Below are 57,671 nucleotides of genomic sequence, written 5' to 3'. Positions count from 1 at the left end.
GTTCGCGCACCAGGACGTGCCGTTCGAGTGGCTGGTGGAGGCGCTCAACCCCGAGCGCTCGGCGTCCCGGCACCCGCTCTTCCAGACGCTGCTGGTGATGCAGAACAACCGGCGGACTTCGCTCGCTCTGGAGGGGTTGGAGGTCGAGGAGTACCCGGTCGATTTCCGGGTGGCCAAGTTCGACCTCTCGCTGAACGTGTACGAGGAGTTCGGGGAGGACGGCGGCCGGGCCGGCCTGGGCGGACACCTGGAGTTCGCCGAGGACCTGTTCGACCGTTCGACCGCCGAGCGGATCGTGCGCTGGTATACGGCGGTGCTGGCGGAGATGGCCCGCGACGCCTCGGTCCGGGTCGGCCGGGTCGAACTGCTGTCGGCCGAGGAGCGCCGTCAGCTGCTGCACACGTGGGGCCGGGGCGCACCGCACGCCGACGGGCAGAGCGTCACGGAGATCCTGCCCGAGCTGTTCGAGGGGCAGGTTGCCCGGACCCCCGAGGCGCCCGCGGTCGTCACCGACGAGGGGGTGACCACCTACGCCCAGCTCAACGCCCGGGTGAACCGGTTGGCCCGTGAACTCCTCGCGAGGGGGGTGGGACCGGAAACGCGGGTCGCCATCGCCCTGCCGCGATCCGTCGAGATGTTCACCGCCGCGCTCGCCGTGCTCAAGGCGGGCGGCGCCTACGTCCCCGTCGACACCGACTACCCCCGTGAGCGCGTCGCGTTCATGCTCGCCGACGCGGCCCCCGCACTGGTGCTCACCACGGTCGCGGCCGACCCCGCGTCTCCCGCCGCGCCTTCCCTGTGCCTGGACGATCCGCGGACCGCCGAGGCCGTGCGGGGCCGTGCGGAGCGGGACATCGCCCAGGACGAGCGCCCGGCCCCGCTCCGGCCCGAACACGCCGCCTACGTCATCTACACGTCCGGGTCCACCGGAACCCCGAAGGGCGCGGTCAACCACCACGCCGGTGTGGCCAACATGGCCCGCGCCACCATCCGTGCCCTGGAACTGGGCCCCGGCGACGTCGTCGCGCAGGTGGCCTCGTTCAGCTTCGACGCCGCCTCCGCCGAATGGTGCCACGCCCTGTTGAGCGGCGCCGCGCTCGCGGTGGCCGCAGCCGACACCGTTCTGGCGGGCCAGGACCTGGTCGACTTCCTCGACGGTCACCGGGCCACCCACGCCCTCATCACCCCCGCGGTCCTGGGTTCCCTGCCCGAGACCGCGCCCGCCGTGCTCACCGGGCTCCGCTCGCTGGCCTCGGGCGGGGAGGCGTGCTCGACCGAGCTGGTGGCGCGCTGGGCCGAGGGCCGGCGCATGGTCAACGCCTACGGTCCGACCGAGGCCGCGGTCTGCTCCACCTTGAGCGACCCGCTCAAGGGAAGCCCCGGCCGCGTGCCCATCGGACGGCCCCTGTCCGGCACGCGGGTGTACGTGCTGGACGAGGCGTTGGCGCCCGTGCCGGTGGGTGTCCCGGGCGAGTTGTACATCGCGGGCGCGGGTGTGGCGCGCGGGTACCACGAGCGCCCCGGCCTGACGGCGGAGAGGTTCGTCGCCGATCCGTTCGGTGATCCCGGGGCGCGGATGTACCGCACCGGTGACGTGGTCCGGTGGAACTCCGAGGGCGCGCTGGAGTACGTGGGGCGCTCGGACTTCCAGGTGAAGATCCGCGGCTTCCGGGTCGAGCTGGGCGAGATCGAGGCGGCTCTGCACCGTTGTCCGGGTGTGGAGCAGGCCGTCGTCGTCGTACGTGAGGACGCGGGCGGTGGGAGCCGCCTGGTCGGGTACGCCGTCCCGCCGGCGGGACACGGCTTGGACACGGACGGTGTCCGGAGCCGACTGGCCGGGGAACTGCCCGCCTACATGGTTCCGTCGGCGTTCGTGGCCCTGGAGGCGTTCCCGCTGACGCCGAACGGCAAGGTGGACCGGGCGGCGCTGCCGGTCCCCGAAACCGTGGCGGTGGCAGGGCGGGCCCCGCGCACGGCGCGGGAGGAGATCCTGTGCGGGTTGTTCGCCGAGGTGCTGGACCGTCCCGACGTCGGGGTCGACGACGGGTTCTTCGACCTGGGCGGACATTCGCTGCTGGCGACCCGGCTGATCGGCCGGGTGCGGTCGGTGCTCGGCGGCGAGGTGGGGGTGCGGGAGTTCTTCGACCGGCCGACGGTGGCCGGGGTCGCCCGCCTGCTGGAACGCGAGGGTGGTCGTGCGCGTGCGGCGCTGGTGGCGGGTGAGCGCCCGGAGCGGGTGCCGTTGTCGTTCGCCCAGCGCCGGCTGTGGTTCCTGAACCAGATGGAGGAGCCGGGGACCTACAACGTCCCGGTGGCGCTGCGGCTGCGGGGCGCGGTGGACGCGGAGGCCCTGCGAGCTGCTCTGGGCGACGTGGTCGGCCGTCACGAGAGTCTGCGGACGGTGTTCGTGCAGGATCAGGACCAGGTCCGGCAGCACGTGCTCCCGGCAGAGCGGACCCCGGCGCCGCTGGAGATCGTCGACCGTGAGTCGGGGGAGGACGTCGCCGGACTGACCGAGTTCGTCGCGCGCGGTTTCGACCTGTCGGTGGAACCTCCCGTGCGTGCCCGGCTGTACCGGGTCTCGGACGAGGAGAGCGTGCTCTGTGTGGTGGTGCACCACATCGCGTGCGACGGGTGGTCGCTGGCGCCGCTGTTGGACGACCTGAGCCGGGCCTATCGGTCTCGCGCACGCGGCCGGGCTCCCGACTGGGCTCCGCTGCCGGTGCAGTACGCGGACTTCAGCCTGTGGCAGCGTCGTGAGCTGGGTGAGGAGTCCGACCCCGGCAGCGTCATGCACGCCCAGTCGGAGTACTGGCGCCGCGCCCTGGAGGGGGCACCGCAGGAGTTGGCCCTGCCCACGGACCGGCCCCGGCCGACCGTGGCGTCCTGGCGCGGCGGCGCCGTCGATCTGACCCTTCCGGCGGAGGTGCACGAGGGGTTGGCCAGCCTGGCCCGGGAGTGTGGCGGGACGCTGTTCATGGTGCTCCAGGCGGGGTGGGCCGCGCTGCTCAGCCGGTTGGGCGCGGGCCCCGACATCCCGGTCGGGACCGTGGTGGCGGGGCGCTCGGACGAGGCGTTGGAGGACCTGGTCGGGTTCTTCGTCAACACCCTGGTGCTGCGGACCGACGTCTCGGGCGACCCCACGCTGCGGGAACTCGTCACGCGTGTCCGTGAAGGGGGTCTGGACGCGTTCGCGCACCAGGACGTGCCGTTCGAGTGGCTGGTGGAGGTCCTCAACCCGGAGCGTTCGGCGTCCCGGCACCCGCTCTTCCAGACGCTGCTGGTGATGCAGAACAACCGGCGGACTTCGCTCGCTCTGGAGGGGTTGGAGGTCGAGGAGTACCCGGTCGATTTCCGGGTGGCCAAGTTCGACCTCTCCCTGAGCGCACGGGAGGAGTTCGACGAGCAGGGTGCGAGGGCGGGCCTGGTCGGCCAGCTGGAGTTCGCCGAGGACCTGTTCGACCGTTCGACCGCCGAGCGGATCGTGCGCTGGTATACGGCTGTGCTGGCGGAGATGGCCCGCGACGCCTCGGTCCGGGTCGGCCGGGTCGAACTGCTGTCGGCCGAGGAGCGCCGTCGGCTGCTGCACACGTGGGGCCGGGGCGCACCGCACGCCGACGGACGGACCTGCGCGGAGAGCCTGGCCGAGCTGTTCGAGGCGCAGGTGGCCCGGACCCCCGAGGCTCCCGCGATCGTCACCGACGAGGGGGTGACCACGTACGGCGGGCTCAACGCGCGGGTGAACCGGCTGGCCCGTGAACTCCTCGCGAGGGGGGTGGGGGGTGAGGACCGCGTGGCGGTCCTGTTGCCGCGCGGTGTGGAGATGGTGGTGTGCGCGTTGGCGGTGCTCAAGGCCGGTGCGGCGTATGTGCCGGTGGATCCGGAGTTCCCGGCCGAGCGCGTCCGGTACATCCTGGAGGACGCCCGTCCCCGCGTGGTCCTGGACGAGGACCTCGTGGGCCGGATGGACCTGTCCGGGCGGTCCGAGGAGAACCCGCCTGCCGCCGGGTGTCCGGGGGCGGGTGCGGTGCAGGTGCTCTACACCTCCGGCTCGACGGGGCGGCCCAAGGGCGTGACAGTCACCGGCGGAGCACTCGTGAACCTGCTGATGTCGGTGAAGCGGAACCTGCCCTTCACCGCGCAGGACCGCTTCCTGGCCAGCACCACGTTCGGTTTCGACATCGCCTCCGTCGAGATCTACCTGCCGCTGGTGTGCGGCGGCGCGGCGGTCCTGGTGTCCCGCGAGGACCTGTTGGACCCCCGGCGGCTCGCGCACATGATCGACCGGCACGGCGTCACCCACATGCAGGCCACCCCCAGCCTCTGGAGGACCCTGCTGGAGACCGGCATCGACCTGTCCGGTGTGCATGTGGTGACGGCGGGGGAGCCCGTCACCCGGGAACTGGCCGACGCGCTCACCTCCGCCGCCCGAAGCGTGACCAACGGGTACGGGCCCACCGAGACCACGGTCTACTCGACCACCTGCCGCCTGCACGCCGACGCTCCCGTGACCATCGGCGCCCCGATCGACGACACCCGCGCCTACGTCCTGGACGGCCGCCTGAACCCCACCGCCCCCGGAGTGCCCGGCGAGCTCTATCTCGCGGGCGCGGGTGTGGCGCGCGGGTACCACGAGCGCCCCGGCCTGACCGCAGGGCGGTTCGTCGCCGACCCCTATGGTGAGCCGGGTTCACGGATGTACCGCACCGGTGATCTGGTCCGGTGGAACGCCGAGGGCGCCCTGGAGTACGTGGGGCGCTCCGACTTCCAGGTGAAGATCCGCGGCTTCCGGGTCGAACCGGGGGAGGTCGAGACGGTCCTGGCGGCGCATCCCGATGTCGCTCGGGCGGTGGTGGTGCTGCGCGAGGACGTCCCCGGGGAGAAGCGCCTGGTGGCCTACCACGTTCCCGTCGAGGGCGCGGAGGCCCCGGAGAGCGGGGAGCTGCGCCGTCTGGCGGCCCGGGACCTGCCCGCCTACATGGTTCCGTCGGCGTTCGTGGCCCTGGAGGCGTTCCCGCTGACGCCGAACGGCAAGGTGGACCGGGCCGCACTGCCGGTCCCCGAAGCCGAGGTCTCGGTCGGGCGGGCCCCGCGTACGGCGCGGGAGGAGATCCTGTGCGGGCTGTTCGCCGAGGTGCTGGACCGTCCCGACGTCGGGGTCGACGACGGGTTCTTCGACCTTGGCGGACACTCCCTCTTGGCGACCCGGCTGATCAGCCGGGTGCGGACGGTGCTCGGCGCGACCGTCGACCTGCCCGCGTTCTTCCGCTCCCCGACCGTCGCGGGCATCTCCGCCGCCCTCGCCGAGGAGGGCGGACGGCTCCGGCCGCACCGTCCCGGCTCCCCGGCGCCCCTGCTGGCCCTGCGCGGCGGCGGGGCCCTGCCCCCTCTGTACTGCGTGCACCCGGTGACCGGCCTGAGCTGGTGCTACGCCGCTCTCGCCGAAGGCCTGGGCGACCGTCCCGTGTACGGGATCCAGGCCAGGGGAACCGACGACGCGGGCGGCGCCCCGCAGACGGCCGCCGACCTGGTCACCGACTACCTGGCCCAGATCCGCTCGGTCCAGCCGCACGGCCCCTACCACCTGCTCGGCTGGTCCCTGGGCGGGAACATCGCCCACGCCCTGGCCTGCGCCCTCCAGGAACAGGGGGAACGGGTCGCGGTCCTGGCGCTGCTGGACTCCTACCCGCACGAGGCCGAGGGCGTCGGCTGGCAGGACGGGATCGGACCCGAGGAGGTGGCCCGCCTCATGGGCGCGACGGAGGCCGCACCGGTGCTCGGCGGGGCGGACCTCGACGCCCTGGCCCGCACCGCCAACCGGCTCCTGCGGATCGTGGCCGAGCGGCCCACCGCCCGCTTCGAGGGCGACATGCTGTTCTTCGCGGCGACCCGGGGGCGCGGCGAGGGGGCCCCGTCGCCGCGGGCGTGGGACCCGCACGTCAGCGGTCGTGTGGAGCGGCACGACATCGACGCCGAGCACGCCCGCATGACCGACCGCGAACCCCTCGGCGCCGTCAGGAAGATCCTGGACGGCGTGCTCGCGGACCCGTGAGCCGCCCCGCGCGGGACGACCACCCGCACACGACCACACCCGTGGAGGAGAACGCGATGACCAACCCGTTCGACGCCGAGGACGGTACCTTCCTCGTGCTCAGGAACGCCGAGGAGCAGTACTCGCTGTGGCCCGGTCACCTCGCGGTGCCCGCCGGCTGGGAGAGCGTGTTCGGTCCGGCCGGCCGGGGGGAGTGCACCCGGCACATCGACAGCGAGTGGACCGACATGCGGCCCGCGAGCCTGGTCCGGCAGGCGGAAGCCGGCGCCTGAGCGCCCGCCGCGCCGCCCCGGCCCCGTACCGAGAACAGGAGCACGGGATGCCCATCGTTTCCACGCCGCACGAACTGCTGGAGTCCGACGTCTACGTCGACCTCACGTCCGTGACCGGCCGCGAGATCTACCTGAAGTGCGAGGGCTTCAACTTCGGAGGCTCCGTCAAGCTCCGCACGGCCGCGGCCATGGTGGCGGCCGCCGAGAAGGACGGCCTCCTGCGCCCGGACACGGTCCTGGTGGAGTCCTCCTCCGGCAACCTCGGCGTGGCTCTCAGCGTGGTCGCCGCCAGCAAGGGCCTGGTGTTCACGTGTGTGACCGACCGGCGCTGCAACCCCCACACGCTGCGGCTGATGAGGGCCCTGGGGGCCGACGTCGTGGTGGTCGACGTCCCCGACCCCGTCGGCGGCCTCCTGGGCGCCAGGAAGGAGAGGGTCCGGCAGATGTGCCGCGGCGACGACCGGTACCTGTGGCTCAACCAGTACGAGAACCCGGCGAACTGGACGGCGCACTACGAGACGACCGCCGTCGAGATCGCCGGGCGCTTCCCCGACCTGGACGTCCTCTTCGTCGGCGCCGGGACCGGGGGCACCCTCGTGGGCTGCGCGCGGTACTTCCGCGAGCACGCGCCCCGTGTGCGGGTGGTGGCCGTCGACGCCCAGGGGTCGGCGAACTTCGGCGGCGAGCCCGGGCCGCGCCTCATCCCCGGACTCGGGTCGAGCACCCCGGCGCCGGCCCTGGAGCTGGCCTCCGTCGACGACGTGGTCCACGTGCCCGAACGGGAGGCCATCAGAACCTGCCGGGCCCTGTCCGCGCGCGGGTTCCTGTTCGGCGGGTCCACGGGAACGGTGGTGGGCGGGGCCCTGGACTGGCTCGACCGCCACGACCCGGAGCACCGCCTCAGGTCGGTGGCCGTGGCCCCCGACCTGGGGGACAGGTACCTCGAGACCGTCTACAGCGACCAGTGGGTCGACAAGAACTTCGGAGACGGGACCCTCCGGCCCTCCGCCGGGGGTTCCACGACGCCGCACGGCAAGGAGGGGCAGTGAACACACAGGGCCCGGACGTGTACGCCGTCCCTCTCACGTCCAGACTCGGTACGCCCGTCCACGTACGCGACCTGGACGACCCCAGGGTCCGCGAGAACCTCGGCGCGCTGGAGGAGCAGGGCATCCGGGAGGTGCGCGTGTCCTCGGACTCCACCCTGGAGATGGCGGTCGCGGTCACCCCGGGAGCCCCGGGGACCGAGCATCCGGACGTGTCCTACGAGGCGGTGGTGGTCTGCAACGACACAGACGAGGGGACGACCCCCAGCGAGTGGGCCCAGGAGTTCCGCGCCGCGGCGAAGCTGCCCTCGACCCCGGTCCTCGTCGTCAGCGGCGACGCCTGCTCGAACTTCTCCTCGGGGACCGACGTGGCCAGGGGCCTGATCGCGTCGGGGCAGGCCGTGTCGGTCCTGCTGGTGACGGTCGACCGGATCGTCTCGGGAACCCGGCACCCTCCGATCAGCATGACGGTCTTCAGCGACGGGGCCGCCTCCTGTCTCATCACGCGCGAACCCGGTCCGGAGGCGTCCTTCCAGCTCCTGGGGTCGGCGACCGAGCGCTGGCTGCCCCGGGAGAAGGAGTGGTCGGGCCTGGCCGACGCGAGGGTGACCCTGACGGCCATGCGCACCGCCACGCGTCGGGTGGCGGGGCACGCCGAGGAGGGCTTCCGCTACCTGGTGACCCCGAACTTCGGCAGCGCTACCCGCACCATGCTGTCGATGGCCGCCGCGATGCCGCACACGGAGCCCTATCCCGGGCTCGTCTCGACGGTGGGGCACTGCTTCTCGTCCGACGTGCCGCTCAACCTGGCCGACCTGGCGGAGTCCGGCCGGATCGACGACGGTGACGCGGTCCTGGCCTGCGCTTCGAGCAGGGGCTCCCTGGCGGCCATGGCCCTGCGCTTCCGCGGGCCCTCCGGCCGCTGACCCGTCCCCCGGCCCCGCCGCGCGCGGGACCGGGACGGGTCAGCGTTTCGTGCAGAGGTAGATGCGGGAGCGGCGGGGCCCGTGGCGCAGGTCGGCGGTCTCCACCTCCCGCGAGAGCCGGTGCAGCAGCTCCTCGAAGGGGCCCGGGTCGTAGCGGTTCAGCCAGATGTAGCCCTCGTCGGTCTCGCGCCGCAGCAGCGCCTCGGGCGCCCTGGGGACCTGGAAGAAGCCGATGACGACGTGGGTGCGGGCCACCCGGAACATCTCCCGGACCGCCGTCTCGTAGTAGGGCAGGCACTCCAGCAGGTGGCGGGAGTTCACGACGTCGAAGGTCCCCTCGCCGAAGGCGAGGTCGGTGACGCTCATCTCCAGCCACCGCGCGCCCGGGTGCTCGGCCCGGCACGCGTCGAGGACCCGGGGGGAGACGTCGATGCCGGTGTAGTCCACGGGCAGGCCCGCGTCCCGCAGACCGGCGTAGGTCACGCCGGACATCACACCGCAGTCCAGCAGCGAGCAGGAGGCGCCGGGGTAGAGCGCGCCGATGCGCTCGGAGGTCCAGGCGTGGCCGGGGTCCTCGTCCCGCCCGTCCCTGCGCATGTGGTCGACGTCGGTGGTCCGGAGCCACAGGGGGGAGGGGACGTCACCCACGGCTCTCCTCCTCCTCGCGCAGGGCGTAGCTCCTGGCCAGGGCGGCCAGGTCGCCCACGGTCTGCGCCTGGAGGACGTCGACGATGTCGATGGAGGTGCCCAGCCTGTCCTCGATCGCGGCGATGATGCGCAGCAGCAGGACCGAGTTCACCTGGAGGTCGGCGAACGCGTCCCCGGGGGCGACCGACGGGGTCCCGAGTGCGTCGGCGACGATACCGCCGACGAGGGCCTGGTAGTTCGTGTCGTCTGCGGACATGCTCCTCTTTCCGTGGTGGTGGGGGCCGGTGCGGTCCCGGGCCGTGTCGGGTCAGAAGCCGTCGCCGGACAGTGCCCAGCCGATGCTGCGCAGCATCCGTTCGCGTTCCTGGAGCAGGAACAGGTGGCCGCCGGGGAACATCTCCACCCGGGCCGGTCCGTCGGTCAGCGCGGCCCAGCCGTGGAGGTGCTCCTCGGCCACCCGCGGGTCCCGCGTGCCGCCGAACACCGAGACGGGACAGCTCAGTGGCGGGCCGGGCCGGTAGCGGTATCCGGCGAAGAGGGACAGGTCGGCGCGGAAGGTGGGCAGCAGGAACGCGGTGAACTCGGGGTTGCGCAGCAGCTCCTCGGGGGTGGCGCCGAGTACGCGCAGCTCCTCGATCAGGCCCTCGTCCGACAGGTCGGCCTCCGCCGGGGTGCGCGACCGGTGCATGTGCAGGGCGCGGCAGCCCGACACGAACACGCGGACCGGTTCGAGGCCGTGCGCCAGCCGCAGCCTGCGGCACAGCTCCCAGCAGACGATGGCGCCCATGCTGTGGCCGAAGAACGCGAAGGGCCTGTCGAGCAGCGGCAGCAGCCCGGGGGTGAGGGCGTCCAGCAGGTCGTCGAGCCCGGGGACGGGCCGTTCGTGGAAGCGGTCCTCGCGTCCGGGCAGCTGGACGGCGAAGCCCTCGGTGCCCTCGGGAAGGCCGGCCCCCCAGTTCCGGTAGGCGGAGGCGCCCGCCCCCGCGTAGGGGAAGAAGAAGAGGCGCAATCCGCCGGGGGCGGTCGCCCCGGTCAGGGGGCGAACCCATTCCTGCGCGGTCCGGTGGGGAGTGGAGTGCATGGAGGGGCGGGGGTCCGTTCTGTGGGCGGTGCGGTCCGGAGCGGCCGGCCCGGTCTGCGGGCGTCCTCGGATCACCGCGGCGGACCGGTGCTTCGAATGCGTGCTTCCGGGTGCGTTCCCGGCGTCGGAAACAATGGCGGCGACCCCTGCTCCTCGGGCCGGTATTCGCACCGCGGGCTGTCGCATCATAGTAGGCGTCTGCCGTTCACGCCAGGGGCCGGAGCGGGATTTCCTCCGGTGCCGCGGAGGGGGGTGGTTTCCTTTCCGGGGTGGGCCGCGTGGAAACGGAACCGGGGTGCGCAGCCCTCGGATCACCCTGGTCCAGGAAAGCATCGAAAGCCGCGAATCCGGATCATTCGGTTAGGGGGAGGGGTGCGGAGGACGCGTAGGAGGAGATCGGCGGAGTGGAACCGGGAACCGTATTCGCCGGGGCGTCCGAAACCGGAAAGAGGTCGGCCGCGTGCGCGCGTTCCACACGAACGGAGTACGAGCGCGAACCGGGTTCGGGGGCCGAAAGGCATCCGCGCCCCGGCAAACGGATTCGCTATTCCCCTACCGTTCGTCCCGTCCTATACTCATGCCGTTCGACGAAGGGCCCGCACGCCAGGGGCCCGGCGGAGGAGTGTCCGGAAAAAGAGGGGGAGGTGCCCGATGACGGCGAAGCGTCGCGGAGTCTGCTCCGGCTTCTGACCCCCCTGTCTCCCGGCAGCCGGCCCCGCCGACCGGGAGGAAGCGCTCACGCGGACGGCGCGGGCGGCCGCGCAGGCGCCCCCGGAGCGTGAACCGGCCCGCCCCGCCCGCACCCCCGGGTGCGGGGCGGACAACGCCGAGCCCACACAAGGAGAACGGTGATCGTACTCGGCCTCAGCGGCCTCCCCCACTCCCAGCCGCACCACCTCCGGAGCAGGCCGGGGATCGCGGAGGTCGACAGCAGGATCTGCCAGGGCATGGACAGCGCCGCCTGCCTCGTGGTCGACGGGAACATCGTCGCCGCGGCCGCCGAGGAGCGCTTCACCGGGGACAAGGCGACCGGGGCCTTCCCCGAGAAGGCCATCGCCTACTGCCTCGACCACGCCGGGATCACCTGCGACGACGTCGACCTCATCGCCCACGGTTTCAACTACGACCGGTTCCGCCGCTTCTTCCACCGGACCCCCGAGTACTTCGACGAGGTGCTCAGCGGCCGGACCGTGGTCGAGGAGCTCGCGCGCACGGGGTGGCGCGACCCGGGCGACCGGTTCCGCCCGGTGGACCACCACGTCGCCCACGCCGCCTCCGCCTACCACCTGAGCGGTTACGAGGACGCCCTGTCCGTGGTCTCCGACGGCATGGGCGAGACCGTCGCCCTCACCGTGCACCGGTTCACCCGGGGCCGCATGGAGGAGCTGTACAGCCAGGGAATCGACTCCTCCCTGGGCATCCTCTACTCGATCCTGACCCGCTACCTCGGGTACACCTTCAACTCCGACGAGTACAAGGTCATGGGCCTGTCCGCGTACGGCGACCCCCGCCGCTACGCCGACTTCTTCGCCCGCTTCATGGGCGCCGACGAGGGCAGGGCCGCCATCGGCTGGCCCCAGGGCGCGCTCGGGCGCGCGGGGGAGGGCTACCCGGACGCCCTGGCCTTCCTGGCGGAGTCGCTGGGCGTCGCGCCGCGCGAGCCCGGCGCCGAGGTCCCCGACGAGTACGCCGACATCGCCGCCGCCTTCCAGGCGCGCTTCTCCGAGGTCCTGACGGACCTGGTCCGCCACTGGCTGCGGCACACGGGCCAGGACTCGCTGTGCCTCTCGGGCGGGACCTTCCTGAACTGCCTGGCCAACCAGTCCATCTCGGAGCTGCCCGAGGTGTCGCGCATGTTCGTCCCGCCGGCCGCGGGCGACGACGGTACCGCGATGGGGGCCGCACTGCACGTGGCCGGGGGCTTCTCCGGCACCTTCAGCGCCTACACCGGTCCCGGCTACGGCGCCGACGACGTGCGCTCGGCGCTGAAGGCGTTCGAGCGGCCCGGAGGCGGATCCCCGGTCTGGGAGTACCACGGGTTCACCGACGAGTACATGGACCTGGCCGCCCGCGACCTCGCCGAGGACAGGATCGTCGCCTGGTTCGCCGGACGCATGGAGTTCGGCCCACGGGCCCTGGGGAACAGGTCCATCCTGGCGCTCCCGAACGGGGAGGACATCAAGGGGCGGCTCAACGCCATCGTCAAGATGCGGGAGGGGTTCCGGCCCTTCGCCCCGGCGATCCTCGACTCCGACTACGAAGAGGTCTTCGAGGGCCGGGCCCTGTCGCCGAGCAGGTACATGCTCAGCACCGCCCGCACCCGGCCCGAACGGATCCCGAGCATCCGGGGCGCCGTGCACGTGGACGGCACCGCCCGGGTCCAGATCGTCACCAAGGAGGACAACGAGGTCTTCTGGCGGCTCCTGCACAAGGTCAAGGAGCACACCGGCCTGGGCTGCGTGATCAACACGTCCTTCAACGTCAAGAACCAGCCGATCATCGCCTCGCCGGACCTGGCCCTGGAGGCGCTGGAGAGGATGTCGCTGGGCCGCCTCTACATCGAGGGGTTCCGCGTGGGCCCGGGCGGCTGAACGGCCGGGGCCGCCTCGTCGTCCCGGGGCCGAGGGAGGGCTGCCCCCGCCCCGACCGCCGGGACCGCCGCGCGGTCGGCGGCCGTCGGCGTTGTCGTGGCCGCCTGGCACCCTGGGCGCCATGAGCGAGACGACCGGACCTGAGGAGAAGGCGGCTGCCGCCGCTCCGACCACGCCGGCGGAGTGGCGGGGCTACCTGGAGCGGTACGGCGATGCGTACCTGAGGAACGAGGCCGACGACGAAGAGCTGGTCGATCTGCTGGACGAGGATCAGCTGGAGGTCCTGGACGGCGGGGGGCGCGTCGACCTGTGGCTGGGTGAGGCACCGGCCGGGGAAGAGGCCCTGGTGGAGGCCGAGGAGCGGCTCGGGGTGCGGTTCCCACCGAGCCTCAGGGGGTTCTACCTGGCCAGTGACGGGTGGACGAGGGTCGGGGGCGCCTGGGTGGGAGAAGGCGTCCATCCGTGCGGCCGCGTCTCGTGGATGCGGGACGGCGATGCCGGCAGACGTGTGACCGCGATCTACGACTCGATACCCGGCAACGAGGACCTCGTGCAGCTGTTCGGCCGGTCCCTCGAGGTCGCCCGGGGGGAAGACTTCTGGCTGCTCGATCCGACCGACGTCGGGCCGGACGGCGAGTGGGCCGCCTACGAGTTCGCGCCGAAGTACGGCGACCCGACGAAGTACCCCGGCTTCTCCGCGCTGTTCGACTCCGGGTACACGGGCATGGGCGGATAGGAGGACACGGCCCCGGGGCGGCCGTCCGGCCGCTCCCGCCCCCGCGACGCGGGCGGCGGCGACCGGACGGGTCCCCGCCCCGCATCCGACGGTCCGCGGCGACGTCTCCCGGCACCGTGTTCCACCAGCGGTGACCGTGGGAGGTCACGGCCTAGTCCCCGTGCCAGGACCTCCACAGGTTCGCGTACGTCCCTCCCCGGGCGAGGAGCTCGCCGTGGCTGCCGAGCTCGATGATCCGGCCCTCGTCCATCACGGCGATGCGCTCCGCGTCGTGCGCGGTCTGCAGCCGGTGGGCGATCGCGATGACCGAGCGCCCCTCCAGGACCGCCGCGAGCGCCCGTTCGGTGTTGCGCGCCGTGGCGGGGTCCAGCAGGGCGGTGGCCTCGTCCAGGATCAGGGTGTGGGGGTCGGCCAGAACCACCCGGGCGAGGGACAGCTGCTGCGCCTGGCCCCCGTTGAGCTTGTGCGTGTCGGGGCCGAGCACGGTGTCCAGCCCCTCGGGCAGCTCCCGGGCCCAGTCGGCCGAGACCGTGTCCAGGGCGGCGCGCAGCTCCGCGTCGGTCGCCCCGGCCCTGGCCAGGAGAAGGTTGTGCCGCAGCGTGTCCCGGAAGACGTGGTGGTCCTGGGTCAGCAGCACCACCTGGCGGCGCAGCAGCTCCGGCGCCAGGTCCGCCACGGGGACGCCGCTCACGGTGACCTCCCCCGTCCGCGGCCGGTCCAGCCCCGCCAGGAGCCTGCCCAGCGTGGACTTCCCCGCGCCCGAGGGGCCGACCACGGCGAGCCGTTCCCCCGGCTGCACCGTCAGGTCCAGCCCGTGCAGCACGTCCCCGCGGTGGTCGTAGGCGTAGCGGACGTCCCTGACCCGGATCCGGTCGTCGGACGGTTCGGCGGAGGTGGGCCGCTCGGCCGCGGGCGCCGCGGCCAGCCCCTCCACGCGGGCGAAGGAGGCGCCGCTCGCCTGCAGCTCCTCGACCCACAGCAGGATCGTGTCCAGCGGGACGGAGAGCTGGCGCAGGTACAGGGCCGCCGTCACGACCGTCCCCAGGGAGACCGACCCGTTCTGGTAGAACACCCCGCCGATCAGCAGCACGCCCACCAGCGGCAGGACGGCGGAGACGTCCACGGACGGGAAGAGGACGGTGCGCAGCCACAGGGTGCGCAGCCGCGCCCCGCGGGCCGTCTCGATCGCGGTCTCCGCCGCGGCGATCCGGCGTTCCTGCAGGCGCAGGGCCTCCACGGTCCTGGCGCCGCCCGCGGTGCTGGTGAGGACCTCGGCGAGGTCCGAACCGGAGGCGCCCTCGGCGAGGTAGGCCGTCCGCGCCCGGCGCAGGTACCAGCGCAGGGCGACCACGATGGTGACCAGCGTGGCCAGCCCGCAGGCCCCCAGCACCGGGTCGATGAACAGCACCGCGCCGATGAGGAACAGCCCCTGCGTCAGGGCGACGAACACCTCCGGGATCGCGTTGCGCAGGGCCGACGCGACCCTGGTGACGTCCGAGGTGCCGCGCGCGGCCAGGTCGCCGGTGGCCGTGTGCTCGACCGTGGCGGCGGGCAGGGCCAGCGTGCGCTCCAGGAACCGCTCGCGGATGCGGGCGGCGGCGCCCTCGCCGAACCTGTAGCCGACGTAGAGGGAGTAGCGCGCCAGCAGGATGTGCACGACCGTCACGACGACGATCGCCAGCGCCGTGCGGTCCACGGAGGCCACCGCGGCCGGGCCGGGGGACCGCTGGACGGTGTCCACGATCAGCCCCACGAGCCAGGGGGCGACGAGCGCGGCGAGGGCGGCCAGCACGTTGAGCGCCAGCATCAGGGCGAACGTCCACCGGTCGGCGCGGATCTCCCGTACGGCGGCGCGGCGCACGTGCGCTCGGTCCGCGACGGGCAGCACTGCGGTCATCGGAGCGGCTCCCACTCTGCGTCGCGCGACACCAGGGCCCGGTATCCGGGTTCGGTGCGCAGTAGTCCGTGGTGTGTGCCCGTGGCCGCCGCCCGCCCGTCGACGAGGTAGACCACCGCGTCCGCCTGGTCCAGGACGAGCGGCGAGGTGGTGGAGACGACCGTGGTCGTGCCCGCGCGGGCCTGTCGCAGGCGCGCCGCCATCGCGGCCTCGGTGAGGGAGTCCACGGCCGAGGTGGGCTCGACCGCGAGCAGGACCTCGGGCTCGGTGTACAGCGCCCGGGCCAGCCGCAGGCGCTGGAGCTGGCCCCCCGAGAGGTTGTGGCCCCGCGCGTTCACCACCGAGTCGAGGCCGTCGGCCATGGCGTCGACGATGTCGGTGGCCACGGCCGTGTGCAGCACCGCGCGGACGGCCTCGTCGTCGGGCTCACCGGCCCCGGCGACGACGTCGCGGATGCTCCCGGAGAAGAAGTCGGCGTCGTTGTCCGCCAGGAGGATGCGCTCGCGCACCGCGTCCAGGGGCGCCTCGCGCAACGGGACCCCGCCCCATTCGGCGTCGGAGGCGGTGAACCGGCCGAGGCGGTCCATGATCTCCTCGGCGTCCGCCGGCCGGGCTCCGGCCAGCGCGGTCAGGACCCCCGGGCCGACGCGCACGCCCGACGCGGGGTCGTACAGCTCCGCTCCCGGCGCCGGCGGCCGCCCTGTGGCGCCGTCGTCCGCGTGCTCCGGTTCGAGGTTGAGGAACCGGATCACCCTGCGCGCGCAGACCAGGGCCCGTGTGATGTCCGTGCCGCCCTCGATGAAGAACGCGACGGGGACCACCAGGACGGCGACGTACCCGTACACGGCGACGAGGTCGCCGATGCTGATGGCGCCGCTCGCCGCCATCCTGGCCGCGAGCCAGGTGACGACGGCCAGGAACAGGGCGGGCAGGCCCACGCCCAGGGCGCCCACCCAGCTGGTGACGCCGCCGATCCGGTACCCCTTGTCCCGCAGCTCCCGGGACTCGCGGTGGAAGTGGCGCGCGAACGCGTCCTTGCCGCCGAGCCCGTTGAGGACGCGCAGTCCGGTCACCACGTCCACCAGGCGCGCGGTGAGGGCGCCCTGCATCTCCCGGTAGGCGGAGCCGATCCCCAGGAGCCGGTGGAGCAGGGGGCCGACCGTGATCGCGAGCATCGGCACGCCGGCGAGGACGACGACGGCGAGCAGCGGGGAGATCGACAGCAGGAGCGCGGCGATGACGACGTAGGCCACCACGGCGCCGAACCCGGGGCCGGTCACGGTCAGGGACTGGGCGATGACCTGGACGTCGGCGATCCCGATTGAGGCGACCTCGCCGCTGGAGACCCGGCGCGGCAGCGTCGCGCCCAGGCGGGTGGAGTGGCGGACCGTGGCGCGAACGGTCCGGAACGAGGCGTCCATGCGGATCTTGGTCATCGTCCGGTGCCGCGCGATCCCCAGCGCGGCGTTGAGCACGCCGACGCCGAACAGGACGGCCACCCAGAGCGACAGGGCCCCCGTGTCGCCCGCGCCCAGCCCGTCGTCGATCGCCCGGGAGAGCACGTAGGGGGGCAGGGTCAGGCCCAGCATCCACAGGCTTCCGAGGGTGGCACCCGCGGCGATCCGGGATTTCTGGCTGAGGACCAGCCACAGCAGATACCGGACAGGGGTGGCTGTGTTCCCGGGGGAGGGAGGGCTAAATGTGTCGACCACCGGGCCACCTTACTGCGTCTTCCCCGGCAGGGATAGTTTCCCGCCTGGTATTGACGCGCATTTATGCGTATGGTAAAAGCGTTTGCCGTAATGGTGTCCGGAGGGGTGGTCGGTATCCGCCGCACTCCGGTACCGGGTGCCACAATGGCCCGTTCCGCCGCCGTTCACCGGGTGCCCGGCCTGGATTTCCGCCGACGGAGTCACCGGGAACAGGCAGTCCGATTTGTGCAAAGGGAAAACCCCCGCAGGAAGGGCGCCCACGGTACACTCCGCCCTTGGTAAGCACTTTCTTCCCTTCAGACCACAAGGGTTTCGAAGTCCGCAGCGGTGACCCGGGCCGAGCACGGCGCGACCCCGGAACCGCCGCGGAGGAACTCCGTTTCCCCTCGCGTCGTACAAGCGGACAGGTACCGGGAGCAGCCATGGGCACACAGTCGATTCCACCGTTCACCGTCGTATCGGGGGCCACCGTCCACGAGGTCCTCACGGGACGGCAACAGGAGCTGACCGACCTCGTGGAGCAGGCCTATCTGCTGCACGGCTCAGGCGAGACCACGAACCCGCCCTCGTACTTCCTGCGGTTCCCGGACAAGCCGTCCTCGCGGATCATCGCCCTGCCCGCGGCGGTCAGGGGGGACGTGCGCGTCGACGGCATCAAGTGGGTGTCCAGCTACCCGGAGAACATCGGGCACGGCATCCCCCGGGCCTCGGCCGTCCTGCTGCTCAACGACGCCGCGACCGGCTACCCCTACGCCTGCCTCGAAGGCTCGATCATCAGCGCCGTGCGCACCGCCGCCTCCGCGGCGGTCGCGGTGCGCCACCTGGCACGCGGGCGCGCGCCCCTGACCAACGTGGGCTTCTTCGGCGCCGGTCTGATCGCGCGCTACCTCCACGAGTACCTGGCCGCGCTCGGCCCTGCCTTCGACCGGATCGGCGTCCACGACCTCTCCGAGGACTACGCGCGAGGGTTCGCCGACCACGTGGAGCAGACCTCGCCCGGCAGCAGCGTGCGGGTGCACGCCTCGGCCCGGGAGCTGGTCTCCTCCTACGACATGGTCGTGTTCGCCACGACCGCCGCCACTCCGCACGTCACCGACCCCTCGTGGTTCTCCCACAACCCCCTGGTCCTGCACGTCTCCCTGCGCGACCTCTCCCCGGAGCTCGTCCTCGCGAGCACCAACGTCGTGGACGACGTCGAGCACGTGCTCAAGGCGGACACCTCGGTGCACCTGGCCGAGCAGCGCACCGGCCGGCGCGACTTCGTCCACGCGACGCTCCCCGAGGTGATCAGCGGCCGGTTCCGGCCCGAGCCCGGGCGCCCGGTGGTCTTCTCCCCCTTCGGCCTCGGGGTCCTGGACCTGGTGGTCGGCGACTACGTCCACCGGAGGGCCGCCGAGGACGGCGGGGCGACGACGGTCGAGGACTTCTTCTACGACACCGAACGGCACCGGCGCCCGGACCGGGTGCGCGCCGCCCGGAACGGGGGCGCCCTGTGACCGCGTCCCACCGGCTGCCGCACCTGGCCGACCTCCCCTACGCGGGACGGGGGCCGGCGCCCGCGCTCACCCACCCCGTCGACGCCGACACCACCGGCACCGTGCTCGACCGCGTGAACGCGTGGGCGCGCAAGAGCCCCGACCGGCGGGCCGTCGTCGGGGCCGGGACCGAGATCGGCTACGCGGACCTGGTCCGGCGCGTGGAGCGGATGCGCGCCCGCCTGGAGGCGGCGGGGTGCGGGGCGGGGGACGTCGTCGCCTGCCTGGGCCCCCGGTCCGCGCGGACCATCGTGCTGTTCCTGGCCCTGGAGAGCCTGGGCGCGGTCTACCTCCCCGTGGACCCGGGGTGGCCCCGGGCGCGCATCGACGAGGTGCTGCGGCTGAGCTCCAGCGCCCTGGCCGTGGAGTACACGGCCCAGGACGAGCAGCCCCCGGTGGTCGAGAGGACCGCCGGAGGGGGCGGAGGCCCGCTGCAGGCCCCGGAGGGGGAGGAGCCCCGCTACGTCATCTACACCTCGGGGACGACGGGCCGGCCCAAGGGCGCGGTGGTCGCCCAGCCGGGCATGCTCAACCACCTGTGGGCCAAGGTCGCGGACCTGGACATCACCGAGGACAGCCGGGTCGTGTTCACCGCGCCGCTGGTCTTCGACATCTCGATCTGGCAGATGCTGGCCCCGCTCATGGTCGGGGCCGCGGTCGTGGTCGCCTCCGACAACGACGTCCTCTACCCGCCCCGGCTGCACCGGCTGCTCCTGCGGCACGAGGCGACCGTCGTGGAACTGGTGCCCACCGCCATCGGGACCCTGCTCGACGACATCGCGCGCAAGGGGAGCGGCGAGGTGCTCCCCGCCCTGCGCTGGCTCATCTCCACCGGCGAGGAGCTCAAGCCCGGCCTGGCGGAGCGCGCCCTGGCCGCCCTTCCGCACGCCGGGCTGCTCAACGCCTACGGGCCCACCGAGTGCTCGGACGATGTGACCCACCACGTGGTGTCGCCGCAGGACACGGCCGGGGCGCGCCTGCCCGTCGGCCGCCCGATCGGCAACGCGAAGATCTACTGCCTCGTCCACGACGGCGAGGAGGGCACCTGGTCCGCGGCAGGCCCCGGCCAGGCCGGCGAGCTCTTCGTCGGAGGCGTCCCGGTGGGCCTGGGCTACCTCGGCGACCGCGACGCGACCCTCTCCGCGTTCTTCCGCGACGTGTTCGACCCGGACTCCCCGACGGGCCGTCTGTACCGCACCGGCGACCTGGGGAGGATCGACGGCGACGGAGTCCACTACCTGGGCCGCGTCGACCGCCAGGTGAAGGTCGCGGGCGTGCGCATGGAGCTCGACGAGATCGAGGCGGTGCTCAGCAGGCACGGCTCGGTGAAGCTCTGCGCGGTCACGCTGCGGCAGGAGGAGGGGAGGCAGCCGGTCCTCACCGCGCACTACGTGCCCGGCGCCGAGGTCGGGGCCGGTGAGCTGGAGGCGTTCCTGCGCTCGGCCCTGCCCGCGAGCCTGGTCCCGCGGAGCTGGGACCGGCTGGAGGAGATGCCGCTGACCCCCAACGGGAAGGTGGACCACCGGGCGCTCGCGCGCAGGAAGCCCCCGGGCGAGGGCTGATCGGGCCCGGGGCCGGGGAGGGCGCGCGGGACCCGACGCCCGCCCCTCCGCGCGGGGGAGGGACGCCCCGTGCCGGTCCCCGATCACAGGGGCGGGGCCCCGGATATTCGGACCTCGCGGCCCGCGCGGCCGGCAGGGGGCCGCCCCACCACAGGGCGTCCTCCTCGGCGGCCGTCACCACGATCGTCCAGAACGGTCATGGCGGCACCACCTTCCTGGCAGTTCGCCGGCGAGGCGGTGGACGGCCGGATCGGCCCTCGCCGAGGCGAGGCACCTGTTCGCCGCGGACAGACCTGTCGCCTCGGTGCCGGGCGGGGCAGAGGGCGGTCCTCTGTCACGTGCCAGCTTGTGAGCCGTCGGCGAATTCCCAGCCGAAGACTCGTCCCCGTTGACGGTTCCCTCCCGGGCAGAGCGAAGGGCGCCGGTCGAAAAGCCGATATCTGGTTTCCGGCCTGAATGAATGAGCACAAGGCCAGGTCAGAAGCGTCTCGGTCCTGGGGGTCGGCCGGCTCGCCTCAGGTTTCGCCCTGGTCCCCAGGCCATCCCTTCCGGGTTAAAGGACGTGCCGATACCAAGTTAATGCCGTGGCGTGATTCTCGTGCAGAGCTTCGTCTGTCAGGTTCGGCCTCGCCGAGGCTTCTGAGGCGTAAGAGGTAAGCCCGGATTTTCAGCACCAGCTCAGGGCGTCCCTCGTTGACCGGTCGTCACACATGGTGTCGAAATCGACCCTTGGCGTTAGCTGGATCGATGTGGCTGCCGTGAGCCCTGGGTCTCATGTTGATAACAGGGCGTGGAAAGTGGTCGTGAGGCCTTGTGGGTGCATTCTCGCCTTCTGCTACTTTCATCCTTGCTTGGTTATTTTGGAACTGCGTTCCGGATCTGCGGACTTCGGGGGAAGTACGCACGCCTGGTCTTTCGGTCGTGCCCTCCGCGTATGGTTCGCTCTATGTGATCCGGAGGTGACCGGTCGTGCCGACCGGCCAGCAGCCGTCCTTCAACGGTGCTCTCGACGATGTTTCGGAGCAGGGCTCCGGTGGCGTGCGCAACAAGCGCGTCCGCACCACATTGGTGAAGACGACAGCCGTGGGAACAGCCCTGGTGCTGCTCCTCTCGGACTCCATGTCATCCCTCCCGCCCCACCTGACGATGCCCCGCCTCACACCGGTGTCCGCAGCCGACGTGGAAACCCCCTCGCAGGAAGACGGGACTGCGTCAGGGCTACCCCATGACACGGGGAGCGCGCTCGCCGCAGACGTCCCTTCCGGCGAGGGAACGGGCAGCGAAGTGCCCGACGGGGCTCTGCCCTACGAATGGCCGGACCTGCCGGAGGACGCCGATCCCCTGCGTCCCCCCGCCTCTGACGCAGATGACGCGGTCCGGCTCGCGGACGACGAGCCGGAGCCGGAGATCTCCGGGTTCGACCCGGACACCAGCGTGGAACTCGTCGAGGAACGCGAGGAGTACTCGCGCACCTACGAGAACGAGGACGGCACCCTCGCCACCGACTTCTCCCTGGAACCCCTCCACTACGAGGAAGACGGCTCCTGGGAACAGATCGACACCACCCTGGTTCCGGAGAACACCGCCACCTGGACGAACGCGGCCGACTCCCAGGACGTCGCCTTCGCCTCCCACGCTGACGGCGAAGAACTCGCCCGCATGGAGCTGGACGGCCAGTACAGCCTGGCCTTCTCCCTCGAAGGAGCAGCCGGGGCCGAAGGGCAGGTGTCGGAGAGCGACGCCGACACCATCCTCTACGAAGAGGCCCTGCCCAATGTGGACATCGAGCTGAAGTCCCTCGTGGGCGGTGTCGTCAAGGAGACCATCTGGCTCAACGAGCCCCCTGCCGGCGAAGAGGACGCCACGTGGCGCTTCCCCCTCGCACTGGAGGGGCTCGAGCCCGTTCTCCTCGAGGACGGCAGCATCGACCTGGTCGACGGCGACGGGGAGCCCGTGGGCCACATCCCGGCCGGACACATGGAGGACTCGGACATCGACCCCCGCTCGGGGGACGGCGCCTGGTCCGAGGCAGTGCGGTTCGACCTCGTCGAGGAGAACGGGCAGTGGGTCCTGGAGGTGGAGGCCGACTTCGCATGGCTCTCCGACGAGGACCGCGTCTACCCCGTGGGAGTCGACCCCACATCGACGTGGAACTACAACGCCTCCCAGGACACCTATGTCCAAAGCGGTTTCAACACCTCACGCCACACCGAGCAGGAACTCAAGGCGGGAACCTACGACGGCGGCTCCACACGTACGGCGTCCTACCTGAAGTTCAACTCCATGGTCAGCGCCTTGCGGCACCACAAGATCTACGGAGCCGAGCTCTACCTGTTCAACCACTGGTCCTACTCCTGCACGCCCTCCCCGGTCTCGGTGCACGAAGTCACCCAGTCCTGGGACCACAAGTCGATCTCCAACTTCCCCGGGCCCAACTACAACTCGACCGCCCTGGGCACGGAGAGCTTCGCGCGCGGCTGGATGCCCATCGGAGCCTCCAGCAGTTCCTGCCCCGCACGCTACGAGGGCATCAACCTCGGCAACCGCGGCCGCGACCTCATCCAGGCATGGGTGGACGGGGACAAGGCGAACCACGGCCTGACCGTCCGGGCGTCCAACACCAGCAGCTCGGGCTGGAAGAAGTTCGGCAGCCGCGAATCCTGGGGCGCGCCGTACATGACGGTGACCTACAGCCCCTACCGGGCCGACTACGCCTTCGCCCAGTCCCCGCCCGTGTTCGAGCCGGCGCCCCACGCGAACCGCACCACCAACGTCGACGTCAGGGTCACCAACCGGGGCAAGGAGACCTGGACCCCGAGCAACGGGTACAAGCTCAGCTACCAGGTCTTCGACGAGCAGGGCAAGCGGGTCTACCACGTCGCCCCCACCACGGCCATGCCCCGCAACGTGGCCACGGGACAGACCGCGACGGTCAGCGCCAAGGTCGGTCCCCTCCCCCCGGGAACGTGGACGATCAAGTTCGACATGACCCACAAGGCACAGACTTTCGCCGCATGGGGAGTGCCCATGACGGCCCAGGTCGAGCTGGAGATCCCCGACCTGCCACCCCAGCTGCTGGACTACAGCCCACGGGACGGCGCCCGCGTGGCGACCCTGGAACCCGAGTTCACCGCGCTGGGCCGCAACAACGACGCCTGGCCCACCGCGGGCATGGAGTTCTGGTTCAACTTCTGCGACGGGGAATGGCCGGACTGGGAGTGCGTGGACTCCGGCTGGCAGGACGAGACGACCTGGAAACTGCCCGAAGACCGCATGCGGTGGGGCAACCAGTACTGGTGGAACGTCTTCGTCCGCGACGGCAGCCAGATGACCGAGAGCGGCTGGCTGCGCCTGATCGCCGAACCCGACCAGCCCGCCGTGACCTCCAACCTCGCCGGCTCCGGGGGGGCCGACGGCGCCGGAACGGTCGACGCGCTCATCGGTAACTACACCGAGACCGTCACCGACGCCTCCCTGCCCTCCGCCGGCCCGCCCTTGAGCATCACCCGCACCTACAACTCCTCCGACCCGCGCCAGAACGGCATCTTCGGCGCCGGCTGGTCCACCCGGTTCGACATGGGCCTGGTCCCGGACGTCGACGGCACCGGGAACGTCGTGGTCACCTACCCCGACGGACGCCAGCACCGCTTCGCACGCAACGCGGACGCCAGTTTCACCCCGCCCTCCGGCATGCACGCCGTCCTCTCCCGGACGGAGAGCGGCTGGAAGCTGATGGACAAGGCCTCCACCACCTATGCCTTCGACGACGCGGGACGCCTGCTGGAGGTGACCGACCACCGGGGACGCGCCCAGACCATCGACTACGACTCCTCCGGGCTCATCTCGACGGTCACCGCCGAAGGAGGCCGCACCCTGGCCTTCACCTGGGACAACGCCCGCGTCACCTCGGTCACCGCCCAGGGCGGGGACACCGAGGCGCAGTGGTCGTACACCTACGACGGGCAGCGCCTGTCCCAGGCCTGCAACCCCGAGAACGAGTGCACCTCCTACACCTACGCCGACGGCTCGCATTACCAGGCCGCCGCCATGGACGCCAACCCCTACGGGTACTGGCGCTTCGAGGAGACAAGCGGAGAAACGTCCCTCAACGAGGTACCGCAGGCACTCGGCGGGGAACCGGCCGACATCGTCGGATCCCCCCTGGGCGCCCAGGGCGCTCTGGCAGGCGTGCAGACCGGCGCTCTGCAGACCTCCTCGGGCAGCCACGCACAACTCCCGGAGTCGATCCTGCACGAGGTCGGCACCCGCATCACCCTCGAAACCTGGTTCGCCACCACCGAACACGGCACGATCATCGGCGCGCAGAACAAGCCGACCTCGCCCGGCGAGCGCACACCCCTGGTGTACGTGGGGACCGACGGCAAACTACGCGCCCAGTTCTGGACCACCTCCGGTGAGGCGGCCCCCATCACCACCGACGGCACGGTCGATGACGGCCGATGGCACCACGTGGCCCTGACCTCGGACGGCACCTCCCAGACCCTCTACCTGAACGGCGAGCAGGTCGGTACCAAGACCGGGCAGGTCGACCACCGCAGCACCAAGTTCGTCTACGTCGGTACCGGCGTGGCCAGCAGCGCCTGGCCCCAGACCCGCTCCACCACCGGAGAATTCCCCTTCACCGGGAAGATCGACGAAGTCGCCCTCTACCAGCGCCCCCTCGACGCGGACACGATCGCCCTCCACCACACCGCCGGCGTGGACGAAGCCGACCGGCTCCACGAGGCCACCACCCCCGAGGGCAACCGGGCCACCCACCTCACCTTCGACGAGTCCACCTCACGCGCACAGATCCACATCGACCACAACGGCGGCAAATGGGTCTACTCCAACCGCACCTACGACGGTGACGTCCGGGCCGAGGACCCCCAGGTCACAGCCGAGGTGACCATCCAGGACCCCGGAGGCGCAGCCTCCTCCTCACGCTACGACGCCCTGGCCGGCCACCGCCGCTCCGCAGACGTGGACCAACTGGGCTACGAGACCGCCTACACCTACGACGTGGGCGGCTTCCTGGTCGGAACCACACTGCCCAGCGGCGCGCAGAGGCGCTTCTGGAACGACGCGCGGGGCAACCGGCTCGGACAGATGAGCTGCCGGGACGTCGAGGCCACGAACTGCCACTGGGAATGGTTCGCCTACCACCACAACCCCGACGACCCCTTCGACTCGCGCAACGACCAGCTGGTCGCGCACCACGACGCCCGGTCGGAGAACTTCCTCGACCCCGCCTACCGCACCTGGTGGGCCTACAACGCCCACGGGGACCAGATCTCCGAGACGAGCCCGCCGACGGAGGGCTTCCCCGACGGCCGCACGGTCCGCCACTTCTACACCGAGGGCACCGAGGCGGCGACCGGCTCCGGAACCGTCCCGGCCGGACTGTTGGCCGAATCCTGGGACGCCGACGGAGGCAAGACCCGCTACTCCTACAACGAGCACGGAGACATCACCCGAGTAGCGCAACCCTCCGGCCTCGTCACCGAATACACCTATGACGGACTCGGCCGGATGCTGACCACCACCGCCGTCACCGATGCCTTCCCCGACGGGGTCACCACCACTGTCACCTACGACGACGCCGGCCGGGTACTCACCGAGACCGACCCCGAGGTCGCCAACGAGCTCACGGACACCTCCCACCAGTCGCTGACCCGGTACGCCTACGACCGCGACGGCCGCCCCATCCGGAGCACCGTCAGCGACCTGGTCGGCGAAAGCCCCGACCGCGTCACCATGTGGGCGTACAACCACTACGGTCACCTCGTCGCCGAGACCGACCCCGAAGGCCGCACGGAACACTTCGGATACGACTTCACCGGCGCCCGGACCCACCACCGGGACGCGGCCGGAACCATGTTCCGCACCACCTACACCGACCGCGGCCACATCGCCGAGCGCATCATCGACGGATGGACCGGCCATCCGGGCGAGGACAACGAACCCTCCTCGCTGGTGCTGGAGTCCAACGCCTACGACCCCGATGGCAACCTGGCCTCCACCACGGACGCTGTCGGCCGCACCACCGCCTACACCTACTACGCGGACGGCCTGCCGGCACAGACCATCGCCAGCCAGGTGATGCTCAACAACGCCGACGAACCCCAGGACGTGGTCCTGGAGGACAACACCTACGACGCGGCCGGCAACCTCACCAGGTCGGTCACCGGGGACGGTGCCACGCGCGTGGACCGGGAATGGAGCGCCGACTCCCGTCTGACCAGGGAAACCCTCGACCCCGACGGGCTGGCCCGGGTCACCGCCTACACCTACGACGGTCGCGGCAACGTCACCGAAACCGCCCTGAGCGATTCCTCGGAGACGACAGAGCGCACACGCTTCACCTACGACGCAGGCGGCCACCTGATCGAGGAAGCCGTCGTGACCGCGGAAGGCGAGCTGGTCACCAGCTACCAGCTCGACGAACTCGGTCTGACCACAGCCGTCACCGACCCGCGCGGCAACCGGAGCGGCGCCGACGCCGCCGACTTCACCTCGCACATGCGCTACGACGAACTGGGCCGACTGGTCCAGGAGCAGTCCCCCGAGGTGGAGATCACCCATCACGCGGAGCCCGCCCTCACCGCCCGCCCCACCACCAGGTACGGCTACGACCTGGTCGGCAACCTCACCCACCAGCAGGACGCCGAGGGCCACACCTCCGTCTTCGGCTACGACCTCGTCGGACAGCGCACCCGCAGCCAGGCCCCCGGTTTCACCGGCGCGGACGGGACCCGGGTGACGCCTGAGGCCAGGGCCGACTACGACCAGCTCGGCCGTATCAGCGCACAGACCGACGCCCTGGGCAACACCCGCACCTACACCTGGGACCAGCTCGGCAACCTCGCGGGGATCACCGACCCGCAACTGGAAGGCCTGCCCGAAGCCGGGCAGTGGACGTTCGCCTACAACCCCGTCGGGGAGCTGCTCGCAGCCACCGACCCGGTCGAGGCACGCACCGAGGCCACCTACGACGACCTGGGACGCCAGGTCACCGATACCCAGATCGAACGCGTCCCCGCGGCAGCGGCCTACACCAGCCGCTACGCCTACGACACGGCGGGCAACCCCGTCTCCGTCACCGATCCTCTGGGCAACCAGACCACCAGCACCTACAACCCCGCCGGTGAACTGGTTCAGACCACCACCCCCACAGGGGAAACCACCGAGTTCGACCACGACCTCGTGGGCAGAACCACCAGGGCCACCGACCCCGCCGGAACCCGGACGATCTCGGAGTACGACCTCGCGGGACGGCTGACCTCGACCCGTATGGTCGACGCAGAAGGCGAAGAGCTTCGGACCTCCACCACCGAGTACGACGCGGCCGGACTGGCGATCGAACAGACCGACCCACTCGGTCAGAAGGTCGAGATCGAGTACAACGCACTCGGCCGGCCGACCCGACAGGTGGAACCGGTCAGCGACACCGAGACCATCACCACCACCTTCGGCTACGACGCCCTGGGACAGCGGACCCGCATCACCGACGGGCGCGGCAACAGCACCTACACGACCTACACCCCCAACGGCCAGGTCCAGGACCTGATCGAGCCCGGCACGGACGCCACCCCCGACCTGGCCGACCGCACCTGGACCACGTTCTACGACGCCGCGGGAAACCCCGTCCAGCAGCACGTGCCCGGCGGCATCGTCCGTGAACGCACCTACAACGCGATGGGCGGCCTGACCAAGGAGACCGCCACCGGGGCCGCGACCGCGACCGAGGACCGCAACATCGGCTTCGACCTGCTGGGGCGGCCGATCGGCATCGGAACCCCGGGCGGCGCCATCGAGATCGTCTACGACGACCGCGGCAACCAGGTGCAGTTCCTCGGCCCGACCACCGTCTCCTACGAAGGCATCGCCCCCGGAACGACCACGAGCTACGACGCGGCCGGCCGCGTCGACACCCGTTTGGACATGACCGGGACCACCACCTTCGACTACGACGCCTCCGGACGCGTGGTCGGGCACCACGACCCGGTGACAGGGACCGACCTGGCCATCGACTACAACCAGGCCGGACTCCCCGAGCACGTCACGACCAGTGACGGAGCGGTCCGCAGCTTCAGCTACGACCCGCTCTCACAGCTGACCGAGGACACTCTCCTGTCCTCCGCCGGTGAGCAGACCGTGTCCACCACCTACGCCTATGACCGGGCCGGACGTATCACCGAGCGCTCCTCGGCCGGCGGAACACCCGCGGGGAGCCACCGCTACGCCTACGACTACGCCTCGAGGCTGGTCTCGTGGACCTCTCCCGAGAACGAGGAGACCGAGTACGCATGGGATGCCTCCGGTAACAGGGTCCGGGCCGCAGGAGAGACCTTCGAGTACGACGAACGCAACCGGCTCACCTCCTCCAGCGACGGGGACGCCTGGTCCTACGACCCGAACGGGACCATCAGCTCACAGTTCGTCGACGGGCAGTTGCGCACCCCGCAGTTCGACGGCTTCGAGCGCATGGTCAGCGCGGGCAACGGATCCGGCGAGTACTCCTACGACGCCCTGGGGCGCGTCACCGAACGCGAAGCCCCCGGCGGCGAGGCGCAGACCTTCGTCTACCCGGACCTGCAGAACAACCCGGTCGGGATCCTGGACGGCACCGAAACCCCTGTCTCCCAGTACGGACGCGACCCGTACGGGCAGCTGATGAGCGTTGCCGATCGGGGACAGGCACCGGCGCTGGCCTACAGCAATTCCCACGGTGACGTGCTGGCCACGCACACCGGTACGGGATCCGTCGTCACCTCTGCCGACTTCGGCCCGTTCGGCGAGCAGCTCGAGGCCGGTCCTGCGGCCTCGATGGGCTACCAGGGGGAGTGGACGGACCCGGACACGGGCGATGTCAACATGCACGCCCGCTGGTACCAGCCCGACACGGGAAGGTTCGCCTCCCGGGACACCGTGGCCATCGAACCGTCCCCGTCCGTGCAGGCCAACCGGTACACGTACGGAAACGCCAATCCGGTGTCCAACACGGATCCCACCGGACACTTCGCCTTCGCCATCCCCTTCGCCTTCAGTTTCAGTTTCAGTTTCGCCGCCTTCTTCTCCGTCGCCATCCCGGTCGTGTCGATCGGTGTCGCGGCTTATGCGGGATGGTCGGCCTACAGCTACCTCAGCAGTAGGACGTATACGGCACCGCGATTCAACGTGCGCACCAATTATGGGTACGGATATCCGTCTGTTTCCGTCGGCGGATGGCGTTGGACCGGCCGTTCCTGGGCTTTCGCCAGCGGTGCGGGGGTCGCCTCGGGCGGCACGGCGGTGTGGGGCGGAAGGTACGGCTGGACCGGGTCCCGTGGAGGGGTCGGCGTCCGGCACCGTCCCCCCGTGATCGTGGACAACCGGAAGGACATCCTCCGGAGGATCCTCAACACCCCTCAGCCCCGGCCGCCGATGAGAACTCTGGTTTCTCAGGGGGAGGTCGACAGCCAGCGCCTGGCCGAGGAGGAAAGGGTCACGCCGGAGGTCGCCGAGGTCGACTACGACGATCTGTACGAGGACCTGAAGGCCGACTATGTGGACCGCGCCCCCATGGTGCTGACGACGATCGGCAGGGTCGATAACGAGGACTGCCACGGTCAGCAGCACTACGGTCCTATCGTGGATAAACGCCACACGGGTGCAGTCGCCTTGTTCTGCAGTCTCTCCGACCTTGAAGGCGGAAGCGACGCGGCCAAACACATCAGGCCTCCGGGATGGCCGAGCCGCGGTCAGGACCCGAGCAGCAACTATATTAATGAGCGCGGCGCCTGGGAGTATCAGAGAGGGCATCTGATCGGTAATCAGCTGGGTGGAAGCGGGACCAGGCGCGAAAACCTGGTCACCATGCACGCCCATACCAATAGTCCGACCATGAGAGAGTACGAAGACAGGGTCATCAGGGCCGTCGAGGCCTCCCAGGTGGTCGTTTACCAGGTGACCCCTGTATATCAATCAGGTAGGCTGGACCCCGTCTATATCCATCTTCAAGCTGCCGGCAGTGGTGGGCTCTCGTTCGATGTCTGCCTGACGAACGAGACGCGGTCCACCGTTCTCAGTGGAAACCACTGTCGCGCAAACAGGGGTTAAGGAGTCCATGTGAACAGTCTCCAATGGCTGGAAGAGAGGTTCCCCGGAGTCGAGGGGCAGCCGGACCCTGTCGACTGGGATGCCCTGCACGCAGAGTTCGGTGTGTCCTTCCCGGAAGATTACAAGGCGTTGTACGAACGGTTCGGCTCCTTTTCTCTCGATGAGGACCTGGCTGTCCTGGGGCCTGGCGATATCCTGCGATTGCGCTCGGTGCACCGGCAGGATATCGACCAGGCGACGGGGGGCAGGTCCGGTGTCTCCGTCGGAGCCGGGGTCGGGGTCTCCCATCTGCAGATCGAGGGCGAGTTCGTTGATTTCGACGACCTCCTCAGGTTCGGGACGACCGATGTGTCATACAGCCTTTACTGGCATGCGTCCTCGGAAGACCCCCGTGAATGGAAGATTCTGGTGGGCGACGGGAGCATGTGGTACTCGTTCGACATGGGGATTGCTGATCTGCTCGTTTCGGTGATGAACAGGAGTCTGTCCTGCCCCCCGCTGGTGCAGAGCAGCTGGCCGACCGAGGAGACGGAACTTATTCCGTTCTGACGCAGTGCTTGACGGCCATGGTCCCCGGATCGAGATCATGCCTCCTGATCCCTTTCGCCTTCTTCGCCGACGGCTCCCGGTGAAAGTGTGTACTTCTGCGATGCCGAATCGGGGGCGCGGTGGCGGGCGCTGCTGCCCCGGGGGCGGAAAAGGAATGTTCGAGCCGAGTGGGTGCGGGAATGTTCCATGTGTCGGGGTGAGATAGTTTGAGCGGAGACTGCTTCGACGGGATCAGCCGGATGATCGGTCCGCCGGGCCTGGAGCCCCGGTTCGATCCCGAGCCAGTAGAACAAGTTCTCGGGAGGTCGCTTCCCCGGGACTATGTCGCTCTGATGCGGGCCTACGGCGGCGTCGTGTCCACTGTCGAGGACTCGTACCTGCTCCTCACCGTCGAAGGTTTCGAGGGCCGCGACCCCGCGGTCGTGGTGGAAGAGGGTAACTATGCCGTCTACTACCTTGCCGAAGGCGTTCCGGACTTCCGTTTCATGGGTGATGCGCGCAGAGTCGGCACCGCGTGGATCCTTTCCCGCGATCCGTACAATGTCTTCCGGATCGGCGAGGTGTTCGGAGAAGGCCTATACCTGTTCTTCGACCCGGATCTCGGTGATTGGACGGTGGTGTTGGGGAGCGGCGACCTCTGGTGGCACTTCCCTGGCGGTGTCTGTGAGCTTCTGGTCAAGATGACGACGGGCCAGGTGGATCTTCCGTATGCCGAGGACGGGTTCTTTTTCGGGACCTCGTTCCGGCAGGATCCGCGTTTGACGGAATGACATCGATGGGGTTCGAGGCCGGTGCCGGCGCGCACGGCACATGCGTTTCCCCGTCGTGTGCTTGCCTCTAACGCCGAGGGCCTCGCGCCGGCGGTCCTGGCCCTCGCTGCCGACGACACCGCCGGTTGCTTTCCGTCCCGGTCGGCTCAGGCGCCTCGGAGGCGATCATCGCCCCGCAGCCGCAGCCGCAGCCGCAGCCGCAGCCGCAGCCGCAGGCCGCCGTGCGCGGGCCGGCGGCCGGTGCGATGCGCGGCAGAAGTTTTTCCCGAGCCCCTGTGGCCGTGGAGGCGATCATCGCCTCCGCGGCCACAGGGGCTCGGTGCGTTGCGGGTGGGGCGGGAGCGATTCGGGCAAAGCGGACTCGCGCGTGCTACGGTACTGATAATCATTTTCATTCACGCGACTCGCGCTCCCCCAGGAGTCCTCCCCGTGTACGTAGGGCGAAGCCGATGCGGCGCTTACCTCCCGCCCCCGGCGACCCCCGACCGGGCGGCCGACCGGCATGCCCGGATGCGCCACGGCCGCGTTCAAGGCCCCCGACGACTGCGCCCGCTCCCTCCGCTGCCGGGAGATCCCCCATGACCTGGATCGTCCGGGCGCCACCGCCTCTCCTGCCGGGGCCGCGCTGAGGCGCAGGAGGGCACGGGGAGCCCCGAACCCGCCGGGGCCGTGAAGAGGATCCGGCCCACGAGCTATGACACGCGGATCGACCGGCCCGCCGGCGCCCGGCCGCGTTGCCCGTGACGCCTCGCCGAGGCACACGCGCCGGGGGCGGAGAGGCCCGCCCCTGCGGACGCCCCCGCGCACCGGTCACCGCGCCTCCCGCGACCGGCCCGCCGGCGCCCCTCGGCCGCCGTGACCACCCGCGAACCCTCCCGGCCCCGTGCCGGGAGCCGCCTACTGGGGCCGCGCCGACCGCGGCCCATCCCGAGAAAGGCCGAACGATGAGACGACGATTCCTGCCCGCGGGCGCCCTCGCGGTGCTCCTGGCGGCCACCGCCTGCGGTGGAGGTGAGGACGAGCAGGCCTCCGCCGAGGGCTCCACCCTGCGCTACGCGGCGGTCGGGGCCCCGGCGGCGACCACCCACGACCCCCACGGGCGCGTCGGCAACGAGTCCGACTACCTGCGCTTCGCCATGCTCTACGACGTGCTGACCGTGACCGACGAGGACGGCGTGGTCCAGCCGCGCCTGGCCCTGTCCTGGGAGCCTGCGGGGGAGGACCTCGACCTGTGGACCGTCGCCCTGCGCGATGACGCCGTCTTCTCCGACGGGGAGCCCGTGACCGCCGACGACGTCCTGTTCTCCCTGAACCGGATCCAGGGCAAGGGCGCAGAGAACAACGGACGCCTGTCGGTGTTCGACCTGGAGTCCTCCTCGGCGGTGGACGAGCACACCCTGGAACTGGCCACCCACCAGCCCTACGCCGAGGTCGGCATCGCCCTGGCCTCCCTGACCTTCGTGGTCCCCGAGGGCAGCGACGACATCACCCAACCCGTCGTCGGCTCCGGACCGTTCCGGCTGGAGGAACACGACGACACCACCGCGGTCCTGACCCGCAACGACGACTGGTGGGGCGGGGCCGCCGACTTCGAGACCCTTCGGATCAGCGCCATGCCCGACCCGGCCGCGCGGGCCGAGGCGGTGGCCTCCGGCCAGGCGGACGTCGCGGGCAGCGTGTCCCCCGCCGGCGCGCAGCAGTACGAGGCCGACGACGCGGTCCGGGTGAGCACCCGGCCCGCCGGGGTGAACTACCCGCTGGTCATGGACCTCGACACCGAGCCCTTCGACGACCCGGGCGTCCGTGAGGCCGTCAAGCTCGCCCTGGACCGCGAGCAGCTCGTCGAGACGGTCTTCCTCGGCTACGGGGAGACCGGCGCGGACATCCTGAACTCCCAGGAGCCCTTCGCCCCCGACGCCGCACCCGTGGAGCGCGACCTGGACCGGGCCCGCGAACTGCTGGAGGAGGCGGGCCACGCGGACGGCGTCGAGCTCACCCTGCACGCCACCAACTCCTACCCCGGCATGGAGGAGACCGCGACCCTGGCCGCCGAACAGCTCGCCGAGGCGGGCATCGAGGTCCGGATCGAGGTGGGCGCCCCCGACACCTACTGGGCCGAGGTGTGGAACGTCGAACCCTTCTACCTCAACAGCCTGGGCGGGAACGGGTTCGTGGACTACGCCCGGATGGCCCTGCTCTCCGACGGTCCCGTCAACGAGACGGGCTGGGACGTCCCCGAGTGGGACGCCGACTTCGCCGAGGCCCTGGCCACCGAGGACGAGGGGGACCGCCACGCGATGCTCGCCGACCTGCAGCAGCGCGTCGCCGACGACGGCGGCTACGTGGTCTGGGGCACCGGGGACGGCATCGACCTGGCGGGTTCCGGTGTGAGCGGCCTGCCGACCGGGCCCGGTTTCCACCGCCTGTTCATCGAGCGGGTCGAGGTCTCCGGCTGATGACCCGCCCCGTGACCGCCCCCGCGGCCCCCCGCCCCCGCACCGCGGGGGCGGTCACGGGGGTTCCGCTCCTGTTCGCCCTGGTGCGGGCCGTGCTCCTGCTGGCCCTGGTCTCGGTGGCCGTGTTCACCGCCACCGAACTCCTGCCCGGCGACGCCGTGGACCTGCGTGTCACCCCCGGCGCCGACGAGGAGGAGGTCCGGGAGCTGCGTGAGGAGCTGGGACTGGACGCCGCGCCCTGGCGGCGCTACCTCGACTGGGCCGGATCACTGCTCGCCGGCGACCTCGGCACGTCCCTGGTCAACGGCCGCCCGGTCGCCGACGCCCTCGCCCAGCGGCTGCCCGCCACCCTGGCGGTGGTGGGCGGGGCGCTGGCGGTGGCGGCCCCCGCCTCCCTGGCGCTGGCCTGGTGGGCCGGGGGGACCCGGCGGGCGCGCCGGCTGTCCACCGCGGTCCTCACCGGAGGCGCCGCCCTGCCCGCCGCGGTCACCGCCGCCGCCCTGGCCGCCCTGTTCTCCGGAACCCTGGGCCTGGTGCCCCCGGTGTCCCTGCTCCCGCCCGGGGCCGCGCCCTGGCAGCACCCGGAACTGCTGTTCCTCCCGGTGGCCTCCCTGGCCCTGCCCACCGCGTTCTTCGGCGCGAGCCTGCTGGCCGGTGCGGTGGCCGACACCGTACGCCTGCCCCACGTGGCCGACGCCCGCCGGCGGGGGGTCCACCCGTGGCGGATCGCCTCGACCGACGTGCTCCCCTTCCTCCTGGCCCCCTTCACCCGGGTCACGGCGAACACCGCGGGAGGGCTGATCGCCGCCGCGGCCCTGGTGGAGACCCTTTTCGCCTATCCCGGCATCGGATCGCTGCTCGTCTCCTCCCTCGCCTCCCGGGACCTGCCCGTCGTCCAGGCCACCGCGGTGGTCGCCGCCGCGGTCGTGCTGGCGGGGCTGCTGGTCGCAGACCTGGTCGCCGCCCTGACCGAACCACGCCGGAGGTCGGCCCCGTGAACCGTCGCCCCGCTGCGGTCCTCGCGTCGCTGTCCGTTCCCCTGCTGTCGGCCGCGGTCCTGGCCGTCGCCCTGTTCGGCGGATGGTGGGCGCCGCACAGCCCCACCTCCCCGACGGGGGCGCCCTGGCAGCCGCCCGACCCCGTCCACCTCCTGGGAACGGACGCCCTGGGCCGCGACGTCCTGTCCCGTGTCCTGGCCGGCGGAAGGGGGCTGCTCGTAGTCTCCGTCGCGGCCGCCGTGTGCGCCTGCGCCGTCGGGACCGCCGGCGGGCTGGCCGCCGGGTGGTTCGGCGGTCCGGCCTCGCGGCTGCTCACCGCCGCGGCCGACCTGCTGCTCGCCCTGCCCTCCCTGCTCCTGGCCCTGCTGGCCGCGATCGCCCTGCCCTGGCACACGGCGGTGGTCGTGGCGACGGTGTGCGGAGGGGCCCCGCTCACCCTGCGCGTGGTCGGGGACGCCGTCCGCGCGGCCCGCACCTCCGGGTACGTGGAGGCCGCGCTCCTGCGCGGGGAGCGCGCCGCCCCGATCCTGCTGAGGGAGGTCCTCCCCGCCGTGCGGGGGCTGGTCGTCGCCGACCTCGGGCTGCGCCTGGTGGTCGCGCTCCAGGTGGCCTCCGCCCTGAGCGTCCTGGGGCTGGGCGCCGCCCCGCCCGCCCCCGACTGGGCCCTCATGCTCAGGGAGAACATGACCGGCGTGGCGATCAACCCCTGGGCCGTGGCCGCACCGGCCGCGGCGCTGGGGGCCGCCACCGTGCTGCTCGCCCTCCTGGCCCAGCTGTACCTCTCCGACGACCGCACGCCCGGGAGCCGCGACCGCGGACCCGCACGGAAGGAGCCCGCGGATGGCTGAAGGACTGCATGCGGAGGCGGTGCTGGTCGGGACCGACCGCGGAGCCGCCGTGGTCGGCCCGGTGGACCTGTGCGTGCCGGACGGCGGGGTGCTCGCGGTCATGGGCCCGTCGGGGAGCGGCAAGACCAGCGCCGTCCTGGCCGTGCTGGACGCGCTTCCGCCCGGCCTGGTGCGCAGGGGAGGCCGGGTGCGCTGGCGCGGAGAGCCGGTGCCCGCGGGACGCGCGGCGCGCCGATGGCGCCGGGCCGCCACGGGCGTGCTCGGCCAGGACCCCGCCTCGGACCTGCACCCCCTGCGGCCGGTCTGCGCCCTGGTCGCCGACGCCCTGCCGGGCGGCCCGCGGCGCGCGAACGCCGGGGCGGTCCGCGCGGCGCTCACCTCGCTGGGACTGGACGCCGACGCCCTGTGGCGCCGGCGCCCGCACGAGCTCTCCGGGGGCCAGGCCCAGCGCGTGGCGCTGGCCCGGGCGGTCGTCGCCGATCCCGGGGTGCTCGTGCTGGACGAGCCCACGAGCGGCCTGGACCCCGCCACGGTGGAACTCGTGCTCGAGGTCCTCGAACAGCGGCGGGGGCGCCCGGGGAGGGTCACCGTCGTGGTCACCCACGACCGGGGGTTCGCCGACCGCGCGGCCGACCTCCGCCTCGACGTCGGCGGACCCGCACCGGTCCGCGGAGCCGCGTCCAGGACCGTGGGCCCCCGGCCCCCGGGGGGCGCTCCGGTCCTCGGCCTGCGGGGGGTGCGCCTCACGGCCCCGGGCGGGCGGGAACTGCTCGGCGGGGTGGACCTGGACGTCGGTCCGGGGGAGGCGGTCGCCGTCCTGGGTCCTTCCGGATGCGGTAAGTCCACCCTGCTCAGGAGCCTGGCGGGGCTCCATCCTCCCGCGGCGGGCTCCTTCTCGCTCGGTGGCGGGCCCCTGCCGGCCGGCCACACGGACCGTTCCCGGGAGGAGCTGCGGGCCGTCCAGCTGGTTCCCCAGGACCCGGCCGGAACCCTGAACCCGGCCCAGCGGGTCGCGACGGCGCTCGCACGCCCGGCCATGGTGCTGCGGGGGCTGTCCCGCGGCCGGGCCGCCGCGGAGGTTCCCGGGCTCCTGGAACGGGTCGGGCTGCCGGCGGACGTCGGACGCGCGCTGCCGGCCCGCCTCTCCGGCGGCCAGCGCCAGCGCGTGGCCGTGGCCCGGGCCCTGGCCGCGGGCCCCAGGGTCCTGCTGGCCGACGAGGTGTCCTCCGCCTTGGACGCGGCGAGCGCCCGCACGGTCCTGGACGTCCTGGACGCGCTCCGCGCCGAGGAGGGCCTGGCCGTGGTCATGGTGACCCACGACCGTCACGTCGCCGACCGCATGGACCGGGTCCTGACGCTGGACCCGGAGAGCCGCACCCTGGCGCCGTGTCCGTAGCGCCGCCCGTGGCGGCGGTTCCGGCCGCGTGTACCCGCCGCGGCGCGGTCGTGCCCGGCGCCGGAGCGTCCGGCGCCGGTCCCGGGCGACGCCGTCGGGCTCCCGGACCGAAGCGCGTTCTCTCCCCCCCCCCGGGTGCTTCGACCCGGCAGGGGTGCGCGGCCGGGCGGCAGTTCCCTCCGAGACCACTCCCACCCCTGCAGAGGATGCGACACATGCCTGAACAGAGAACGCTCGCGCCGGCGCCGTCCGTCGTCGAGCTCCTGGCCTCCTACCGGCCCGGGGACGCGTTCTTCTCCACCGGTGCCGGCGCACTCCACGGGACCGGGGTCCTGGGGGTCGCGGACGGGGTGCACGGGGTCGGCCCCCTGCTCGCGGGCGCGGGGCCCGAGGCCGTGGTGCTGGGCGCCGTCCCCTTCGACGGGCGGCGGTCGGCCCGTTTCCTGCTCCCCCGGACGGTGCGCCACGCACCCGCGCCGCCCCGGGGCCGGGCGTCGGGCCTGCGCCGGCGACCGCTGCCGGGGGAGTGGGGGTCCACGCCCGTGCCCGCCCCCGACGAGCACAGGGCGTCGATCGAGCGGGCGGTCGCGCTGACGGCCGGGGACGGCGGGCCGGACAGGGTGGTGTCGGCCAGGGGCCTGCGTCTGCACAGCACGTCGGCGGTCGATCCGTCCATGGCGTTGAACAACCTCCTCTGGCGCGATCCGGGCGAACCCGTCTTCGCGGTCGACGTGCCCGGACCAGGGGCGGAGGACCGCACCCTTCTGGGGACGGGCCCGGAACTGCTGGTCTCCAAGCGCGGGGTCCGGGTGGCCTCCCAGCCGCTGTCCGGCTCCGTCCCCCGCAGCGCCGATCCGACCAAGGACCACCGCAACCGCGAGAGACTGCGCGCCTCGGCCGGGGACAGGCGTGAGCACGCCTTCGTGGTCGACGCGGTGGCGGAGTCGCTGGCGCCCTACTGCCGGACCCTGGACGTGCCGAAGCGGCCCGAGCTGGTCGGAACCGGCACGATGTGGCACCTGTCCACCCGCCTGGAGGGGACGCTGCTGGACGCGGATGTGCCGGCGCACCACCTGGCGGCGGCCCTGCGCCCCGCCCCGGCCGTGGGCGGCTGCCCCTCGCGGCCCGCGTCCGGGGCGGTCGGCGCGCAGGAGCCCTTCGACCGGGGTTTCCACTCCGGAGCCGTCGGCTACAGCACGGCCCGGGGCGACGGCGAGTGGGTCGTCGCCGCCCGCTGCGCCGAGGTGCTCCACAACAGGGTGGACGCCTTCGTCGGCGGTGGCGTCATGTCCGGTTCCGACCCCGGGGCCGTCCTGTCGGAGACCACCGACAGGATGCGCGCGCTCCTGTTCGCCCTGGGCCTGCGCTGAGCGCCCCCCGGACAGGCGCGGGAGGTCGGCCCCGCGCGAAGCCGGCCGGCCCCCGGAGGACGGGGGCCGGCCGGCCGTCTCAGTCCGAGGGGCGCCGCCCCACGGCGAGCAGGGTCGGGTGGACCATGTAGTAGCCCGCGGTGTCGACGATGTAGTCCGGGTGGCCCGGGGTCAGGAGCCGTTCGGCCTCGGCGACCTCCTCACTGCTCAGGCCCGCGTCGGCGCCGCGTTCGACCAGCGATTCGCGCAGTTCCGGCCATACGGCGTTCTCCAGGTAGGGGCGCACGGTCGGGTCGGCGTCCACGGGCGAGCCCACCCGCGGGAAGACGTCCACGTGCACGTCGAGCAGCCCCGCGGCCTCCATCCAGACCGTGTGGAGCTCGTAGTGGGCAGGGCCCCCGGAGGGGATCCCCCAGTTGAGCTCGGAGGCGGTGCGCGCCGCCCGCTCCAGCCGCGAGTGGCCGGGCAGGAACATGGCCTGGTAGTAGTTGCTGGTGAACAGGCCCAGCACGCCGCCGGGGGCCAGGGCGCGCGCGGCGCGTGCCACCAGGTCCCGGGGGTCGTCGAAGTTGCCGGGCCAGACCACGTCCGAGGCCCAGATCGCGTCGAACCCGTCTCCGGAGACGGCGGCCTCGTCGAGCACGTCGACCAGGTCGGCGGCGCGCACCCGGACCCGGTCCGAGACCCCCTCGGCCCGTGCGTGCTCGCGGGCCAGGTCCAGCACGTCGGGGTTGCGGTCGACGGCCAGGACGCGGGCCCCCGGGCCGGCCGCCCGGGCCAGCGCCACCAGCCCGCCCCCGGCTCCGGTTCCCGCGTCGAGCAGGCGTGTGCGCCCGGACAGGTCCATCGCCCCGACCGCCTGTTCGACGGCCGGTGCGACGAAGGCCCGGTTGGCGAGCAGGTAGGGAACCAGCCCGTTCTTCTGGACGTCTGTCATGGTGTGGCTGCCTCGGCTCTCTCGCAGGGGGGACGGTGGTGCCCGTTCGCCGGCGCGGTCACGGTCGCGCCGCGGGCACGAGGTGGGGCAGTACGCTGGCCAGTTTCTCGCCGGTCTCCTCGAATTCGCGTTCGGGGCGGGAAGCGGCCACGATGCCGGCGCCCGCGCGGAGCCAGGCCCGGCCCTGCTCCTCGTAGACGGCGCGCAGGACCAGGGCGGCGTCGAGCTCGCCCCGGGACGTGGCGGTGACCACGGCGCCGGAGTACAGCCCGCGTCCTTCCTCCAGGCGGGTGATCGCCTCGATCGCCTGCGGTTTGGGGATCCCCGACGCCGTGATCGCGGGGAACAGCGCCTCGAAGGCGTGCCACGGGGTGGACCCCTCCTCCAGGCGCCCCCGCACGGTGGAGGCCAGGTGCTGGACGCTGCCGCGGACCGAGACGCTCATGAAGTCGGACACCGCGACGGAGTCCGGGGCGCACACCGACCGCATCTCCGTGACGGCTTCGCGGACCGAGATGGCGTGCTCGTGGATCTCCTTGGGGTCGGCCTCCAGCTCGGCGCGGGCGGCGGTGTCCGCCGCCGTGCCGCGCCCCGCCGCCCGGGTGCCCGCGAGCGGGTTGGTCGAGACCTCGCGGTCGGGTCCGACCGTGACGACCAGTTCGGGGCTGAAGCCCGCGCTGCGGAGCCCGTCGAGGTCCAGGAGGAAGGACCGGGCCGGGGTGTTGGCCCTGCGGCCGACCGCGTAGGTGGCGGGGATGTCGACGGGGAAGGGCAGGTCGACCTTCCGGGAGAGGATCACCTTGTGGTAGTCGCCGCGCTCGATCTCGGCGAGGGCATCGCCCACGAGCGCGCGGTAGCCGTGGGGGTCGGCCTGTGACTCGACGGAGGCGCGGGGCCGTGCGGGGGAGGCGACCGGTTCGAGGAGCAGGGAGCGCACCTTCTGGCGCATCTGCGCCTCGCCCCCGCTGATCCGGGCCCCGTCGGCGGTGATGCGGACCTCGGTCCGGGGCACGATGAGGCGGGCCAGCCGCGCGGGTCCGCCGCCGGCGGGCGGGGCCGCCCCGCGGGAGCGGAGCGCGAAGTCGAACCCCACCCAGCCGTAGGCCCGCCAGGACGGGTCGGGCAGTCCGGCCAGGGCCTCCGCCAGCGCGTCGGCGGGGCTGCCGGTGTAGGAGCGGGAGTCCGAGGTCCCGTCGGCGCCGCGGACCGTGACCCGGTCGCTGTCGAGGTCGACGCCCCACCGCTCTCCGCCACCGAAGCGCCAGACCCCCTCGCGCTCGTAGAGGACGTAGGCGGGGAAGAGCCCCGAGCCCGCGAGCCGGGCGGCGGCCTCGACGGGGTCGATCGGCCCTTCGACCTGTTCGGTTTCACTACGGCTCACGGTCGGCTCCTTGCCCCGGACGGCCTGTGGGCCGCCTCCGGTGTACCCGTGGTCAACATGTCTCTCCGGTCTTGTTTCGAGGGCGGCGAGGACGGCCGCCGCTGCGGCGGCCGTGCGCGGTCGCCCGCCCCGGCCGTGCGTGCCGGGCGCGGTCCGCCGCGAGAGGGCGCCGGCCCGGGGCGGGCGGGGGAGCGGGGGGAGCGCGACGTCACTCCGAGGTGAGCTCGATCGCGCCGGAGGGGCAGCGGTCGACCGCGTTGCGCACGTGCGCGGCGTCGGCGGGGCCGGGACGGTCGGTGCGCAGGCGCACGAGCCCGTCCTCCTCGCCCTGGTCGAACACGCGGTCGGCGGCGACGACGCACTGACCGGCGCCGATGCAGACCTCGGGGTGGACGGTGATGCGCACGCGGGGACGTCCTCTTCACTGTGGAGCGGCCCGGTCGGGGCCGCCGGGCGCCCGGGGGCGCCACCGAACCGATCGTAAATGATTATCGTTTTCATGCGAAGCGCGCGCCCGTGTGGCCGGGGTCGCAGCGCTGTGCGTGCCCCTCCGGTCGCGCAGGGTGGCGCCGCCACTCAGCGGACCCGCTCGCGCAGCGCGTTCTTGTCGACCTTGCCGACCGCCGTCAGGGGAAACGCGTCGACGGTCTCGATCCGGTCGGGGGTCTTGTAGCCGGCCAGGCCCCTGCCGCGCAGGAAGGCGGCGAGCTCGCGGACGGTGGGCGGGGCGCCCGCGCAGACCAGGAAGGCGACCGAGCGCTCGCCGAGGTCGGGGTCGGGTGCGGCCACCAGGGCGGCCGCGGACACGCCCGGGTAGGCGAGCAGCTGGCTCTCGACCTCGGTGGCGTCGATCTTCTCCCCGCCGCGGTTGATCTGGTCCTTCACCCGGCCGACGACGTCGATGTGGCCGCTCGGGCGGAGTCGGACGAGATCGCCGGTCCGGTAGAACCCGTCGGGCGTGAAGTGCGTGGTGGCGAGCTCGGGGGAGCGGTAGTAGCCGCGCAGCGTGTAGGGGCCCCGGGTCAGCAGCTCCCCCACGGCGCCGACCGGTACCGGGGCGCCCGTTCCGTCGACCACCCGCACCTCGTCGCCGGAGGAGAGGGGCCGCCCCTGGGTGGTGCACACCAGCTCCTCGGGGTCGTCGAGACGGGTGGCGTTGATCAGGCCCTCGGCCATGCCGAACACCTGTTGGAGACGGCACCCCAGGGTGGGGCGGACGCGGCGCGCCAGGTCGTCCGCCAACCGGGCTCCCCCCACCTGCAGGACCGCGAGGCTGTCGAGCTCGGCCGTGCCCGGAGCCCGGTCGGCGTAGGCCTCCAACCACACGGGCACCATCGGGGGGCTGAGCGCCGTCACGGTCACGCCCTCGCGGGCGATCAGGGGGAACGCCGTCTCGGGGGCGGGGCTGGGCGCCATGACCACCGTGCCGCCCGCGGTCAGCGTGCCGAGGATCCCCGGGCAGCACATCGCGAAGTTGAAGGCGGCGGGCAGCGCGGCGAGGTAGACGCTGTCCGCGGTGAGGCCGCCGGCGGCCGCGGCGGCGCGGGCGTTGTAGCCGTAGTCCTGGTGCGTGCGCGGAATGAGCTTGGGCGTCCCCGTCGTCCCCCCGGAGAGCAGAAGGAGCGCGATGTCCCCGGGGTCGGGCCGGGCCGGGGCGGTGGCGCTGTTCGCGGGGGCGTCGGCGCGCAGTTCCCCGAAGCCGACGGCGCCCTCCAGGCCGCCGGTGTCACCGACGACGATCACGTGGCGCAGCCCCTCGTGCTCCTCGGCCATGGACGCGGCCAGGGTCCGGTAGTCGAAGCGCGCGTGGCGGTCGGCCACGGCGTAGCCGACCGCCCCGGTGGTCCGCAGCAGGTGGGAGATCTCGTGGCCGCGGTGTCCGGGCATGGCGTGGACCGGAACCGCGCCGAGGTACTGCAGCCCGAACCAGAGCAGCAGGAACTCCGCCCGGTTGGGCAGCTGCACCACCACCCGGTCCCCCTGGCGCACCCCCCGGCGGTGGAGCGCCGCCGCCACCGCACCCGCCTCCCGGGCCAGTTCGGCGTAGGTCCACCGGCGGGCGCCGTCGACGAGCGCGACGGCGTCGGGGCGCCGCTCCGCCTGCCGCACCAGCAGGTCGGCCAGGACCTCCTCGCGCCAGAAGCCGGCCGCCCGGTAGCGCTCGCGCGCCTCCTCCGGCCACCCCGGCCAGTCCGGGGCCTGTGCCTCGGGAGGATTCGCACTCTTCGTCATCTCTGCTCCTTTTGCGTTCTTCGCCACACAAGTGGGGGATCGCGCTCGATGCCGCGCTTAGGATAAAAAAGATAACGGTTTTCGTTTTCATCTGTACCATCGGCCCCCCGACCCCCGCCGGAACCGGGCCGGAACCCCCGAGCCCGCCGCCAGCCAAGGAGACGATCACGCGTGTCGCTGCCAGCCGGTCCGCCAACGGTGCCCACGACGGAGGGGGAGCTGCGCGACGCCGTCGCCGCGCTCTTGAGCATCCCCCCGGAGGAGATCGGCCCCGACGACGACCTGTTCGAGCTCGGTCTGGACTCCATCGCCCTGATGCGCCTGGCCGCGAGGTGGCGGCGCTCCGGCGCCGGGGCCGGCTTCGACGAACTCGCGGAAGCGGCGACCCTGCGCGGTTGGCAGCGGCTCCTGGCGCTGGCCGCCCCCGCCAGGGGGACCCGCTCCGACGCGAAGGGACCCGGCACGCCCTTCCCGCTCGCCGCCATGCAGCACGCCTACTGGATCGGACGCCAGGAGGGCCAGCCCCTCGGCGGGGTCGGAGCGCACTTCTACGCCGAGCTCGACGGCTCGGCCGTCGACCCGGTGCGCCTGGAGACGGCCGTGACGGCACTGCGCCGCCGCCACGGCATGCTGCGGGTCACCGTGCTCGACGACGGCCGCCAGCGCGTCCTGGACCACCCGCCCGGCCCCGCGCTGACCGTGCGGGACCTGAGCGCGGAGACGGCCGAGCAGGTCGAGCGGCGGCTGGCCGAACTGCGCGAGCACTACACCCACCGGCGGATGGACGTCGAGCGCGGCGAGGTGTTCGACCTCGCGCTGACGCTCCTGCCCGGCGGGGCCACCCGGTTGCACATCGACCTCGACATGCTGGCGGCCGACGCCGCGAGTATGCGGGTCCTGCTGCGCGACCTCCAACTGCTCTACACCGACCCCGGCGCCGTCCTCCCGGAGCTCCCCCTGGACTACCGCGCCTACCTGGACGCCGTCGGGGCCGCGCGGGAGCGGGAACGCGAGCAGGACCGCGCCTGGTGGAGCGGGCGCCTGGAGTCGCTGAGCGCCCCGCCGGCCCTGCCCACCGTCGTGGACCCCCTCGACCCGGACTCGGCCGCGCCGCGCTTCCACCCGACCACCCGGCTGCACCACTGGCTCGCCCCCGAGCGCAAGCAGAGGCTGCTGGCCGCCGCGCGCGGCCACGGGGTCACCCCCGCCGCCGCGCTGGCGGGCGCCTTCGCCGAGACCCTAGGCGCCTGGAGCGACTCCCCGAGGTTCCTGCTGAACCTCCCGCTCTTCCACCGCGACCTGGACGTGGAAGGGGCCGAGTCGCTGGTCGGGGACTTCAGCAGCTCGATCCTGCTCGACGTCGACCTCACCGAGGAGCGCGCCTTCGCCGAGTCCGCGCGCCACGTGCAGACCCGCCTGCGCACGGCGGCCGCCCACGGCTCCTACTCCGGCGTCGAGGTGCTCCGCGACCTCTCCCGCGCCTCCGACGGCGTTCCGGCCCTGGCCCCCGTCGTCTACACCAGCGCCCTGGGGCTGGGCGAGGTCTACGACTCCGAGGTCAGGGCCGCGTTCGGCGAGCCCGTGTGGATCATCTCCCAGGGCCCGCAGGTCTGGCTGGACGCACAGGTGACCGAACTCGACGGCGGACTCCTCCTGAACTGGGACGTGCGCCACCGCGCGTTCGAGCCCGGCGTCCCCGAGGCGGCGTTCGCGGCCTACCGCGACCTCGTCGACTCCCTCGTCGACGACCCCTCGGCCTGGACCGCGCCCGTGCGCCTGCCGCTCCCCGAGGACCAGGCGCGCGTGCGCGCGGCGGCCAACGCCACCGACGCGCCCGCCGTGACCGAGCGGCTGCACGAGGGCTTCTTCCGCGCCGCCCGCGAACACCCCGAGGCCCTCGCCCTGATCCCCGACGCCGGCGAACCGGTGACCTACGGCGCGCTCGCCGACCGCGCGGGCCGTGTCAGCGCGCTGCTGGCCGGGGCCGGGGTGTCCCCGGGCGACGCCGTGGCGGTCAGCCTGCCCCGGGGCGCGGCACAGGTCGCCGCGGTGCTCGGGGTCCTGGGCGCTGGTGCCGCCTACGTCCCCGTCGGGGTGGAACAGCCCGCCGAGCGCACGGCGCGCATCCTGGCCGCGGCCGACGCCGCGGCCCTGCTCACCGACGCCGCGCACGCCGACCGGCCCGCCGGCCCGTCGCGGGGCCGCACAGGCCCGCCGGTCGTGCTGGTCGAGGACGCGGACGGGTGCGAGCCCGCGCCGCCGGACCTCGCACAGCCCCTCGACGCGACCGCCTACGTCATCTTCACCTCGGGGTCCACCGGGGTCCCCAAGGGCGTGGAGGTCTCGCACGGGGCGGCCGTGAACACGATCGCCGCGCTGAACGACCGCTTCGACGTGGGACCGCGGGACCGCGGGCTGGCCCTCGCGGACCTGGACTTCGACATGTCCGTCTACGACCTCTTCGCCCCCCTGTCCGCGGGAGGGTCGGTGGTCCTCGTCCAGGACGAGGCCCGCCGCGACGCCCACCACTGGGTCGCGCTGATGCGCGAGCACGGCGTCACGCTCCTGAACTGCGTGCCCGCCCTGCTCGACATGGTGCTGACCGCCGCCGAGTCGCGTCCCGGCGGCTTCGGCGACCGACTGCGGTTCGTCCTGCTCGGCGGCGACTGGGTCGGCCTCGACCAGCCCGGGCGCCTGCACGCCCTGGCCCCGCGGGCGCGGTTCACCGCCCTGGGCGGGATGACCGAGGCCGCCGTGCACTCCACGGTGTTCGAGGTCGACCGGGTCGACCCCTCGTGGACGTCGATCCCGTGGGGCCTCCCGCTGCCCAACATGCGCGCCCGGGTCGTGGACCACCACGGCCGCGACCGCCCCGACTGGGTCCCGGGCGAGCTCTGGGTCAGCGGCGCGGGCCTGGCGACCGCCTACCGCGGCGACCCCGGGCGCACCGCCGAGAAGTTCGTCACCGACCAGGGCCGCAGGTGGTACCGCACCGGCGACCGGGCACGCTACCGCTCCGACGGCGTCCTGGAGTTCCTCGGCCGCGCCGACCACCAGGTGAAACTGCGCGGACACCGCATCGAGCTGGGCGAGGTCGAAGCCGCCGCCGCCTCGTGCCCGGGCGTCTCCGCCGCGGTGGCGCTCGTCACCGGCACACCGCGCAGGCTCGCCCTGGTGGCCGCCTCGGGGGCGGGGCCGGCGGCCGAGGCGGAGCTCCGCGCCACCCTGGAGCGCGCCCTCCCCTCCTACATGGTCCCCGCCCAGACCGTGCTGGTGGACGCCCTCCCCCTGACCGCCAACGGCAAGCCCGACCGCCGGAGCGCCGAGGCCCTGGCCACGGCCGCGACCGGCCGCGCCCCCGAGGACGACGGCGACGGGGACCGGTCCCCGCGCGGGTGGGCCGAGACCGTGGTGGCCGAGGTCTGGGGCGAGCTCCTGGACGTCAAGGGCATCCGGCGCGACGACGGGTTCTTCGCCCTGGGCGGCGACTCGCTCCTGGCCACCCGGATGATCGGCGCCCTGCGGGAACGCGGCGCGGGCGGCGCACGGGTCGCGGGCCTGTTCTCCTCTCCCGCGCTGGCCGACTTCGCCGCCACCCTCACCCGGCAGGAGCCGCCGACCGGCACCGTCCTGGGCGAGGGCGACACCGCCAACCGCCACCTGCCCTTCCCGATGACCGACGTCCAGCGGGCGTTCTGGATCGGACGCGACAGCAGGCTCTCCCTCGGAGGCGTGGGCACCTACCACTACAGCGAGTTCGACGGCGCCGACGTCGACCTCGACCGGTTCACACGCGCCTGGACGGCCCTGGTGGACCGGCACGAGATGCTGCGCGCCGTCTTCGACGAGGACGGACGCCAGCGCATCCTGCCGCGGGTGCCACCGGTCACGGTGGCCGTCACGGAGGCGGCCACCGAGGAGGAGGCCGCGCAGGCCCTGGCCTCGCTGCGCGAGGAGGCCTCCCACCTGAGCATCGACCTGACCCGGTGGCCCCTGTTCGAGCTGCGGGCCGTGCGCTATCCCGGCGGCGGCGCCACGCGCACGCGCCTGGCGATCGGGCTCGACTACATCGTCCTGGACGCCGCCTCGATCATCGCCCTGTACGGAGAGCTCGACCGGCTCTACAGCGACCCCGGGGCGGAGCTGGAGCCGATCGACGTCTCCTTCCGCGACTACGTCCTGCAGTCCGAACCCGACCCCGACGCGGTCGAGCACGCGCGCCGGCACTGGACGAACCGGCTCCGGACACTGCCGCCCGCGCCCTCGCTCCCGCTGGTCGCCGACCCCTCCACCGTGGAGCACCCCCGTTTCACCCGCCGCCGGCGCCCCCTCCGCGCGCGGGACTGGGAGGCGATCACCGACAAGGCCCGCGCCCACGGCCTGACACCGTCGGTCGTCCTCCTCACCTGCTACGCGGAGGTCCTGTCGGCCTGGAGCGACCACCCGGAGGTGGCGGTCAACCTCACCCTGTTCAACCGGCAGCCGGTCCACCCCCACATCGACCTGATCATGGGCGATTTCACCTCGGTGTCCCTGCTCGGCTACGAGCCGCGCGCCGGGGAGCCGTGGCCGGCCGCCGCGCACCGCCTGCAGCGCGTCATGAGCGAGGACCTCGACCACCGCGAGGCCTCCGTGACCTGGCTGCTGCAGGAGCTCGCCAAGCGCACCGGGGCGGTCGACGCGGCCATGCCCGTGGTCTTCAGCAGCTCCGTCGGGGTGGGCGACCGCACCGTCAAGGACCTCTCCGACGGTTTCCCCGAGAAGGTGTGGGGCATCTCCCAGACCCCGCAGGTGCTCCTGGACAACCAGGTCACCGAGTCCCGGGGCGGCGTCATGGTCACCTGGGACGCCATCGAGGAACTGTTCCGTCCCGGCGTGCTCGACTCCATGTTCGACGCCTACAACGCGATGCTGGCCTGGCTGGCCGGGAGCGACTGGGACACGGCCGCCCCGCCGGTGCTCCCGCGCGCCCAGGCGGACACGCGCCGTCCCGCCCCGGCGGCCCTCCCCGCCGCCGCGGAGGGCACCCTCCACGGCGAGGTCCTGCGCCGCGCCGGGGAGGAGCCGGACCGCCCCGCCGTCCTCGGAGCCCCCGGCCGCGAACCCCTCACCTACGGCGGACTCGCCGCGCGGGCCGCCCGGGTCGCGGGCGGCCTGGCCGAGCGGGGCGCGGGCCCCGGCGGCGTCGTCGCGATCACCCTGCCCCCCGGGGCCGACCGGGTCGCCGCGATCCTGGGGGTGCTCTCCACCGGCGCGGCCTACCTGCTGGGCGACCCGGAGGCGCCCCCCTCACGACGCGAACACGAACGGCGAGCGGCCGGGGCCCGCCTCGTGATCGTCGGCCCCGGCCTCGCGGACGGACCGGACCACGCCGAACTCACCGACCTCGCCGCCGCCGAACCCCTGCGGACGGCGGTCGCCGCCGACCCCGGGGCGGCGGCCTACGTCACCGTCCGGGCGGGCCGGGACGGGGAGGGCGCCGCGGTCGAGTCCGTCGACCACGGCTCGGCGGTGGCGACGATCGCCGCGGTGCGCGAGAGGTTCGGGATCGACGCGCGGGACCGGGTGCTCGCGGGCGACCCCCCGGCGGCGGCCGTGGGCGCGTTCAGCGTGTTCGGACCGCTCGGCGCCGGCGGCGCCCTGGTGTGCCCCGCGACCGACGTCGCGGACGACCCGCGCGCCGCGGCCGCGCTGGCCGCCGAGCACGGCGCGACGGTGTGGAACGGCCCGCCGATGCTGCTCGACGCGCTGATCGCGGCGGCCCCGGCCGGAGAGGGGGCGCCGCTGCCCGACCTGCGCCTGGCGCTCGTCTCGGGCGACCGGGTGGGCACCGGACTGGCCGGGCGCCTGCGCCGGGCCACCGGCGGCGGCCGGCTCGTCGCCCTGTACGGCGGCCGTGGCAGCGCCGGCTGGGCGAGCGCCGTCGAGATCGACGCCGACGCGGACGGCCCGGCGCCCTCCGGGCGGCCCCTGGCGGGCCACCGGTTGCGCGTGGTGGACTCCGCCGGCCGTGAATGCCCCGACCAGGTGATCGGCGACCTCTGGATCGCAGGCCCCGACGCCGCGCCCGACCCGGCCACGACCGGGGCGCCCGACCCGGACGGGCGGCTCCGCCCGACCGGGACCCGCGCCCGGTACCTGCCCGGCGGCGCCGTCGAGTTCCTCGGCCCCGAACCGCAGGCCCGGCTCAACGGCCGCCGCGTCGACATCGGCGCCGTCGAGGGCGCCGTCGAGTCGCACCCGGGCGTCGTCCACGCGGCGGTGGTCACCGTGGGAGAGGGGCGCGAACGCCGGCTCCACGCCTACACGGTGACCGCCGACGGGGAGGAGCCCGACGGCCTCTCCCGCCACCTGTCCGGACTGCTGCCCCCCTTCGCGGTCCCGTCCCGGATCACCCGCCTGCCCCGCCTGCCCCTGACAGCCGAGGGCGCCGTGGACCGCGGCGCGCTGGCCGAGGAGGCCGCCGTCCGGGAGCGCGCCGCGTCGGGACCGCCCACGGGGGAGACCGAGATCCGCGTCGCCGCCCTGTGGACCGAACTCCTGGGCGCCGGGGCCGAGCACCGCCACGCCGACTTCTTCGCCGCCGGCGGCGACAGCCTGACCGCGCTGCGCCTGGTCACAGCCACGGGCGAGGCGTTCGGCGTCGAGATCTCGGTCCGTTCCTTCCTCACCGCATCCACCCTCGCCGACCTGGCACGACAGGTCGACCACGCGCTCGCCTCCCGCGACGACGAAGAAAGCGGAATCCTATGAACGCCCATCAGCTCGTCTCCGAGATGGAGAAGGACGGCATCCGGCTCTGGGAGGACGACGGCGCCCTGCGGTTCCGCGCCCCCAAGGGCGTGCTGACCGAGGAGCGCAAGGCGCTGCTGCGCGAGAACCGCGCCGAGGTCCTCGCCCACCTGACCGCCCGCCGCCTCGCCACCCGGATCACCCCCGACCCCGAGTCGGTCGGCACCCCCTTCCCGCTGACCGACATCCAGGCGGCCTACCTGGTCGGACGCGGCAGCGCCTACGGGTACGGCGGGGTGGCCTGCCACGTCTACGTCGAACTCTCCTTCCCGGCCGACACCGACCCGGAGCGGCTCCAGGAGAGCTGGTGGTCCGTGGTGCGCCGCCACGGCATGCTGCGCGCGGTGGTCCACCCCGACGGCTTCCAGGAGGTCCTGCCCGAGATCCCGGAGAAGCCGGTGCCGACCGTCGACCTGCGCGGCGCCACCCCCGCCGAGGTCGAGGAGCGCGTGGACCTGGTGCGCCGGGAACTCGCCTCCAGGGTCCCGCCCACCGACGTGCCGCCGCTGTTCGAGCTGCGGATGACGCGGTGCGCCGACGAACTCGTCCTGCACCTGTCGATCGACCAGCTCATCGTCGACTACGCCAGCCTGCTGCTGGTCCTGTCCGAACTGGAGGACGCCTACCACGGCCGGGAGACCGTGACCCCGGAGATCGGCTTCCGCGACTACGTCCTGGCGCGCCGCAACCAGACGCTCACCGGCGAGTACGACCGCGCCCGCGACTACTGGACCCGGCGGCTGCCCACCCTGCCCCCCGCCCCCGACCTGCCGCTGCCCGCCGACGGCGGACGGGTCGGCGCCTTCCGGCGCTTCGAGGAGATCCTCGGCGCCGGGCAGCGCGCGTCCTTCGAGGCCAACGCCGCCCGAGCCGGGGTCACCGCCTCGGCCGCCGCGATGGCCGCCTACGCCGAGGTGCTGGGCCGCTGGAGCCGCAGCCCGCAGTTCACGCTCAACGTCCCCACCTTCACCCGCCTGCCCCTGCACGACGACGTCGACCGCCTCGTGGGGGACTTCACCGCGGTCGAACTCCTCGCCGTCGACCTGCGGCCCGCGCAGACGTTCGCCGAACGCGCGGCCACCCTGCGCGACACCCTGCTGGAGGACCTGGCGCACTCCCTGTACACCGGGAGCCAGGTCCTGGCCGACCTCACCCGGCGCAGCGACAGCGACACCGTGCTCATGCCGGTCGTGTTCACCAGCACACTCGGCTCGGCGGCGGCCCGCCGGCCCGCCGCGGCCATCCGCCACGCCCAGACCCAGACCCCGCAGGTCTGGCTGGACTGCCAGGTGATGGAGCGCGCCGACGAACTGGCCCTGAGCTGGGACGTGCGCGAAGGGGTTCTGGGCGGGGACACCGCCGCCGACCTCTTCGCCGCCTTCACCGCCCTCATGACCCGTCTGGCCGAGGACCCGGACGCCTGGAACGAGGCGGCCCGCATCGAGTTGCCGGAGGGCACCCGCGCCGTCCGCGAGCGGGTCAACGACACCGCCGCCCCGGTGCCGCGCGCCCTGCTGCACGAGGGGGTGCTGGCCGCCGCCGAGCGCGACCCCGGGCGCGTCGCCGTGATCGACCGGGACCGCTCGCTGACCTACGGCGAGCTGGTCGGGCGCGCGACGGCGGTCGCACGGGCGCTGGGCGCCGCCGGCGTCGGCGCGGGCGACCTGGTCGCCGTCACGATGGAGAAGGGGTGGGAACAGGTCGCCGGCGTCCTGGGCGCCCTGATGGCGGGCGCCGCCTACCTCCCCCTGGACACCACGCAGCCGGCGCGCCGCCGCACGGCGATCCTCGCCGACGCCGGGGCCTCGGTCGTGCTGACCCAGTCCTGGCTGGTGGAGGAGGGGGAGTGGCCCCCGGGATGCACCACCGTCGCCGTCGACAGCCTCCCCCTGGCCTCCGGCCCCCCGCCGCGGCCCGGCACCGGCCCCGACGACCTGGCCTACGTCATCTACACCTCGGGGTCGACCGGCGCCCCCAAGGGCGTCATGATCAGCCACGCCGCGGCGCTGAACACGGTCACCGACGTCAACCGCAGGTTCGACGTGACCGCGGACGACCGCGTCCTCGCACTGGCCCAGCTCGGTTTCGACCTCTCCGTCTACGACGTCTTCGGCCCGCTGGCGGTCGGGGCCGCCGTGGTGCTGCCCGACCCCGCGCGCCGCGGCGACCCCTCCGAGTGGATCGAGACCGTCCGGTCCGCGCAGGTCACCTTCTGGAACTCGGTCCCCGGACAGCTGCAGATGGTGCACGACTACCTGCGCGCCGACGACCCGCCCCTGCCCTCCCTGCGCGTCGCGCTGCTCTCCGGCGACTGGATCCCCACCGCGCTGCCCGAGGCCGTGCGGACCTGGGCCCCGAACATGGCGGTGCACAGCCTCGGCGGCGCCACCGAGGCGTCGATCTGGTCCATCCACCACCCGATCGACCGGGTCGACCCCGCCTGGCGCAGCATCCCCTACGGCAGGCCGATGGACAACCAGACGTTCCACGTCCTGGACACGGCGCTGCGGCCCTGTCCCGACCTGGTCGTGGGCGAGCTGTACATCGGGGGCATCGGTCTGGCCCAGGGCTACTTCGGCGACGAGGAGCGGACGGCGGCCCGGTTCATCCGGCACCCGGAGACCGGCGAGCGCCTCTACCGCACCGGCGACATGGGCCGCTACTGGCCCGACGGGGTGATCGAGTTCCTCGGCCGCGAGGACCAGCAGGTCAAGATCCGCGGCTACCGGATCGAGCTCGGCGAGGTGCAGGCGGCGGTGGAGTCGCTGCCGGAGGTGGGCGCGGCGGCGGTCGTGCTCACCGGCGGGCGCGGATCCGGGCCCACGGGCGCGGGCCAGAGCCTGACGGCCTTCGTCGAACCCGCCCGCCGCGACACCCCCCTCCCGCTCCCGCGGACGCTGCTCCCCGCCGTCCGCGACGCCGCCCGGCAGGCCGGGCAGCGGGCCGACCTCGACGGACTCGCCGCGTTCCGCGCCGCGCTCGCCGAGGCGGCCGCGTCCTCCATCGCCGACACGCTCGCCCCGGCCTTCGCCGGGGGCGGCGAGCTCTCACCGGAACAGGTGTGCGACGCGCTGGGAGCGGCCCCCGCACACCACCGCCTGGTGCGGCGCTGGATCCGGGGGCTCGTCACCGACGGCCTCCTGGAGCGCACCCCCGGCGGGAAGCTCGCCGGCCTGCGCGCCCCCGGCCCGCAGGCCACCGCCCGCGCCTGGGACGAGGCCGCCCGCCTCGAGGAGCGGGCGCGGTGGAGCCCCGAACTGTTCGCCGCGGTGCGTGCCGGAGCCGAGCACCTGTCCGACCTGGTCGCCGGGCGGGAGGAGGCGGCCCGGCCGTTCTCCGGCGCCGACCCGCGGGCGCTGACCGCCGCCTACGCCGCGAACGCAGGATCCTCCGCGCTGCGCTCGGTCCTGGCCGCCGCGGCGGCCGAGATCGCACGCACCCGCGACACCGCCGAACCGCTGCGGATCATGGAGGTCGGGCTGCGCGGCGGCGGCGTGGCCGGCGACCTGCTGCCCGCCCTGGCCGACCACCGGGTCGACTACCTGGGGACCGACGCGTCGGCGCAGAACCGGTCCGTGTTCGAGCAGGACTTCTCCGACGACCCGCGCGTGCGCTGCGCGGCCTTCGACCCCGCGCAGGACCCCGCCGGACAGGGCCTGGCCCGCAACTCCGTGGACCTGCTGGTCTGCGTCGGCGTCCTGGACAACCTCCCCGACGTGGAAGCCGCCCTGGAGCGCCTCTCCACCCTGGTGGCGCCGGGCGGGTGGATGCTCCTGCTGGCCAACACCGACGACGACGACCACGCGCTCCGGATCTCCGCGGAGTTCACGGCCGAGCACGCGGGACCGTTCACCGACGTCCGCCGGGAGCAGGAGCAGACGTTCCTGCGCCACGAGCAGTGGCAGGAGCTGTTCCGAGGCCGCGGCCACCAGGTCGCCGCCGCGTTCCCCGAGGACACCGGAACGGCCCGGGCCTTCGGCCAGCACCTCTACCTGGTCCGGGCCAAACCCCTGCTGGAGCCGGTCGAGGTGGCGTCGCTGACGCGCCGCGGCCACGAACTGCTCCCCGAGTACTCGGTGCCCTCCCAGTGGGAGGTCGTCGACGCCCTGCCGAGGACGGAGAACGGCAAGCTGAACCGCGGCGCACTGGAGAAGCGGTCGCTCGAACTGGGCGCCGGACCCGCCGAGGAGGCCGGCGACCAGAGCCCCCGCGACGACCTGGAGCGCGCACTGGCGGCCCTGTGGGCCGAGCTGCTCGAGACGGAGCGCATCGGACGCGACGACGACCTCTTCGCGCTGGGCGGCGACTCGCTGCTGGTGGCCCGGATCGTCGGACGGCTGCGCGACGGGCTGGCCGGCCACGAATGGGACCTCGAGTGGGAGGTCGTCCTGCGCCACCTGCTGCGCCGGCCGACCATCGCCGGCCTCGCCGCCTACCTGCGGGAGCTCTCCGCCCCCGAGGCGGAGGCGGAGGCCGAGAACTCGCCGCTGGTGGAGCTGATCCGGCCCGAGCCCGGCGCCCCGGTGACCGTGCTCGTGCACGCCGGAACGGGGACCCTGCTGCCGTACCGGCCCCTGGTCACCCGGCTCCGCGCCCGTTCCGGTGGAGGGCACGGGCTGGTGGGCCTGGAGCTGCCGGCGCCCGAGAACTTCCGCAACGCCGACCCGAACGGGCTCATCGACCGCACGGCGGCCGAATACGTGCGCGCCCTGCTCGACGCCGGGCACACGCGGGTCGACGTCGTCGGCTACTGCGTGGGCGGGGTCATCGCCACCGAGGTGGCCCGGGGGCTCGCCGAGGCCGGCGCCACCGTTCGCAGCCTCACGGTCATCAGCAGCCACAGCCCGACCTTCCGCATCGACGACGAGCTGCTCTCCGAGTACTCCTTCTCGCTCATGATGGGCATGGACCCGTCCCACATCGGGTTCCCCGCCGACTCCGAGCGCGTGGGCGAGGCGGTCTCCGCCGTGCTCGACCGCTCTCCCGAGGCCGTCCTGGACGGCGCGATCGCCGACCTGGACGGGGAGTTCGCCGACGTCGCGGCCGCCTTCGAGGCCCTGGAGGCGGTGCCGCGCATGGCCCGGGTGACCCGCATGTGCGAGGCGCTGCCGCCCGAGCTCGCCGACACCTACCAGCCCGAGGGCCTGCTGCGGGCCCTGCGCACCTACCAGCAGAGCACCTTCGCGCTGAGCCGGCACCGGGCCGAACCCTACGCGGGCGACATCACCTTCCTGCGGCACAACGGCGCCTACCCCTTCCCCGGCAGCGCCGACACCATCGCCGACCACTGGGCGAGGATCTGCCTCGGCGAACTGCGCACCCGCGACATCCCCGGCGAGCACTTCACCTGCATGACGGGTGAGAACGTCCCCACGGTCGACGACCACCTGCACGAGATCATCGAAGGGAAGACGTCGTGATCGGCATCATCGGCGCCTCCGGCGCGGTCGGGCGCCACACCGCCGCGGCCCTGGCCGCGGCCGGGGCGGGCCCCCTGCGCCTGGGGGCCCGGCGGCCCTCCGCCGTCCCCTCCGGCCCCTGGCCCGAGGGCAGCGAGACCGTCGGGGTCGACGCCTGCGACCCCGCCTCGCTCGCCCGGTTCAGCGCGGGCTGCACCCTGCTGGTCAACTGCGCCGGTCCCAGCTACCTCCTCAAGGACACCGTCGCGCTGGCCGGGCTGGCCGCGGGCGCCGACGTCGTCGACGTCATGGGCGACGACCCCGTCCACGAGTCCCTCACGGAGTCGGGCGCGGTCGGGCCGGACCGCTGCGTCGTCCTGTCGGCCGGGACCGTCCCCGGCCTGGCGGGACTGGTCCCCCTCTGGCTCGCCGGAGCCGGCCCCGCCGACGGTCCGGCGCTCAGGATGACCGGCTACGCGGGCGGGCTGGAACACGCGACCGAGAGCGTGGCGGCCGACATCGTGCTCTCCCTGGACACCGGGGGAGCGGACGGCGAGCGCTTCGGCCACCCCCTCGCGGCCTGGCGGCAGGGCCGCCGCGCCCCGGGGGTCCTGCGCGTGGCCGACGGCGCCCGGGCCCCCTACTTCCCCCACCCGGTCGCCCTGCAGCCGCTCCTGACCACCGAGGTGGAGCGCCTGGCCGCGCGCATGGGCCTGGCCGAGGCCGACTGGTACAACGTCCTCCCCGGAACACAGGTGCGCGAGCTGCTCACCGCGCTGCCGACCCTGCCGATGGACACCGCCGAGCAGCGCGACGCGGTGACCGGGCGCATCCGGCGCGCCGCCGAGGTCGACGCCGCGGGCGGCGTGCCCTACTACCGGCTGGTGTTCAGCCTCTCGGGCCGGGACTGGGCACGCACCTGCGTGGTCCACTGCGACAGCAGCTACCGGCTCACCGGGGCCGTCGCGGCGCTCGCGGCCCTGGACGTCCTGGCCGGACGCATCGGCGGGGGGCTGCACTACGCGGCCCAGGCGATGGACCCGCGGGCCACGGTGGAGGCGCTGAGGGCCAACGGGGACGCGGAGTTCGCGGTCCACCACCACGCCGCCGCGCCGCCGGCCCCCGGCGACGCGGACGAGGCCGTCGAGGACGGTGAGCTGTGAACGCGCCCGCACCGCTGCGCACCGTCGTCTGCGGCACGAACTTCGGCCGCCTCTACATCGACGCCGTCCGGCGCCATCCCGGGTTCACCCTCGTGGGACTCCTCTCCACCGGCAGCAGCCACTCCCGGGAACTGGCCGAACGGCACGGCGTGCCCTGCCACACCTCCCCGGACGAGCTCCCCGCCGACGTCGACGCGGCCGTCGTGGCGGTGCCCGCGGCGGTCATGGGGGGCCAGGGGTCCGAACTCGCGCGCACCCTGCTCGCCAGGGGCGTGCACGTGCTCCAGGAGCACCCGCTGCACCCCGACGAGCTGTCGGAGTCCCTGCGCACGGCGAGGAAGGCCGGCCGGCAGTTCCAGGTCAACACCCACTACCCCCACGTGGCCCCGGTGCGCGAGTTCATCGGGGCGGCGCGCAGACTGCGCGGACTCCAGCGTGTCCTGTTCGTCGACGCGGCGGCCCCGGTCCACGTCCTGGCCCCCCTGATCGACATCCTGGCGCGCGCCCTGGGCGGCACCCGCCCCTGGAGGCTGGGCGATCCCGTTCCACCGGCCGAGGACGTCGTCGCGGCGGCGAAGGGGGAGGCGCCGCTGAGCCTGCTGCACGGGGCCATCGCCGGGGCCCCGCTGACACTGCGGGTGCACAACCAGATCCACCCCGGGGACCGGGACAACCACTCCCTCTTCTGGCACCGCGTGGCGGTGGGGACCGAAGGCGGGGTCCTGACCCTGGCCGACACCCACGGGCCCGTGCTGTGGCACCCGCGGATCCACTCGCCCCGCGACCCCGGGCACCGGCTGGTGTTCACGCCCGGGGCCGGGGCCGAGTCGCTGCGGCTGCCCGCGTCGGCGGTCCTGGGCCAGGCGGGTCCGCCGCCCCGGATCTCCGAGATCTTCTCCGAGCTGTGGCCCGAGGCCATCGGCGAGGCCCTCGACGGGTTCGCCGCGGCCGTCGCCGAGGGCGGGGACCCGCTCCGGTCGGCCCAGCAGGACCTGGCGGTCTTCGCCCTCTGGCGGGAGCTGATGGAACGCCTGGGGCCGCCGGGGCTGATCCGTCCCCCCGCCCCCGAGCCCCTGGCGCCGGAGGCGCTCGCGGCGGGGGGGGCCCCCCCCCCCGCGGCGCCCCCCCCCGCCCCGGCCGGGGGCCCGGCGCGGCCGGGCCCCGCCCCCCCCCCCGTGGCGCGCCCCCCGCCCCCCGCGGGCCCGGGGGGCCCAAACCACG

29 protein-coding genes (1 of these 29 only partly in view) are annotated in these 57,671 nt (G+C 73.2%); 20 read left to right on the top strand and 9 right to left on the bottom strand.

Going from position 1 to position 57,671, the window contains the following annotated elements:
* The 4 genes in view from ACIRPH_RS09900 to ACIRPH_RS09885 are tightly spaced (at most 56 nt apart) and all read left to right on the top strand, a layout consistent with a single transcriptional unit that may run on beyond the window.
* A protein-coding gene (locus ACIRPH_RS09900) for an amino acid adenylation domain-containing protein (RefSeq protein ID WP_402911838.1) crosses the window boundary here: on the top strand, positions 1 to 6,052 show its 3' end. It extends 7,187 nt beyond the left edge of the window; the window shows 6,052 of its 13,239 coding nt (coding positions 7,188–13,239); its start codon lies beyond the left edge, outside the window; its stop codon occupies positions 6,050 to 6,052.
* A 56-nt stretch (positions 6,053 to 6,108) separates the two neighbouring features.
* Positions 6,109 to 6,324, top strand: a complete 216-nt coding sequence (locus tag ACIRPH_RS09895) for an MbtH family protein (RefSeq protein WP_402911836.1) — start codon at positions 6,109 to 6,111, stop codon at positions 6,322 to 6,324.
* Positions 6,325 to 6,371: 47 nt separating this feature from the next.
* Positions 6,372 to 7,373 (top strand): 2,3-diaminopropionate biosynthesis protein SbnA, encoded by a 1,002-nt coding sequence (gene sbnA / locus ACIRPH_RS09890; protein WP_402911834.1) that lies wholly within the window; start codon positions 6,372 to 6,374, stop codon positions 7,371 to 7,373.
* Complete coding sequence (locus ACIRPH_RS09885; protein ID WP_402911832.1) at positions 7,370 to 8,296, top strand: hypothetical protein; 927 nt, start codon at positions 7,370 to 7,372, stop codon at positions 8,294 to 8,296. Before sbnA ends, ACIRPH_RS09885 begins: the two co-directional genes overlap by 4 nt.
* A gap of 39 nt (positions 8,297 to 8,335) precedes the next feature.
* Here ACIRPH_RS09885 and ACIRPH_RS09880 read toward each other — a convergent pair whose 3' ends face one another.
* The 3 genes from ACIRPH_RS09880 to ACIRPH_RS09870 are packed head-to-tail and all read right to left on the bottom strand — an operon-like array spanning position 8,336 to position 10,025.
* Positions 8,336 to 8,944, bottom strand: a complete 609-nt coding sequence (locus ACIRPH_RS09880) for a class I SAM-dependent methyltransferase (protein ID WP_402911830.1) — start codon at positions 8,942 to 8,944, stop codon at positions 8,336 to 8,338.
* Positions 8,937 to 9,200, bottom strand: a complete 264-nt coding sequence (locus tag ACIRPH_RS09875) for an acyl carrier protein (protein WP_402911828.1) — start codon at positions 9,198 to 9,200, stop codon at positions 8,937 to 8,939. Before ACIRPH_RS09875 ends, ACIRPH_RS09880 begins: the two co-directional genes overlap by 8 nt.
* Before the next feature lie 51 nt (positions 9,201 to 9,251).
* Entirely contained in the window at positions 9,252 to 10,025 is a 774-nt protein-coding gene (locus ACIRPH_RS09870; RefSeq protein ID WP_402911825.1) for a thioesterase II family protein, read from the bottom strand.
* Positions 10,026 to 10,873: 848 nt separating this feature from the next.
* Between ACIRPH_RS09870 and ACIRPH_RS09865 the strand changes: the two genes are divergently transcribed.
* Both ACIRPH_RS09865 and ACIRPH_RS09860 read left to right on the top strand, forming a co-directional pair.
* Positions 10,874 to 12,616 (top strand): carbamoyltransferase, encoded by a 1,743-nt coding sequence (locus tag ACIRPH_RS09865; RefSeq protein WP_402911822.1) that lies wholly within the window; start codon positions 10,874 to 10,876, stop codon positions 12,614 to 12,616.
* 121 nt (positions 12,617 to 12,737) lie between these two features.
* Positions 12,738 to 13,352: an SMI1/KNR4 family protein gene (locus ACIRPH_RS09860; protein WP_402911818.1), complete on the top strand. Its 615-nt coding sequence runs from the start codon at positions 12,738 to 12,740 to the stop codon at positions 13,350 to 13,352.
* 151 nt (positions 13,353 to 13,503) lie between these two features.
* Here ACIRPH_RS09860 and ACIRPH_RS09855 read toward each other — a convergent pair whose 3' ends face one another.
* Positions 13,504 to 15,249 carry an ABC transporter ATP-binding protein gene (locus ACIRPH_RS09855; protein ID WP_402911815.1) on the bottom strand — a complete coding sequence of 582 codons (1,746 nt, stop codon included), beginning with the start codon at positions 15,247 to 15,249 and terminating at the stop codon, positions 13,504 to 13,506.
* Positions 15,246 to 16,961 (bottom strand): ABC transporter transmembrane domain-containing protein, encoded by a 1,716-nt coding sequence (locus tag ACIRPH_RS09850; protein WP_402911812.1) that lies wholly within the window; start codon positions 16,959 to 16,961, stop codon positions 15,246 to 15,248. The genes ACIRPH_RS09855 and ACIRPH_RS09850 overlap by 4 nt, the downstream gene beginning before the upstream one ends.
* A gap of 422 nt (positions 16,962 to 17,383) precedes the next feature.
* Here ACIRPH_RS09850 and sbnB point away from each other — a divergent pair, with 422 nt between their 5' ends.
* The 10 genes from sbnB (at position 17,384) to ACIRPH_RS09800 (ending at position 38,546) form a co-directional block, all read left to right on the top strand.
* A complete protein-coding gene (gene sbnB, locus ACIRPH_RS09845; RefSeq protein WP_402911810.1) occupies positions 17,384 to 18,457 on the top strand; it encodes a 2,3-diaminopropionate biosynthesis protein SbnB in 1,074 nt (357 codons plus the stop codon).
* Complete coding sequence (locus tag ACIRPH_RS09840; RefSeq protein WP_402911808.1) at positions 18,454 to 20,058, top strand: amino acid adenylation domain-containing protein; 1,605 nt, start codon at positions 18,454 to 18,456, stop codon at positions 20,056 to 20,058. Before sbnB ends, ACIRPH_RS09840 begins: the two co-directional genes overlap by 4 nt.
* 1,284 nt (positions 20,059 to 21,342) lie before the next feature.
* Positions 21,343 to 30,159, top strand: coding sequence for a DNRLRE domain-containing protein (locus ACIRPH_RS09835; RefSeq protein ID WP_402911805.1), 8,817 nt, complete (start codon positions 21,343 to 21,345; stop codon positions 30,157 to 30,159).
* Between the two features lie 9 nt (positions 30,160 to 30,168).
* Positions 30,169 to 30,708, top strand: a complete 540-nt coding sequence (locus tag ACIRPH_RS09830) for a hypothetical protein (RefSeq protein ID WP_402911803.1) — start codon at positions 30,169 to 30,171, stop codon at positions 30,706 to 30,708.
* Between the two features lie 206 nt (positions 30,709 to 30,914).
* Positions 30,915 to 31,478, top strand: a complete 564-nt coding sequence (locus ACIRPH_RS09825) for a hypothetical protein (RefSeq protein ID WP_402911800.1) — start codon at positions 30,915 to 30,917, stop codon at positions 31,476 to 31,478.
* A 944-nt stretch (positions 31,479 to 32,422) separates the two neighbouring features.
* Entirely contained in the window at positions 32,423 to 33,934 is a 1,512-nt protein-coding gene (locus tag ACIRPH_RS09820) for an ABC transporter substrate-binding protein (protein ID WP_402911797.1), read from the top strand.
* Entirely contained in the window at positions 33,934 to 34,932 is a 999-nt protein-coding gene (locus tag ACIRPH_RS09815; protein ID WP_402911794.1) for an ABC transporter permease subunit, read from the top strand. Before ACIRPH_RS09820 ends, ACIRPH_RS09815 begins: the two co-directional genes overlap by 1 nt.
* Positions 34,929 to 35,780: an ABC transporter permease gene (locus ACIRPH_RS09810; RefSeq protein WP_402911792.1), complete on the top strand. Its 852-nt coding sequence runs from the start codon at positions 34,929 to 34,931 to the stop codon at positions 35,778 to 35,780. The genes ACIRPH_RS09815 and ACIRPH_RS09810 overlap by 4 nt, the downstream gene beginning before the upstream one ends.
* The gene (locus ACIRPH_RS09805) at positions 35,773 to 37,176 is read left to right on the top strand and encodes an ABC transporter ATP-binding protein (RefSeq protein ID WP_402911790.1); all 1,404 of its coding nucleotides are present in this window, start codon (positions 35,773 to 35,775) and stop codon (positions 37,174 to 37,176) included. Before ACIRPH_RS09810 ends, ACIRPH_RS09805 begins: the two co-directional genes overlap by 8 nt.
* Before the next feature lie 215 nt (positions 37,177 to 37,391).
* A complete protein-coding gene (locus ACIRPH_RS09800; protein WP_402911787.1) occupies positions 37,392 to 38,546 on the top strand; it encodes a chorismate-binding protein in 1,155 nt (384 codons plus the stop codon).
* A 79-nt stretch (positions 38,547 to 38,625) separates the two neighbouring features.
* Here ACIRPH_RS09800 and ACIRPH_RS09795 read toward each other — a convergent pair whose 3' ends face one another.
* The 4 genes from ACIRPH_RS09795 to ACIRPH_RS09780 all read right to left on the bottom strand — a co-directional run bounded on the left by ACIRPH_RS09795 (position 38,626) and on the right by ACIRPH_RS09780 (position 43,096).
* Positions 38,626 to 39,483, bottom strand: a complete 858-nt coding sequence (locus tag ACIRPH_RS09795) for an SAM-dependent methyltransferase (RefSeq protein ID WP_402911785.1) — start codon at positions 39,481 to 39,483, stop codon at positions 38,626 to 38,628.
* 58 nt (positions 39,484 to 39,541) lie between these two features.
* Positions 39,542 to 40,864 carry a salicylate synthase gene (locus ACIRPH_RS09790; protein ID WP_402911783.1) on the bottom strand — a complete coding sequence of 441 codons (1,323 nt, stop codon included), beginning with the start codon at positions 40,862 to 40,864 and terminating at the stop codon, positions 39,542 to 39,544.
* Between the two features lie 208 nt (positions 40,865 to 41,072).
* Positions 41,073 to 41,270, bottom strand: coding sequence for a ferredoxin (locus tag ACIRPH_RS09785; protein ID WP_402911781.1), 198 nt, complete (start codon positions 41,268 to 41,270; stop codon positions 41,073 to 41,075).
* A 170-nt stretch (positions 41,271 to 41,440) separates the two neighbouring features.
* Entirely contained in the window at positions 41,441 to 43,096 is a 1,656-nt protein-coding gene (locus ACIRPH_RS09780; protein WP_402911779.1) for a (2,3-dihydroxybenzoyl)adenylate synthase, read from the bottom strand.
* 171 nt (positions 43,097 to 43,267) lie between these two features.
* On the opposite strand from ACIRPH_RS09780, the gene ACIRPH_RS09775 reads away from it, so the two are divergent.
* The 4 genes from ACIRPH_RS09775 to ACIRPH_RS09760 form a co-directional block, all read left to right on the top strand.
* Positions 43,268 to 49,849 (top strand): amino acid adenylation domain-containing protein, encoded by a 6,582-nt coding sequence (locus ACIRPH_RS09775; protein WP_402911776.1) that lies wholly within the window; start codon positions 43,268 to 43,270, stop codon positions 49,847 to 49,849.
* A complete protein-coding gene (locus tag ACIRPH_RS09770; protein ID WP_402911773.1) occupies positions 49,846 to 55,308 on the top strand; it encodes an amino acid adenylation domain-containing protein in 5,463 nt (1,820 codons plus the stop codon). The genes ACIRPH_RS09775 and ACIRPH_RS09770 overlap by 4 nt, the downstream gene beginning before the upstream one ends.
* A complete protein-coding gene (locus ACIRPH_RS09765) occupies positions 55,305 to 56,450 on the top strand; it encodes an NAD(P)H-binding protein (RefSeq protein WP_402911769.1) in 1,146 nt (381 codons plus the stop codon). The genes ACIRPH_RS09770 and ACIRPH_RS09765 overlap by 4 nt, the downstream gene beginning before the upstream one ends.
* Positions 56,447 to 57,671 (top strand): Gfo/Idh/MocA family oxidoreductase (locus ACIRPH_RS09760; protein ID WP_402911766.1); only part of this gene is annotated, 1,225 nt, incomplete at its 3' end. The genes ACIRPH_RS09765 and ACIRPH_RS09760, both read left to right, overlap by 4 nt.

It is taken from the genome of Nocardiopsis sp. NPDC101807 (genome assembly GCF_044766605.1).
Lineage (GTDB): Bacteria > Actinomycetota > Actinomycetes > Streptosporangiales > Streptosporangiaceae > Nocardiopsis > Nocardiopsis tropica.
Note: the sequence above shows the minus strand (reverse complement) of the source record. Positions and strands in the feature narration are given on the sequence as shown.

Coding starts and splice junctions, on each gene's coding strand:
- ACIRPH_RS09895 (WP_402911836.1), top strand. CDS start 6,109: ATGACCAACCCGTTCGACGCCGAGGACGGTACCTTCCTCGTGCTCAGG.
- sbnA (WP_402911834.1), top strand. CDS start 6,372: ATGCCCATCGTTTCCACGCCGCACGAACTGCTGGAGTCCGACGTCTAC.
- ACIRPH_RS09875 (WP_402911828.1), bottom strand. CDS start 9,200: ATGTCCGCAGACGACACGAACTACCAGGCCCTCGTCGGCGGTATCGTC.
- ACIRPH_RS09870 (WP_402911825.1), bottom strand. CDS start 10,025: ATGCACTCCACTCCCCACCGGACCGCGCAGGAATGGGTTCGCCCCCTG.
- ACIRPH_RS09860 (WP_402911818.1), top strand. CDS start 12,738: ATGAGCGAGACGACCGGACCTGAGGAGAAGGCGGCTGCCGCCGCTCCG.
- ACIRPH_RS09855 (WP_402911815.1), bottom strand. CDS start 15,249: ATGACCGCAGTGCTGCCCGTCGCGGACCGAGCGCACGTGCGCCGCGCC.
- sbnB (WP_402911810.1), top strand. CDS start 17,384: ATGGGCACACAGTCGATTCCACCGTTCACCGTCGTATCGGGGGCCACC.
- ACIRPH_RS09820 (WP_402911797.1), top strand. CDS start 32,423: ATGAGACGACGATTCCTGCCCGCGGGCGCCCTCGCGGTGCTCCTGGCG.
- ACIRPH_RS09815 (WP_402911794.1), top strand. CDS start 33,934: ATGACCCGCCCCGTGACCGCCCCCGCGGCCCCCCGCCCCCGCACCGCG.
- ACIRPH_RS09805 (WP_402911790.1), top strand. CDS start 35,773: ATGGCTGAAGGACTGCATGCGGAGGCGGTGCTGGTCGGGACCGACCGC.
- ACIRPH_RS09800 (WP_402911787.1), top strand. CDS start 37,392: ATGCCTGAACAGAGAACGCTCGCGCCGGCGCCGTCCGTCGTCGAGCTC.
- ACIRPH_RS09795 (WP_402911785.1), bottom strand. CDS start 39,483: ATGACAGACGTCCAGAAGAACGGGCTGGTTCCCTACCTGCTCGCCAAC.
- ACIRPH_RS09780 (WP_402911779.1), bottom strand. CDS start 43,096: ATGACGAAGAGTGCGAATCCTCCCGAGGCACAGGCCCCGGACTGGCCG.
- ACIRPH_RS09770 (WP_402911773.1), top strand. CDS start 49,846: ATGAACGCCCATCAGCTCGTCTCCGAGATGGAGAAGGACGGCATCCGG.